We start from the raw sequence: 57,671 nt of genomic DNA, 5'->3' as shown, positions 1-57,671 counted from the left end.
TGCAACCCGCGATCCAGTCCCGGGATCAGATACTTACATGCTTGCTCATCCGCCATCTCTCGCTCCTGCGCTCTGCGCCTGCCCTGCGGGCCGTCAGTTGAATACGAAACCGCCGTTGACCGGCAGCAGTTGGCCGGTGACGAAATCCGCCAGCGACGACAGCAGATAAAGCACCGTCCCATTCACATCGTCCGGGTGCTGCGCCCCGGCCAGCGCGCGCCCCTGCTCGTACAGCTGATGGCGCTCGGCGGGCACATACTCGGTGGCTTCCACCCGCGTCAGGCCCGGCGCGATGGCGTTGACGCAGATGCCCTGCGGGCCCAGCTCGCGCGCCATCGATCGGGTCATCGCGATCAGCGCGCCTTTGCTGGCGACATAGGCCATCAGGCGCGGCGCGCCCCACAGCGCGGTGTCCGACGCCACGTTGACTATCTTGGCGTGCGGGTTGCGCGCCAACAGCGGCACCGCCGCCTGGCTCACCAGCCAGGTACCGCGCACGTTGACCTGCATCACCCGATCCCACAGATCGATATCGTATTCCATCATGGTTTTGCCGCCGACGCCGGTCGCCAGCGCCGCGTTGTTCACCAGCCCGTCGATCCCGCCGCCTGCGGCGATCTTTTCGAACGCCGAGCGGATCGAATCCGGTGATGCCAGATCGATGGTCTGCGTTTCCACCCGAGCACCCTGCTCGCGCAGCGCGGCGCCGCTCGCCACCAGCTCATCCGCCAAAATATCGCACATCACCACCTGCGCGCCGGCGGCGGCGATGGCGGCGGCAAAGCTGTAGCCCAGGCCGCGCGCCGCACCGGTGACCACGATGCGTTTGCCGTTCAACAGGCCGTTCACTGCGCCGCCTCCCGCTCACGCAGCGTCGCCAGCTGTTTCTGCGCTTCTTTCTGCATCAGGCGGCGCAGGCGAGAAAGACCGACGTCGTGCTGGTACAGATATTCGCGGCCGCGGGCGTTAGGTGCCATGTTTTCAAGCACGATGCGATCCTGCTCGAGCACGTCCCAATGCAGCGATTCCAGACGATTGCGGTACATAAAGCGCCACATGTCGCGCTGCCAGTCTTTCACCTTGCGGATACGCCAGAAGAACACCCGGCAGTGATCCTTGTCTTCCGGCACCACCATGCCGACGATCCAGAAGTGACCGCCTGGCCCGAAACGCTTCTTGTATGGGATCGACAGACGCATCCAATACGCGCCGCTGTTGCCGAACTCCACCCAGTCGAAGTTGACGCCGATCTGGCCGTTTTTCTTGAAGATAAACCCGCTGTCGGTCGGCTCCAGCCCCATATCCGCCTTGCGATCCCCTTCCGCCATCGAGTGCGAGGAGGAGTGCAGGTAGGTGCCGTGCATCGGATCCATCACGTTTTCCAATGCGTACTGGTAGTTGCAGTTCCAGCTGGCGGTGCACAGGAAGTTGCTGTACGACGCTTCATCCGCCAGCTCTTGCGGGAAGGTCAGCTCCGCCGGCGCTTCATCCGCCGTCACGCCGAAATAGAGGAACACCGCGCCATAGGCTTCTTTGGCCGGGTAAGAACGCAGGCATTTTTGCCCCACCAGCGGGCAGCGATCCACTGCCGGCACGTCTTTTACCGTACCGTCGCCGCCGACTTCCACCCCGTGATACCAGCAAGCAATGCGATCGCCGAGATTCCACCCCATGGAAAGCCGTGCGCCACGGTGCGGGCAGCGGTCTTCCAGCGCGTGGATCTGGCCTTCACCGTCGCGCCACACCACGATTTGCTGCTCCAGACGGGTGATGCCGACCGGGTTGTTGCCCACTTCCCAGCTGGCCAGCACCGGATACCACATGCCGCGTAGCCCCTGGTCAAGATAGTCCTGCAAGCTCTGTTCGGAGGATGTTGTGTTTGCTGTCATTGTCTTCTCCCGGATGTGGCTCAGAAACCGTTAACGTGAAGGAATTCGCGGAACGTCGCCTCATTCCACGGTTGGCCGCTGCGATCGAACAGACGGCGCTGATTCAAGGCGCTGACGATCTGCTCCAGCTCTTCCGCCCCCTGCTCGAAGATCGTTTCCAGCGCCGCCACCAGCGCGGTTTCGAAACCGTCCGGCACACGGGCGCGGTTTTGCCAGATGACATTGCGGAACTGGCCCGGCTGATGGATTTGACCGTTGCCGCCTTCGCGGGCCGGTGTCACCTGTTGGGTGTCCGGCAGCCAGGGATTGAAATCGGTGATGTGCTGCATGATTACTCCTCCGCGATAAAGGTGATCTGGATTTGGTTGTCGACCACCCGGGTGGGGTAGGTTTGCAGATCGCGGCCGCCCGGCTCGCGCAGGCATTGGCCGGTGCGCACGTCAAACAGCGCTTCATGCAGCGGGCACTCAACCTTGCCGTCATCTACAAACCCCTGGCTGAGCAAGGCATAAGCATGTGGACAGACGTCTTCCAGCGCGTAGTAGCTACCGTCGACCAGATAAACGCCGACCTCTTTTCCTTCCACTTTGGCGGAGAAAGGAAAATCTTCTTTCACCTGAGACACTTCGCACACATTCTTCCAGCTCATTGCTTTTATCCTCTATCTGATTGTTTCATATATGAAACTCAGTTTCTTATTTAATACAGCCACTATAAGTCTGGTGAAACTTTCGTCAAGCGAGCGGAACGGCAAATGTTAATGAAAGGTTGTTTAAAAATGACAAATGTGGAAAGGATCACGAAATAGTGCACCGATATGAAAAACCTATGTCAGTTGTGCGCTCTCCCACTAATTTATGGCAAAAAATGCGTTGATCCCGGCGACGTATTGCGCGTAAAAGTGTTTTCTCACTGTTTTTCACACCCTATTTGATAACAATAAATTTACACAAATCAGCCCCATCACCGCGCTTCAGCCATATGGGATCCGCGGATAAGTTTGCTGCTGCCTGAATTCGTCAACCGCTCGCACTGAGGAACGCACCGTGCAACAACGTCAACGCTGGTTTGGGGTGATCGCCCTGCTGTTTCTGATCGTTATCGCCTATGCAGATCGGGTCAATATCGCCGTGATGTTGGTCAATCCCGAGTTCCTGCAACACTTCCAACTCGGCGGCAACCGTGCTCACCAGGGCACGCTGATGACGGTGTTTTTGCTCGGCTACGGCCTGTCCGCCATGTTGCTGACGCCGTTTCTGGAAACGCTGATGGGTTATCGCCGTGCGCTGACGCTGAGCGTGGTGCTGTGGGCGCTGCTCACCGCCGCCTCGCCGCTGGCGGGATCGCTGATGATGCTGTGCGTGGTGCGCGCACTGCTTGGCGTCAGTGAAGGGCCGCTGTTCTCGCTGAAGACCATGTACATCAGCGATCACTTCGCCGCCGACGAGCGCGGCAAGCCCAACGCGCTGAGCGCGTTGGGCGTTTCATTGGGGCTGGTACTCGGCTTTCCGCTGGTGAGTTTTCTGATGGCGCACTTCGGTTGGGCTATGTCGTTTCACCTGCTGGCGCTGCTCAACCTGCTGCTGGGGCTGGCGCTGGTGCAGCAGTTCGTTCATCCCCTCGCCTTATCTTCATCTTCACGCCCCGCCGATCCGCAACCGGTGCTGAGCCGCGTCTGGCATACCTTTGCGCTGGCCTGGCGCACGCCGATGCTCGGCTGGATCCTGCTGATCGAGATCGCCACGCTCAGCTATCTGTGGGGCTCCAGCGCCTGGTTGCCGGCGTATCTGACCGATGAAAAGGGGTTCTCCATCAAGCAGATGGGCTGGATGGCCGCGCTGCCTTTCATCGTCAGCATCGCCTCCAAATACCTCGGCGGCGTGTTGCTCGATCGTATCCGCCCTTATCAAGCGCCGCTGATCTTCGTCTGCGGCGGCGCAGCGACCGCGCTGTGCATCTATGGCGTGATGAACAGCCATCAGCTTGGCTGGATCGCCTTCTTCCTGCTGGCGGCCAATGCCTGTTGGGGCGCGCAGGGCGCGGCGATCCCTACCCTGCTGCAACATTATGCGCGGCCGGAGGCGGTCGGCAGCGCCTATGGGCTGATCAACGGCATCGGCAATCTGTTCTCGGCATTTGTGCCGATGGCGATGGGCATGGTGATGGCCAGCCAGGGCAAGGTGTCTTCGGGCTTTGCGGTGCTGATCGCCTCACAGCTGCTGACGCTGCTGGCGGGCGGCGCGCTGTTTGGCCGCATGCTGCTGACACGGCAGGTGAAGCAGGCATAAACCCGTTTCCCTGTCCTGTGCGGCGGAAAACCGAAAGCGTTGAGAGGGTGCTCATGGATCTGGACGCCAACAATCAGCAGACGGGGGACATCCCCCGTCGCCGGGTTGCCTTACCGTTCGGATTCGTAAGCCAAAATGGCCGCAACCTCCGTGTTGCCCGATCGGATCCGCAGCTCACACAGCGTGCTGCGAGTTATCCATACCAGTGATATTACCGTGGCACAAATAACCACCAATTTTAACAGGCTCCGTTTGTTCGGCATCATGCCTTCTTCTCCTTGCCTCGCGGCGGGTAAGAGGCTAACTTAACGTTGTCTGGCGTTAGAGTTGGCCTCGGGTTGATGGATATCGACTCGGGGCTTTTCTCTTTGTACCTTTCACGCAGGCTCCAGATACAAAGATCCAGAGCACCCGCACGCAGTATATTCATTCTCCCCGCTATTCCGGTTCCCTTTTCCTGGCTCAATTTCATTTCTGCGCAGGCTTGCGCAAAGGCGTTGCAACCGGCTGAAAAGGGACGGCGAAAGGCGTCAAACAAGCGGCCCGGGGCAAAAAAAAACGGCCCCCAATACGATGGGGGCCGCTCTTTCAGCGATGAGTGACCAAGCGTCAGGCGTGTTTCTTCGCCGCCTGCAGGTATAGCATCTCCAGGCCCAGGGTCGCCGCGGCCAGCGCGGTGATCTCGGACTGGTCATAGGCCGGCGCCACTTCCACCACGTCCATGCCGACGATGTTCAGCGACTGCATGCCGCGCACCAGTTTCAGCGCACGATCGGAAGTCAGGCCGCCGATCACCGGCGTGCCGGTGCCCGGTGCGAACGCCGGATCCAGGCAGTCGATGTCGAAGGTCAGATACACCGGCATATCGCCGACGATGCCTTTGATCTGGGTCAGCAGGTCGTCCACGCTGCGATCGTTCACCTGCGCGGCATCCAGCACGGTGAAGCCGTTGTCATGATCGAACTCGGTGCGAATACCGATCTGCACCGAGTGGTGCGGATCGATCAGGCCTTCGTTCGGGGCATGATAGAACATGGTGCCGTGGTCGAACTTGCTGCCGTTGGCATAGGTATCGGTATGGGCGTCGAAGTGCACCAGCGCCAGCTTGCCGAAATGCTTGGCGTGCGCGCGCAGCAGCGGCAGGGTCACGAAGTGGTCGCCGCCGAACGAGAGCATGCGCTTGCCGGCCTTCAGCAGTTTCTCCGCGTGCGCCTGCAGCTTGTCGCTCATGTCCTGCGCGTCGCCGAAGTTGAACACGATGTCGCCGCAGTCAACCACGTTCAGGCGATCGCGCAGATCGAAGCTCCACGGCCAACGGTTACCTTCCCAGGCCAGGTTGGTAGACACCTGACGGATGGCCGCCGGGCCATGACGGCCGCCGGCACGACCGGAGGTCGCCATGTCAAACGGAATGCCGGTGATGACCCACTCTGCATCGCTGTCGTAAGGCATGAAGTTCAGCGGAAAGCGCAGGAAACCAAAGGCGTTGGACACTAATGAATTATCGGACTGATGGCCTAAGGTGCTCATAGTAAACCCTCGTAGTTCAACAAGTTGCCGAGCGCAAGCGCCGGGCCGTTACAAAAAAAAATCCCTCCCGCGTCGTTAGCCCGACGAGAAAGGGATTGATACCCTAGATAATTGGAGTTGCATCAAGACGGCCAGGGCGGGAATCCCCAGGAGCTTACTCAAGTAAGTGACTGGGGTGAACGCACGCAGCCAACATAGAGGCAACTTCAAGTATGACGGGTAATTCGATGTTTGTTTCGGTGCTACCGATACGGCAGATTATGGCCGTATTTTATTCACGCTTCAAGCGTGCAAATGATCCTGGCCACTCGTCGTACGCAAGTATAGAAGAACGGCGTACCGCTGCGGATCCTCACAATGACTTTACGTTAACCAACACCGGTTGGGCGCGATAGCGAACCGGGAAACTCTGCTCAAGCTGCTTGATCTTCGGCAGATCATTAATCCGAATATAAGGCGAGTCGGGATGATCGGTTAAAAAATTCTGGTGATACGCCTCCGCCGAGTAGAAACGACCGTTGCTTTCGATACGGGTCATCAGCGGCCGTTCAAAACTGTGGCTTGCCTGCAACTGGGCTATATACGCGCTGGCGACCTGCTGCTGGGCGGCGCTCTGTGGGAAGATCGCCGAGCGGTATTGGGTGCCGGTATCTGGCCCCTGCCGATTAAGCTCGGTGGGATCGTGCACAACCGAGAAAAATATCTGCAACAGCGCACCATAGGAGACCTGCGTCGGATCAAAGGTCACCGCCACAGATTCTGCATGGCCGGTAGATCCTGTGCTGACGCTGTCATAGTTCGCCGTTTTCGCTGCACCGCCGGCATAACCTGACACAGCGCTGATCACGCCTTTCACATGCTGGAAAACTCCCTGTACGCCCCAAAAGCAGCCACCGGCGAAAATGGCAGTTTCACTGTGCGAGGCATTTGCAGGCTCATCTATCGTCGGTGCGGGCAGCGTTGCCGCCGTCGCCTCTCCCCCCTGAGACCACACATTCCCCTGCCAGAAAATCATGCCGCTTAAAGCCATCACGCCGGTGACGGCGCAAGCTCGCAGCAGCGGGCCAAACCCGTTTGTGCGTTTCATTCTGCCCCCCTGGATTAGCCGAAGGTGAAAGCATAGGCCGAAACCCCAGCCCGCTCGAATTCGATGCTGAAAGTATGTTCCCCCGCTCCGTCGGTTTGGCGGATCAGTTGGTAAAGCCGTTGATCGGTTATCATACCGCTGCCATCCGGCGCCACATCGACGCCATGCATTTCACCTGGCACCTTGCCATCCAGCGTCACTTTGAACGCTATCGGCTGTCCCGTCGCGTCTGGCCCCAGCACCAAATGCAGATCGCGAGCGTGAAAGCGATAGACGATACGCCCGTTGGGTTCACTCAGCGTGGCGCGTTCAGCCCCGATGGTCCAAGTGCCCGCCAGCGCCCAGTGGTTCAGCGGCAACAGGGATGAGGCGACATAATCAGCGGCGCGATCCTGAACAGCAGGCGCTGAAGCGAAGTTTTCCGCACGTTGATATCCCAGGTAAGTTTCCGGCGAGATATCCGCCTGTCGGCTTGCGGCTTGTTCCACTCCTTGCCCATGCACCTGACTGATATCCATGCTGGTGTCTTTTCTTCCCGCCAGTCTCAGCAGCGCCTGAATGACGTGCTCCGACTGCGCATAATCGCCTTCGCCAAAATGTTGGTAGCGTATGCGCCCGTTAGCGTCGATAAAATAGTGCGCAGGCCAATACTGATTGTTGAAAGCCTGCCAAATACGATAGTTGTTATCGATGGCTATCGGGTAATCGATACCGAGCTTTTTCGCCTCTTTAGCAACGTTACCGACATCTCTTTCAAAGGCGAACTCCGGGGCATGCACACCAATCACCACCAGTCCCTGATCGCGGTATTTTTCTGCCCATGCTTTCACATAAGGCAGAGAACGCAGACAGTTGATGCAGGAATAGGTCCAAAAATCCACCAGAACCACCTTACCGCGCAGCGATTCGGCCGTAAGCGGCGGAGAGTTCAACCACTGTACTGCACCCGACAGCGAAGGCATTTCCCCCAGATCGCTCAGCGCCGGCGCAGCGTCGGCCGCCGTTTGCAGCAGGGCTGCTGTCGGCCGGCTCGCCGGGCTAAACACCTGCACCAGCCGCTGTTCGATGCCGCCGCTAGAAGCGGTGGAAATCCGCGCCAGCACGCCGGTGTCCAGGCCGAATGCAATCGCCACTACGCCAAGCAGCATAGCGCCCCCCAAACCACGACGTATCCATTCGCCGGTGCCCAGCGAACGCTTCATAGCACTAAAGACCTTACCGCCTATCACCAACGCCAGCGCCAGCGACGTGGCGGCGCCTGCGGCATAGGCCAACAGCAGCAACGTCGAACCGACATTCGCTCCCTGCAGTGCTGCACCGGTCAGCACCAGGCCCAGGATCGGCCCGGCGCAGGGCGCCCAAAGCAAGCCTGTAGCTACGCCCAACAACAACGATGAGCCAAGCGAGTTGTGCTTGTCTGTCGCGATCCGATCCGATAACCGATTACCGGCGGAGACCAACGGCCGCATGACGCGATCGGAAAGCGCCGGAAACAGCAGCGTCGCGCCAAACAGCGCCATCAGGATCAGCGCCAGCCAGCGGCCATATTGATTGACGGCGACCACCCAGCCGCCGCCGACGGCGGCCAACGTGGCGAACAAGGCGAAGGTCAGTGCCATACCTACCAGTAGCGGTAAACCGGAACGCAAGAACGGACGGTCAGCTCGAGCAAAAACGAACGGCAGCACCGGCAAAATGCACGGGCTGGCGATAGTCAAAATGCCGCCTAAATAAGCCAGTATCAGGAGCCACATATCGCTCTCTCCGCTAGGCCGACCGCGGCGTGAATTGCAAGGCGACCCCGTTCATGCAGTAACGCAGCCCGGTCGGCGGAGGGCCGTCGTCGAACACGTGTCCCAGATGTCCGCCGCAGCGTTGGCAGTGCACCTCATCCCGTACCATGCCGAACGAAAGATCTCGACGCTGGGCGACGGCATGTTCGAGAGGACGGTAAAAACTCGGCCAACCCGTGTGGCTGTCAAATTTGGTATCCGAGGAAAACAGCGGCAGGCCACATCCTGCGCAAGAGAATATCCCTTTGCGGTGTTCGTCGTTCAATGGGCTGCTATAGGGCGCTTCAGTCCCCCCCTCGCGCAGAATTTGATATTGTGCGCGGGTCAAGCGTTGACGCCACTGTTGGTCGCTGTAGTTCACTGCAAATCGTTCGGGCGCCCCCGTCGCTGACAGGAAAGGCTGCCACCCCAACGCCAGCAGCGCGGATAAACCGCCGCCGGCCACAATCAATCGCCGTCTGTTGATCATCATTACCCTCTCCGCATCCAACAACTGCAAAGCCGATGAAGACAACCTATAAAGAAAGTGTTGACCAAGTCCTCACCGGGAGTTAACAAATTTGTGACAACTGATTAGCGAGGATTAGCGGGGAATAGCCGGCGTGAGGGGAAACTCATTGAAAAACAACGGGCGCTGCATCAGCGCCCGTTTTTTATTACAAAATTACTCGTCTTCCAGATAGGTATAGCCGTACAGGCCGGCTTCAAACTCTTCCAGGAACTGCGCCTGCAGCTCGCCGTCCAGATCGGTTTCTTTCACCTGATCGCGGAATTTGGCCAACAGCGCGCTCGGATCGAGCTGCACGTACTCCAGCATATCCGCCACGGTGTCGCCCTCATCGGACAGCTCGGTCTCGACGCTGCCGTCCGGGAACACGTACACGTCAACCGAGGCGGTATCACCAAACAGGTTGTGCATGTTGCCGAGGATCTCCTGGTACGCGCCGACCATGAAGAAGCCCAGCGCCGGTGGGTTCTCAGGATCGTACGGCGGCATCGGCATGGTGGTCGCCACGCCGTCGCCGTCGACGTAATGATCGATGGTGCCATCGGAGTCGCAGGTAATGTCGAGCAGCACCGCGCGGCCTTCCGGCGGCTTATCCAGCCCTTCCAGCGGCAGCACCGGGAACAGCTGATCGATGCCCCAGGCATCCGGCATCGACTGGAACAGCGAGAAGTTGACGTAGAACTTGTCCGCCATGCGCTCTTGCAGTTCGTCGATGATTGGGCGGTGCGCGCGGTTGCTCGGATCGAGCTGCTGCTGGATCTTGTTGCAGATGTTCAGATACAGCTGCTCGGCCCAGGCGCGCTTGGTCAGATCCAGCATGCCGTGCGCATATTGGGTATGCACGTCGTGCAGATCCATCTGGCTGTCGTGCAGCCATTCGCGCAGCGAGCGGCGGTTCTCCGGCTCGTTCATTTCCAGCCAGGTTTCCCACATGCTTTCCAGCGCACGTGGCGCGTCAGCTTCCGGCGGCTGCGGTTCGCTGAACTCGTTGCGCTCTACGCCGATCACGTTGGACACCAGCACCGTGTGGTGCGCGGTCACAGCGCGGCCGGACTCGGTGATCACCGTCGGGTGTGGCAAGCCGTGTTCGTTACAGGCGTCGCCGATGCCCCAAATCACGTTGTTGGCGTATTCGTTCAGGCCGTAGTTCACCGAGCAGTCGGACTGCGAACGGGTGCCTTCGTAGTCGACGCCCAAGCCGCCGCCCACGTCGAAGCACTGGATGTTGACGCCCAGCTTGTGCAGTTCAACGTAGAAACGCGCCGATTCACGCACGCCGGTGGCGATATCGCGAATGTTGGCCAGCTGCGAACCCAGATGGAAGTGCAGCAGTTGCAAGCTGTCGAGACGGCCCGCTTCGCGCAGGGTCTCCACCAGCTTCAGCACCTGCACCGCCGCCAGACCGAACTTGGATTTTTCGCCGCCGCTCGACTGCCATTTGCCGGAGCCCTGCGAAGCCAGACGCGCACGCACGCCCAGGCGCGGCACCACGTTCAGCCGTTCGGCCTCTTCCAGCACCAGGTTGATCTCGGACATCTTCTCGATCACCAGGTACACCTTGTGCCCCAGTTTTTCACCGATCAGCGCCAGGCGGATGTATTCACGGTCTTTATAACCATTACAGACGATCACCGAGCGGGTCATGCCGGCATGCGCCAGTACCGCCATCAGTTCAGCCTTGGAACCGGCTTCCAGTCCCAGCGGTTCGCCGGAGTTCACCAGCGACTCAATCACGCGGCGATGTTGGTTCACCTTGATCGGGTACACCAGGAAATAACCGCCCTGGTAGCCGAAGGATTCACGCGCGCGCTTGAACGCGGCGTTGATCGAACGCAAACGATGCTGGAGGATCTGCGGGAAGCAGAACAGCGCCGGCAAGCGCTGGCCGTCTTTCTGGCGCGCTTTCACCAATTCTGCCAGATCGACACGCGCCTGCGGGACATCCGGATCCGGGCACACGCTGATATGGCCCAGCTCGTTCACGTCATAGTAATTGTTGCCCCAGTAGGCGACGTTATAAGTACGCAGCATCTTGCTGGCATTACGATCATTCATGGCAACCTCCTGCATGGAGCGCAAAGATAAAGACTCGCCCGCAACCGGCGGACGGTGAATCAACAGATCATCAGACATGGTTCGCCTCACATTCCGTACTGACGAAACCGTCAGCCACTATCGCAGCTACAACCCGCGAGAACAACCCAACAAGCCGTGCCGGTGGCAGCGAAGAGAACTGCCGCTCGCGGTCAGCGATCGGTTTATGCCCAAAAGATTTCATGTTGCGGCTAGGCGGCAAGCGCGTAAATCCCCGGGAGCTCAGTTCAGCTGAGTGACTGGGGTGAGCGCGCGCAGGCAACAACGCTGCAGCGTGAAAGCTGAAGGGGATATCACTCATATAATTGTAAGACACCCTGTTCAAACCTCGTGAATCGGGCCAAGAAACATCCCACAGGAAGGCTGCAGGCTACCCTTGTTCAGTTCTTCAGACGACCGTTAGCCGGCCCGAGAATCCTGAGTAGCGGCCAAGTGTTTATCGCACCTGGAAAGTGACAGAGAGACAAGACGGGAACTAGCAGAAGAATGTGCGCCAGAACGGCACTGCTGTTGAGAACCAACAACCGGTAGACAACGGATCATTAATCCAACCACCTCCACGCGCGCCGTTCGGAGTGAACGACCAAGCCTCTAAAATAGTGTAAGAACGTGACCGTTCGATGAAGCGGCGGCGCTCACGACGAACGCCTGCGACGGATAATAGCGCAACGCCGGCGAATGCAAAGCGGAAGTTGATCGCGCCTTCCCCCACTCTCGCTCGCCGCACTGTGCAGCAAATGAACCGCGCGCGCAGTTTATACCGGTAAGCAGGTGAAAAAGCAAAATGAAAATTCGCCAAAAACTGTTTCAAGCGATGAAAATGGCGCCAATCCGTTTGCGCAAAAGAGCGAAAGCGCAAAAAATTACTGGCAATATGGCTAAACCATGACCTAAAATAGACGTCCAGATGTTAATCCATCTATACTGGTTAACTGATAAACTGCTTAACGGCTTTGCCTGAGGGGCGTTGCAGGATGCATCTTCGGGCCATCAGCGGAGACCCTTCGCTTTGATACCGGATCTCCAGCGCTGTGCAGTAACTTCTAACCCGTCTTATGCAAGGTAAAGAACACAATGGCTAAACACCTATTCACGTCCGAATCCGTCTCCGAAGGACATCCAGATAAAATCGCCGATCAGATCTCCGATGCCGTCCTCGACGCCATCCTGGAACAAGATCCGAAGGCGCGCGTCGCCTGCGAAACCTACGTGAAAACCGGTATGGTGCTGGTCGGCGGTGAAATCACCACCAGCGCCTGGGTCGATATCGAAGAGATCACCCGCAAGACCGTGCGCGAAATCGGCTACGTTCATTCGGACATGGGCTTTGACGCCAACTCCTGCGCAGTATTGAGCGCCATCGGCAAGCAATCCCCGGATATCAATCAGGGCGTTGACCGTACCGATCCTCTCGAGCAGGGCGCCGGCGATCAGGGCTTGATGTTTGGCTACGCCACCAACGAAACCGACGTGCTGATGCCGGCCCCGGTAACCTACGCGCACCGTCTGGTGCAGCGCCAGTCCGAAGTGCGTAAAAACGGCACCCTGCCGTGGCTGCGCCCGGACGCGAAGAGCCAGGTGACCTTCCAGTACGACGACGGCAAAATCGTCGGCATCGACGCGGTGGTACTGTCCACTCAGCATTCCGAAGACATCGCACTGAAAGATCTGCAAGAAGCGGTGATGGAAGAGATCATCAAACCGGTACTGCCGGCGGAATGGCTGACGGCGGGCACCAAATACCACATCAACCCGACCGGCCGTTTCGTTATCGGCGGCCCGATGGGCGACTGCGGCCTGACCGGCCGTAAAATCATCGTCGACACCTACGGCGGCATGGCGCGCCACGGCGGCGGCGCCTTCTCCGGTAAGGATCCGTCCAAGGTTGACCGTTCCGCGGCTTACGCGGCGCGCTACGTGGCGAAAAACATCGTCGCCGCCGGCCTGGCCGATCGCTGCGAGATCCAGGTGTCTTACGCTATCGGCGTAGCGGAACCGACCTCCATCATGGTGGAAACCTTCGGTACCGAGAAAGTGCCAACCGAACAGCTGACGCTGCTGGTGCGCGAATTCTTCGATCTGCGCCCATACGGCCTGATCCAGATGATGGATCTGCTGCAGCCGATCTACCGCGAAACCGCTGCCTACGGCCACTTCGGCCGCGAGCACTTCCCGTGGGAAGCGACCGATAAAGCCGCGCTGCTGCGCGATGCCGCCGGCCTGAAATAAGCCCCGACATCAACATGAACACGGCGAGCTGAGGCTCGCCGTTTTTTTTGAGCGGATGGGTGCTCCCGGATCAACGCATCGACTGCCAGCAGGCGGAGGCCAAGCCCCCGCCGCTGGGTTGCCTTACCGTCCGGATTCGTAAGCCAAAATGGCCGCAACCTCCGTAGTGCCCGATCGGATCCGCAGCTCACACAGCGTGCTGCGAGTTATCCATGCCAATGATATTACCGTGGCACAAATAACCACCAATTTTAACAGGCTCCGTTTGTTCGGCATCATGCCTTCTTCTCCTTGCCTCGCGGCGGGTAAGAGGCTAACTTAACGTTGTCACGCGTTAGAGTAGGCCTCGGGTTGATGGATATCGACTCGGGGCTTTTCTCTTTGTATCTTTCGCTCGGGCTCCAGAGACAAAGATCCAGAGCACCCGCCCGCAGTATATTCATCTCACCACAACGCCTCGTGTTCCTTTTCGCACGCAATATCGTTTTTGCGCAACCGCTCGCAGCATCTTGCAACATCCTGAAAAAAAAAAGCTCAGCGACGCTGAGCCTTTGATACCAGAGAAAGCACGACCGAGACGCCGATTACGACGTCTGCTTACGCAACAAATAAACGAAGTACGGCGCACCGATAAAGGTCGCCAATAACCCGGCGGGGATCTGATACGGGAACAGCAGCATCCGGCCGCACCAGTCGGCAAACACCATCAGCAGGCCGCCCAGCATCGCGGCGATCACCATCTGCGGCAGCGCGCGGCGGAAGCCCAGCATGCGCGCCATATGCGGCGCCATCAGCCCGACAAAGCTCAACGGCCCAACGGTCAGGGTCGCCATGGCGGTCAGCACGGCAGCCAACAAGAGAATGGTCAACCGCGCCGGCGTCAGCGCAATGCCGACCGAACGGGCGGTGGCGCCGCCAAGCGGCAGGATGGTCAACCAACGGCGGCACAGCGGCGCCAATACCATCAGGCCGGCGGCCACCAGCGCGGTGCGCAGTGCCTGCGCCGGCTCCACCGAATAGGTCGAACCGGAGAGCCAGGTCAGCAAGCCCCCCATACGCGGATCGCCGCTGGCCAACAGCAGGAAGATGACGGTGGTAAAGGCGGTGCTGAGCGCGATACCGGCGAGCAGCATGCGTTCGGTCGAGAAACCGCCGCGGCCTGCGGCTATCATGATGATCAGCAGCGTCGCGGCCGCCCCCAGGCTGCCGGCGGGCAGCAGCCAAACGAAGGCGTCGCCCGGCACCATAAACAGCATCATCACGACGCCAAAAGCGGCACCGGAGCTGATGCCCAACACTTCCGGGCTGGCCATCGGGTTGCCGGTCAATTTCTGGATCAGCGTGCCGGCGACCGCCAACATCATGCCCGCCGCCAGCGCCGACAACACCCGCGGCCAACGCCACGGCAGCAGAGCGTCCAGTTCCGCGCCCAGGCTCCAGTGCCAGCCGCCGGCATTTTTGCCCAGCATCAGCGCCAGCGTCAGGCCGATCAGCAGTACGAGGCCGCCCCCCAGGATCCAGGCAGGCAGATTCCCGCGTTCGGCAGGCACCTTGTCACCGAGGTTCATCGGCGGTGGCGTGGCGGCGCTGCGCAAACGCGGCAGCAACCACAGCAGCAGCGGTGCGCCGAACAGCGCGGTGGCCGCGCCGGTCGGGATCTCGCGCCACACCTGCGTTACCCCAAGCATCACCTGATCGGTCAACCACAGCAACAGCGCCCCCAGCAACGGGGCCAGCATCATGCGGTGCGCCAGGCGGCGCGCGCCCAGCATCTTCGCCATCAGCGGTGCAAACAGGCCGATAAAGCCGATAACGCCCACCGCACTCACCAACATGGCACTGAAGATAATGGCCAGCCCCAGGGTACAGAAGCGCGCCATCGATAGCCCCAGCCCCAGGTTGCGCGCTACGCCGTCGTCCAGCCCCAGCAGCGTCAGCGGGCGCAGCAACAGCGCCGCCAGCGCGCCGGCCACCAGCAAACGCGGCAAAATGAACTGCACGGCGCTCCAGTCCTGTTGATTCAACGCACCGGTTCCCCACAGGAACATGCCCTGCAGCTGATCGTAATGAAACAGCGCCAACAGGCTATTGACCGCGCCGCAGTACAGCCCCAGCACCAGCCCGGCCAGAATCAGCGTGACCGGCGACATCCGCTTGCCCCAGGCGACGCCGAACACCAGCCCGCCTACCACGATCGCCCCCACCATAGCGGCCAGCTGGCGGGTGAATTCTCCCCCCGGCAGCACCCACAGCGTGGCGATGGTCAGGCCGAGCTGCGCGCCGGCGGCGACGCCGAGCGTCGACGGTTCCGCCAACGGATTGCGCAACACCTGCTGGAACAGCACGCCGACCAACCCCAGACCGGCGCCGGCCAACAGCGACACCGTCAACCGCGGCAGCAGGCTGTAATGGAACAGCATTTGCCGCACGTCGTCGATGTCCGGCGCGCTGAGCGCCCGCGCCCATTGCGCCGGCGGCAGCTGTTGCGCCAGGTTGTCTATCGTCAGGCCACCTGCCGCTGCCAGCAACAGCAGGATCAGCGTCAACGGTAATCTCCGGATGCCCGAATTCATGCCCCACTCTCCTGGGCCTGCGCCAACAGGCGGCAGAACCGCATCGTCGACAGCGTGGCGCCGTAGAACCACACAGCCGGCACCTGCCGCAGCTGGTTTTGCCGCACGAAGGGTAACGACTGCCACAGCGGCGTCGCGCTGACCTTGTCCATCATCGCCTGATTGCCGTGATCGAGATAGATAACCCGGGCGTTACGCACCGTGGCCAACCGTTCAATGCCCACCACCGCCGTGCCCCAAAAATTGGTTTCTTCCTGCCAGGCATTGCGGATGCCCAGTTGATCCATCGCCTCTTGAAACAGGCTTTGCTGGCCGATGATCAACGCATGGCGCGTGTCGATCAGTGAAAACAGCAGCAGCGGTTGCCGGGTGTAACTTTGCAGGCGCTGACGCGCGTCCTGCATAAAGTTGTCGAACTGCGCCAGGTGGTTTACCGCCCGGCTTTCTATGCCCAACCGCTGCCCCAGCGCCATCAGCGATTGGCGGGCGACGGTCAACGGTTTGCCGCTGCCGTCGTTGAAGCCGAAGCTCATGGTTGGCGCGATGGGTTGGATTTTTCGCGGCGTCGGGCCATAGCCTTGCGACAGCAACACCAGCGAAGGCTGGAGCTGCTGCAGCAGTTCGAGATTAGGTTCGGTGCGCTGCCCGACGTCTACCACCGTCGCCGGCAACGTCGGATCCGCCACCCACAGGTTGTAGTTATGCACATCGGCCACCGCCAACGGCGTCACGCCCAATGCCAGCAGCAGCTCGATCGGCAGCCATTCCAGCGCCGCAACGCGCGCGATATCCGGCGGCGCATCCGCCGCTCTGCCGGGCAAAGATCCCAACAGCGGCGACAGCGCCAACGCCATCAGCAGACGACGGCGCAGCGGATCGTGAGAAGAAGTGAATGCGGAAGACATCAGTAGACAAAACTCACCGGCGCGCCGCCGCTTGGATGCGGCAACGTGCCCATAGGAATACCGTAAATTTGCTCCAGAACCGGCCCCTGCATCAGTTCCAGCGGGCTGCCCTGAGCGATCATTTCACCGCCGCGCAGCGCTACCAAATGGTCGCAATAGCGCGCCGCCATGTTGATGTCGTGCAGCACGGCGATCACCGTAAGATCGCGTTCGCGGCTCAGGCGCTGGATAAGCGCCAGCACCTCAACCTGATGCGCGATGTCCAGCGCCGACGTCGGCTCGTCGAGCAGCAGGCAGCGGCTGTCCTGCGCCACCATCATCGCCAGCCAGGCGCGTTGGCGCTCGCCGCCGGACAGGCTGTCCACCAGACGATGGGCGAACGGCTTCAGCCCCACCAGCGCGATGGCCTCTTCCACCAATTGGCGATCGTTGGCGCCAAAACGCCCCAGCGCGCCATGCCACGGATAGCGGCCGACAGCCACCAGCTCGCGCACCGTCATGCCTTCCGCCGCAGGCAACTGCTGCGGCAGGTAGGCCACCTGGCGGGCGAAGGATTTACTGTCCCACTGGGCCACCGGCTGCCGATTGAGCAATACCTGACCGCCACTGGGGGCGTGGTGCCGCCCGAGCAATTTCAACAGGGTGGATTTACCGGAACCGTTATGGCCGATCAGGCCGCAGACTTTGCCCTGGGGAAAACTGAGCGACAGCGGTTGCAACAGTATTCGGCCGGGGACGGCGAAGCTGGCGTTATCCAGCGCGAAGGTCGCGCCGGGATTAAGAAGTTTGTCCTGCATAGATCCTGCTTTGTCCGGGGCGACGCGGCGCCGCCCCGACTATCCGGTTAGAAACGGAAGGTTGCGGTGGCGACCACCTGGCGTTCTGCACCCCAGTAGCAGCCATAGGTAGCAAAGCAGCTGGAGACATATTCCTTGTCAAACAGGTTGTTCACATTAATGCCAATTGAAGAACCCGGCAAATTGAAACGCGCCAGATCATATTTTATCGCGGCATCAAACACCGTGTAATCCTTCACTTTAAACGTATTGGCTTCATCACCATAGCTGGAGCCAACATAGCGAACGCCAGAACCCAGGGTCAAACCGCTAATCGCAGTTTCATGGAAGGTGTAATCCGCCCACAGAGAAGCCATATGCTTGGGAATCGCAGATGGCGTGTTGCCCTGCAGTGACGTATCTTTGGTGTATTCAGCATCCGTATAAGTATAAGCCCCCAACACATTGAGGTTGGCCGACAGTGCCGCTTTAGCCTCCAACTCAATCCCGCGAGAGCGGACCTCACCGCCCTGGACACTAAAGAATGGGTGCTCAAGATCGGCCACTTTATTGTTGGTTTTAGTCAGCTGGTAGAGCGCTACGCTGGCGGTAATCGGACGATCTTTCGGTGCATATTTAACACCGGCCTCATACTGTTTACCTTTCGATGCTGCAAAGGTATTACCAGAGAAATCAGTACCCGAAGTCGGCTCAAACGATTCGCTGTAGCTGACATAAGGCGCAATGCCGTTTTCAAATACATAGTTCAAACCGGCACGGCCAGTAAACTGGTTGTCCTGCTGCTTGGAAACAGAATTCTGGTTCAGGCGATTGGTACTGTTGGTATCGCTCCAGTCGTAGCGGCCCCCCATCGTCAGCACCCAACGGTTCCATTCAGCCTGGTCTTGCACATAGAGCCCTGTCTGTTCTTGACGATTAACCTGGCTGGCGCCGCCGGTAATGGTATAGCTTCGATTACCGTATTGTGGGGCGATGACATTCAGATCGGATGCGCTGCCATATTGATAAACGACATCATTGCGCATACGCATATAATCAACGCCCATCAACAAGGTGTGGTCAACCAACCCCGTCGCAAATTTAGCCTGCGCCTGCGTGTCTACCGCAAAGCTGGACATATGCTCTTTGGAGTTCATCACGCCACGCTTCAGCACAGCAGAATTATCGGGATCGATGCCAAGGCCATAAATAGAGCGGTAGTCCACATCCATCTTCGAATAACGCAAGTTTTGGCGCACTGTCCAAACCTCATCGAAGGCATGTTCAAAGGCATACCCGACCATCTGCTGCTTACGCGAAATGTTGTTATAACCAGGCTCTCCATCGTTGAAGCTGGTCGGCAGCTTACCGTTGATGCCATTTTGCACCGTCCCCTCTTTCGGCAGCCAGCCATAGAAACCGACGCTAGGATCGTCCTGGAAACTGCTGAGGAAAGTCAGGGAGGTACGATCATCTGGCCGCCAACTGAAGGAAGGGGCAATGGCATAACGTTTGCTCTTCTCACCAACCTGCTGCTGATCTTCATCACGCGCCACACCGGTCAGACGATATGAGTAAACACCCGCATCATCCAAGGCATCACTGAAGTCAAAGCCGGTCTGGAACAGATTATCTGTCCCCATCTTGAACTGCACTTCATGCAACGTCTCTGTCGTCGGTCGTTTACTGACCAGAGCGACAACCCCGCCAGGGTTGCTTTTACCGTACAATACCGAAGACGGCCCGCGCAGCACTTCCGCTCGCTCAAGGAAATAAGGATCGATCTGATAGATCGAATAGTTATCATCCTGCAGTTTCAAGCCATCCAGGTACATATTGGTACCTACCGAGCTGAAACCACGAATGTTTACGGCGTCGTAGGCGGTGGAAGCACCACGATTCCCAATCATCACACCCGGCGTATAAGCCAGCGCGCCCTTCACCGTATCCGGCTGGCGCATGTCCATCTCTTCACGCGTCACCACGGAAACGGACTGCGGGTTCTTCTCGATCGGCGTATCGGTTTTGGTGCCGGTGGCGCTGCGTTTGGCGGCATAGGTGCCGACCGGCCCCCAGGCGCTTTCCTGCTGGGCGGTATTGCTACCGCCCACAACGGTAATCGTGTCTTCCTTGGCGGCGGCGGAAAAAGCCGGCATCGCCAGCGTGCCCAACGCCGCAGCGACGGTGATCGCTAACGCGCTGGCGGAGGGGCGGCCCTGCTTGGCCACAGTAGATGAAAGACGCTTGGTCGGCATAGTTGGTTTCTCTGATGAATTATTAAATAACGAATGTAAACGATAATAATTATTATAAGCGTCGCATTTTATGCAGAAGCCAAATTAAACTGCAAGCCGAATTCATGGGACGAATAGGTTAACAATTAGGCGCTTAGCCTTGCGGTGAGCAGGGAAATAAAATGAGCGGAAAAATAAAAAAGCCCGCAACCAGAGGTTACGGGCTGAATAACAAAGAAAAAATTTTCACCGGGGCCGGGCCCCGGCAGTGCTTACTGGCCGAACATATCCTTGATCCAACCGGCGACACCATCGCCATCTTTTTGCTCACCCGCTGCCGGCTGCTGCTGCTGCTGCACCGCCGCCTGGCTGGCCTGACACAATCCTTGCGGATTGTCGGTCCAGACCGGGATGGTACGCCAGCTGCCGCCACCACAGATGAAATTGCCGGCAGAGTCGATGCTCATCTGGTTAATGCCTTCCGGCGGCTGCAGCATCAGCGGCAGCGGCGTCTGGTTTTCCAGATAACGGCGATACAGGGTCAACGCGCCGTTGGCGCCGGTCAGCTTGGCCGGGCCGTTATTGTCGCGCCCCACCCAAGCAATCGCCACTTCCTTGCCGTCGATGCCGGCAAACCAGCTGTCGCGCAGATCGTTGGTGGTACCGGTTTTCGCCGCCAGGTTGTAGTTCGGGAACTTCACCGACAGCGAGCGGGAAGTCCCGCGCGCCACGCCTTGCTGCATCGCGTACAGCGTCAGGTAAGCGGCCTGCGCCGGCACCATGCGTTCCGCCTGTGGGAAGCTCTGGTACAGCACCGTGCCGTCTTCGGCGATCACCGAACGCACCGCCGACAGCGGCGCACGGTTACCGCCGCTGGCGATAGTCTGGTACTCCTGCGCGACTTCCATCGGCGTCAGGCCGATCGCCCCCAGCAGCATCGAAGGCACCGGGTTGATCTCCGCTTTCGGGATACCCAGGCGTTGCAGCGTAGCGCTGATCTGATCCAGCCCGACCGACAGGCCGAGGTTCACCGTCGGCACGTTCAGCGAGTTGGCTAACGCATCCACCAGCATCACCTGACCACGGAATTTGCGGTCATAGTTGTTCGGCTGCCAAACGGCGCCGTTCGGCTGTTTCAGCGACAGCGGCGCATCCGCCAGCCAGGTGTTGAGACGGTATTTGTCCGGCTCGGACAGCGCGGTCAGGTACGTCGGCGGCTTGGCCAGCGAGCCGACCAGGCGACGCGCCTGCATGGCACGGTTGAAACCGGCAAACTGCGGGTTGGCGCCGCCGACCATGGCGCGCACTTCACCGCTGAAGCGATCGACGATCACCATCGCCGCTTCCAGATCCTGCAAGTGACGCGCGGCACGCAGCGCCGGGATGCCGTCTTCGACCGCTTTTTCCGCCGCGTCTTGCGACACCGGATCCAGCGTGGTGAAGATCTTCACGCCGGACAGATCATTCACCTTATCGCCCAGCTTGGTCTGCAGTTCCTGACGCACCATCTGCATAAACGCCGGCTGCGGCGTAATGACGCCGCCTTTCGGCTGCACGCCCAGCGGACGCGCACTCAGCATGTCATACAGTTCGCCGTCGATCACACCCTGGTTTTGCAGCAGCTTTAGCACCAGGTTGCGGCGCTCCAACGCCAGTTTCGGGTTGCGCCACGGGTTGTACAGTGAAGCGCCCTTAACCATGCCCACCAGCAACGCCTGCTGATCGAGGCTCAGCTCATCCACCGGACGGCCGAAGTAATACAGGCTGGCCAGCGGGAAGCCGCGGATCTGATCGCTGCCGCTCTGGCCGAGGTACACCTCGTTCAGGTACAGCTCCAGAATGCGGTCCTTGCTGTAACGGTAGTCCACCAACAGCGCCATATAGGCTTCGTTGGCCTTGCGCCACAGCGAACGTTCGTTGCTCAAGAACAGGTTCTTCACCAGCTGCTGCGTCAGCGTACTGCCGCCCTGCACCGCACGACCTGCGGTCAGGTTAGCCAGCACCGCGCGGCCGATGGAGTACGGGCTGATGCCGTCGTGCTCATAGAAGTGGCGGTCTTCCGTGGCGATCAGCGTATCCACCAACAGATCCGGGAAGCCGGATCGCGGCACGAACAGGCGCTGTTCGCCGTTCGGCGACTGCAGCATAGTGATCAGGCGCGGATCGAGACGGAAGAAGCCGAAGCTGCGGCCGCTGTCCAGGTTTTCGATCTTCGCCAGACGGTTGTTCTGGAAATCGAGGCGGGCGCGGATCTGCCCTTCTTTGCCATCCGGGAAGTCGAACGGGCGGCGCAGCATCTCGATGCTGTTGGCCTGCACGGTGAACTCACCCGGGCGCGTCATGCGGCTGACCTGGCGATACTGCATGCCTTCCAGCAGATCGACCATTTCCTTTTTGCTGTACGGCATGCCCGGTTCCAGGTTGACCATGCGGCCGTACACCGCCGCCGGCAACTGCCAGACCTTACCGTCGATGCGGCTGCGGATCTGCGAATCCAGATAAACGCCGTAGATCGCCAACAGCACGGCGAGCACCAGGATCAGTTTGATAATCAGGCCGAGCCAGCGGCGTTTTTTACGCGGCGGAGTCGCTTTTACCTTACGCGGCATGCGTTCCTCCTCCTCTTCATACTCATCATCGTCATACTCGTCTTCTTCGTAATCGTCATAATCGTCGTCTCGGCGACGGCGCGGCGGCTTGCGCGACGCGGTGTTTTTTGGTTGTTTCCCTTTGCGCCCGATGGGCTCGCGGTCATCCCCAGCCATGGCTGTTGTTCTCCGAGCTTGCCGACACTGCCGGCCATGATTAGTCGCTTAATCTGTGCCGACGCCGGGGCGCTGACCAGAAGAAACATCTGAATTCCATACTCTAAATGATTGCGGCCTACTGATATTTCTTCGTTCGGCGCGTCGGTGCCGCATTGGCCGGATCGTCCGGCCAAACGTGTTTCGGGTAGCGGCCCTTCATCTCTTTTTGCACCTCGCGGTAGGCGCCTTGCCAGAAGGCCGCCAGATCGCCGGTGATTTGCAACGGCCGGTGCGCCGGTGAGAGTAACTCAAGCACCACCGGGATGCGACCCTCCGCCAACATCGGGCTGCGCTGCTCGCCGAACACCTCCTGCAAACGCACCGCCAGTGCCGGCGGTTTGCCGGCCTCATAACGGATCGGCAGGCGGCTGCCGGTCGGCACAGTGTAATGAGTGGGTAACGCATTATCCAGCCGCTGCTTTTGCTGCCAGTCCAACAGGCGGGACAGCGCCTCGGCGATATTGACCTGCTTCAATCCGCGCAGATCGCGCACGCCGTTCAGCGACGGCAACAGCCATTGCTCCAGCGCCGCCAGCAGCGGTTCTTCGTCCATCGCCGGCCACGCCGCTTCCGGCAGCCAGGTTTGCGCGCACTGCAGACGCACTCGCAATTGCTCGGCGGCGCCCTCCCAATTGAGCACCGCCAGCCCCTGTGCACGCACCCAATCGAGCAGCGCCTGTTGCAGCTCCTCGTCCGCCGGCTTGGCCAACGGCTGAGCGCGCAACGTCAGGCGGCCGATCTGTTGGCGCTTCCAGGCGCGCAGCGTGCCCTTCTCTTCGTCCCATTCCACCGCCGTGCGCTGCGTGACGATCGCCGGCAGCTGTGCCGCCAACGCCTCGATATCCACCGGCAGCGCCAGCAGAATGCGCGTATCCGGGCTGTTGTGGCTCTGCAACAGGCTGGGGACGATCAGCCAAGGCGCACGCGACAGCGCCTCATCCTGGTTCATGGCCGCCCCCATACCGTTGGCCAACAGGTAGCGCCCGTCCTGACCGCGCCGCTGGGCGATGCGGTCAGTAAACGCCAGAGCCAGCAGGTGCGGCGCAAGATCGATGTCGATCTGCCCCGCACGTTGCGGCAGGCGTTTGGTCAATTGCGCGGCGCGCTGCCACCAGTTCGGTTGCGGGCGGCTCAGCCAATAACCGATGTCCATCTGCCCGCTGCGCGGCGGTTCTTCCAGCAATGCCGCCAGCAACGCCGCCGTCGCCAGGCCTTCGGCGCTCAGCGCCACACCGGCGGCCAGCATCGCCGCCAGTCGCGGCTCGCATCCCAGTGCGGCCATTTGGCGGCCCGACGCGGTGAGTTTGTCGCCGTCGTCCGTGGCGCCCAGACGATGCAGCAATGCCCTGGCCGCCGCCCATGCCGCCGCAGGAGGCGCATCAAGCCAGGTCAGCTGCGCCGGGTCATGGCAGCCCCACTGCAGCAGTTCGAGCCAGAAGCCGGCGAGATCGCTCTGCAAAATTTCCGGTTCGGCATGTTCCGCCGCGCGCTCCGCCTGTTCTTTGGCAAACAGATGCCAGCAGATACCCGGCTCCAGACGCCCGGCGCGCCCGGCACGCTGCACCATCGACGCCTGACTGATGCGCTGCGTCGCCAGCCGCGTCAAACCGTTGCGCACGTCGTAGTGCGCCGCGCGCTCCAGGCCGCTGTCCACCACCAGCCGAATGCCCTCGATCGTCAGGCTGGTCTCGGCAATGTTGGTCGCCAGCACCACCTTGCGGCGACCAGGCGCCGCCGGTTGGATCGCCTTCTGCTGTTGCGCCAGAGGCAGGGCGCCATACAGCGGGCAAAGGTCGGTGTCATTCGCCACCTCGCCGGTCAAACGCTCCAGCACTCTGTTGATTTCCGCCACGCCCGGCAGGAACAGCAGCACTGAACCCGGCTGTTCGGCCAGCAGGCGTTTCACCGCCGCCGCGACGCCATCCTCCAGCCGCTGATGGCTGGCCAACGGCTGATACTGCCGTTCAACCGGGAAACTGCGCCCTTCGGACACCACCACTGGCGCTTCCGGCAGCAACTGCGACAGGCGAGCGTTATCCAGCGTGGCCGACATGATCAACAGTTTCAGATCGTCGCGCAGCCCCTGCTGTACATCGAGCAGCAGCGCCAGCGCCAGATCGGCCTGCAGGCTGCGTTCGTGGAACTCATCGAGGATCACCAACGACACGCCCTGCAACTCGGCGTCCTGCTGCAGCATGCGGGTGAGAATGCCTTCCGTCACCACTTCCAGCCGGGTGTGCGGCCCGCTTTTACTTTCGGCGCGCATACGGTAGCCCACGGTCTGGCCGGGCTCCTCCCCCAGTTGCTGCGCCAGGCGATAGGCGACGTTTTTCGCCGCCAGCCGCCGTGGCTCCAGCATGATAATGCGCCCAGGCAGCCCGGCTTTGGCCAAGATCTGCAGCGGCAGCCAGGTGGATTTACCGGCGCCGGTCGGGGCGTGCAACAGCACCTGCGGGGCGGACTGCAACGCAGCCAACAACTCATCAAGCACCGCGCTGACGGGCAATGAAGACACTGAACTCTCCATAGGGGTTAAGGTTAAACGGCGTACATTGTAGCATTAGGTTTATGCCCGCAACCTTTCAAACTGCGGCGCCGTTAGCTATAGTACGAGCCTCATTCATGCGCCCCGCCCCGCGCGGGCCGCTGCAAGCCGCGTGCAAATCTGTTAGAAATCGCATCCGTGTGATTTCTTCTGCGGCATTCAAATCGGTTCCGGACCGGTTTGTCCCGACAGATTTGTCATTATTACTGCCGAGCCCTCATGTCTAATTCGCGCCGCCTGTTTTTCGCCTTGTCCTTGCCTGACACCCTGCAACAGCAGGTTATCCGCTGGCGCGCCGAGGCGTTTACGCCGGAAGCCGGCCGGCCGGTGGCGGCAGCCAATCTGCATTTGACGCTGGCGTTTCTCGGCGAGGTCAGCGCGCAAAAAGAGCAGGCGCTGCGCAAGCTGGCCGATCGCATCGTTCAACCCGGTTTCAGCATGCGGCTCGACGATCTCGGCCATTGGCCGCGCCCCGGTGTGGTCTGGCTCGGCACCCGCCGCGCGCCGCGCGGGCTGTTGCAGCTGGCAGAACTGTTGCGTTCGCAGGCCGCCCGCAGCGGCTGCCATCAAAGCGCGTTGCCATTTCATCCGCACATCACGCTGCTGCGCGCCGCCACCCAGCCGGTGGCGATCCCGCCGGCGACGCCGGGTTGGATCTTCAGCGCCGACGCCTTTTCCTTATATGAGTCGGTGTTCGAAAACGGCCGCACCCGTTATCAACACCTCGCACAGTGGCCGCTGGCCAAGCAGGCATCCGCATGATTTTCTCCCCGCCGCTGCGTTCCGCCACCCTGATCAAGCGTTACAAACGCTTTCTGGCGGACGTGATCACCCCGGAAGGGGAAACCTTTACGCTACACTGCGCCAATACCGGCGCCATGACCGGCTGCGCCACGCCCGGCGACACCGTTTGGTACTCCACCTCGGACAATCCCAAACGCAAATACGCCCACAGCTGGGAGCTGACCCATACCCAGCAAGGGCACTGGATTTGCGTCAATACCCTGCGCGCCAACGCGCTGGTGCGCGAGGCGATAGAACGGAATTTAATCAATGAATTATCCGGTTACAGTAAAATTAGCGCCGAGGTGAAATACGGCGGTGAAAACAGCCGTATCGATTTGTTATTACAGGCAGAAAACCGGGTTAACTGCTATATTGAAGTTAAGTCAGTCACATTACTGCAACAACAACGTGGTTACTTTCCTGATGCGGTAACGCTCAGAGGGCAAAAGCACCTGCGTGAGTTGCTCAGCGTGGTTGAAAGCGGGCAACGGGCGGTGTTGTTCTTTGCCGTGTTACACAGCGGTATTGAGCAGGTCGCACCGGCACATCATATAGATGAGCGCTATGCGGCGCTGTTGGCACAGGTCCGGCAGTTGGGAGTGGAAGTGGTTTGCTACGGGGCAAAATTATCACCTGACGGTATTTATCTCTGCGATAAGCTGCCGTTTTTTATCGATTAGCGCAGTCGGGTCCCTATAAATAAGCAACCGACCAGCACGATCGCCAAATACGCCCTCCTTCACACGATTGTCAAGCGGGCGACAGGAATAATTGCCAACCTACCTTCCTTCTGTTATTTATAGCGGCCTGTTTTTCCCCCGCATTGGGGATTCGATAGTGCGTGTGTATGTAGGAGAAGCAACATGCAAGAAGGGCAAAACCGTAAAACCTCGTCCTTGAGCATTCTCGCCATCGCTGGGGTGGAGCCGTACCAAGAGAAGCCGGGCGAAGAGTACATGAACGACGCCCAGTTGTCGCATTTCAAGCGCATTCTTGAAGCGTGGCGCAACCAGCTCAGGGACGAAGTGGACCGTACTGTATCGCATATGCAAGACGAAGCTGCCAACTTCCCGGACCCGGTTGACCGCGCCGCGCAGGAAGAAGAGTTCAGCCTTGAACTGCGTAACCGTGACCGTGAACGCAAACTGATCAAAAAGATCGAGAAAACGCTGAAGAAAGTAGAAGACGAAGATTTCGGCTACTGCGAATCTTGCGGCGTGGAGATCGGCATTCGTCGCCTCGAAGCGCGTCCGACCGCCGATCTGTGCATCGACTGCAAGACGCTGGCTGAGATCCGCGAAAAGCAGATGGCCGGCTAATACCGCTACTCTAAATGATTGGAGCTGCATCAAGGCGGCTAGAATGCGCATCCCGATGAGCTTACTCCAGTAAGTGATTCGGGTAAGCAAGCGCAGCTAACACAGATGCAGTTTCAAGCATAACGAGTATGTTACCGCTGCGGCGTGCGCACCCGCGTGCGCCGCACAGAGAAAAGGGAACCTCTCCCCTCTGATATGCAAGAAAGTCATTATGTGGGGCGCTTTGCCCCATCGCCTTCCGGAGATCTGCATTTCGGTTCGCTGATTGCCGCTCTGGGAAGCTACCTTCAGGCTCGCGCCCAACGCGGGCAGTGGCTGGTTCGTATCGAAGATATCGACCCGCCGCGCGAAATCCCCGGCGCCGCCGCTCGCATCTTGTCCGCGCTGGAACATTATGGTCTCCACTGGGACGGCCAGGTCATCTATCAATCCCAACGTCACGACGCCTACCGCGCCGCGCTGGATCTGTTGCAGCGCCGGGGGCTCAGCTATTACTGCACCTGCACCCGCAGCCGCATCCAGCAAATCGGCGGATTGTACGATGGCCACTGCCGCGATTTGCAGCTCAGCCCGCAGGGCGCCGCTATCCGTCTGCGCCAGACCGCGCCCGTCTACGGGTTTCACGATCGCCTGCAGGGAGAATTGCACGCCGATCCGGCGCTGGCGGGGGAAGACTTTATCATTCGCCGCCGCGACGGCCTGTTCGCCTACAACCTGGCGGTGGTGATCGACGACCATTTTCAGGGCGTGACCGAGATTGTGCGCGGCGCCGACCTGATCGAACCGACGGTGCGCCAAATCGCCCTCTACCGCCAGCTGCAGGCGCCGGTGCCCGCCTATGTGCATCTGCCGCTGGCGCTGGGCGCCAATGGCATCAAGCTGTCGAAGCAAAACCATGCGCCGGCGCTGCCCGCAGGCGACCCGCGTCCGGTGCTGATCGCCGCGCTGAAATTTCTACGCCAACCGCTGCCGGAAAGCTGGCAAGATCTTGACCTGCCATTATTATTGAGCTGGGCGGTCGAACATTGGCGATTGGAAAACGTGCCGCGCCAGGAGGCAATCCCCCTGGATGAAAACACGCCGGCATTCTCAAAGGAGCCATGGTGAGCTATGATTAGCCGCTATTTTTTGTTAGCTCCATTTTTATCAGTCACTATCGAGGTGTACCATTTTTACCCGAGTAGCCAACTTTTGTCGTAAGGTACTGACCCGCGATGACAAGCTGCCCCGCGACGAAGCGGCGGCCGGCGATAAAAACGTAGTCCGCGAAGAGCGTGCAGCGGCGCCAAGCCGCCCCGCGCCGCAGCCGCGCGCCGCCGATAACGGCAGCAACGCCCCTGCCCGCCGCTCAACGCCGCGCAAGCGTCCGCCCTTTCCCATCGCCGAGAGCAACGACTCGATGACCGTGATCCCGCGCGAACAGCATTCGATCTCACGCAAAGACATCAGCGAAAACGCGCTGAAGGTGCTTTATCGCCTGAATAAGTCCGGCTACGAAGCCTATCTGGTCGGCGGTGGCGTGCGCGATCTGCTGCTCGGCAAAAAACCGAAAGATTTCGACATCACCACCAACGCCACGCCGGAGCAAGTGCGCAAACTGTTCCGCAACTGCCGCCTGGTCGGCCGCCGTTTCCGTCTGGCGCACGTGATGTTCGGGCCGGAAATCATCGAAGTGGCCACTTTCCGCGGCCACCACGAGCAAAGTCAGGAATCCGACAAGAACTCTTCCCAGCAGGCGCAAAACGGCATGCTGCTGCGCGACAACATCTTCGGTTCGATTGAAGAAGACGCCCAGCGCCGCGATTTCACCATCAACAGCCTGTACTACGGCGTGGCCGATTTCACCCTGCGCGATTACGTCGGCGGCCTGAACGACTTGAAACAGGGCGTGATTCGCCTGATCGGCGATCCGGAAACCCGCTACCGCGAAGATCCGGTGCGCATGCTGCGCGCGGTGCGCTTCGCCGCCAAGCTGGATATGCGCATCAGCGACGAGACCGCCGAGCCGATCCCGCGCCTGGCCTCGCTGCTGCATGAGATCCCGCCGGCGCGCCTGTTCGAAGAATCCCTCAAGCTGCTGCAGGCAGGTTACGGTTTCCAGACCTACCTGAAGCTGTGCGAATACCAGCTGTTCCAACCGCTGTTCCCGCTGATCGCCCGTAACTTCACGCCGAACCACGATACGCCGATGGAGCGCATTCTGGTGCAGGTGCTGAAGAACACCGATCACCGTCTGCAAAACGACATGCGCGTCAACCCGGCGTTCCTGTTTGCCGCCATGCTGTGGTACCCGCTGCTGGAGCACGCGCAGAAGCTGGCGCAGGAAAGCGGCCTGGCCTACTACGACGCCTTCGCGCTGGCAATGAACGACGTGCTCGACGAGCAGTGCCGCTCGCTGGCGATCCCGAAACGCATCACCACGCTGGTACGCGATATCTGGCAGCTGCAGCTGCGCCTGTCCCGCCGTCAGGGCAAACGCGCGCACAAACTGATGGAGCATCCGAAATTCCGTGCCGCCTATGATTTGCTGGCGCTGCGTGCGGAAGTGGAAGACAATCAGGAGATGCTGCGTCTGGCCGAATGGTGGGGCGAGTTCCAGGACGCCACGCCGGCGCGGCAGAAAGCCATGCTGAGCACCCTGGGTGACGATCCGGCGCCGCGCCGCGCGCGTCAACGCCGTCCTCGCCGCCGGGCACCGCGTAAAGAAGGGGCATAATGATCCGCGTTTATATCGCGCTGGGTAGCAACCTGGCGCAGCCGCTGCAACAGGTGAAAGCCGCACTGGAGGCGCTGGAGCATCTCCCGCGCACCCGGCTGGTCACTTGCTCTTCGTTTTACCGCACCAAGCCGCTGGGGCCGCAAAACCAGCCGGACTTTCTCAACGCGGTGGTGGCACTGGATACCCTGTTGCCGCCCGAACAGCTGCTCGACCATACCCAGGCGATAGAACGCAATCAGGGGCGCGTGCGCAAGGATGAACGCTGGGGGCCGCGCACGCTCGATCTGGACATCATGCTGTACGGCGACAAGGTGATCCATACCGAGCGCCTGACGGTGCCGCATTACGGCCTGAAAGAGCGCGAATTCATGCTCTACCCGCTGGCGGAAATCGCGCCCGACCTGATTTTCCCCGATGGCGAGCCGCTCGCCAGCTGCCTCAAGCGCGTGCCGGAAAACGGCATGGCGCTGTGGCACCAGTCAAAACCGAAGTCCTGACTCCGCTATAACACCAGCCGCGCAACGAACCCGCCCGCCGGGCGATTGGCGAAGCCGATCTGTAAACCATGCAAGCCGGCGATACGCTGCACGATCGAGAGCCCCAGCCCGCTGCCGGTTTGTTCCTGCCCCGGCGGGCGATAGAAGCGTTCTCCCAGCCGCGCCAGATGTTCCGTGGTGACGCCCGGGCCGTCGTCCTCCACCGTCAGCGAGCGTTCGCTCAGCGTCACGACGACGGCGCCGCCCTGCGGGGTATAGCGCACCGCGTTGTCCAGCAAGTTACGCAACAGCAGCGACAGCAGCAAAGTCTCCCCCTGACGCGGCGGCGGCGTTCCCCGATGTTCATAGCGTAGCGTCACGCCCGCCGCATGGGCCTGCCGATCCTGCTCAGCCAGGGTCATCGTCACCAGATCGTTCCAGTCGATCGGCGCCAGCTCGGCCAGATCCGACAGCGAATCCAGCCGCGACAGCGTCAGCAGCTGATCCACCAGCCGGGTAGCGCGATCGATGCCGACCGTCAGGTTGTCCAACGCGTGCTCACGCATCGGCGCATCGTCCCCCGCCAGCTGCACCACTTCGGTCTGCACCCGCAGTGCCGCCAGCGGACTGCGCAACTCGTGCGCGGCATCGGAGGTGAAACGCCGCTCCCGCACCAGCAAAGCGTTGATGCGGGCGAACAACGCATTGAGCGCATCCACCAGCGGACGTACCTCAGTCGGCACCTGGCGCGCGTCCAGCGGCGTCGCGTCGTCGGGCGCGCGCCGGCGCAAACCGGCCGCCACCACGCGCAGCGGCCGCAGCTCGCGCCCCACCATCAGCGCGATCAGCAGCATCAGCACCGGCAGCGTCGCCAACCAAGGGGCCAGCTGGCCGGTCACCATGCCCAGCGCCATATCGCGCCGGTAATCCCACGCCTGGCCGACCACGATGCGATAACGCCCGTCCGGGCTGGTCAGCCACAGCAGGCGCCAGCTGTCGTCATCGCCTTTGCGTTCGCCATTGGTAAACCCTTCTCGCTCCCCATCAAACAGGAAGTCGGCGCCGTTCTCGCCGTCGTTGAGCAGCATCTTGCCGTCGCGATCGAAGATGGCGAACGCCAGCGCGTCGTCGTCCTGATCGCCGCGTTTGCCGTGATGCACCAGCTTCTTGGTTTTCGGCAGGCTGCGCGCGCTTTCATCGGCCAGCAGATCGCCGAGGTTGGCGGTCGCCAACCGTTTGGCGAACAGCATCTGTTGGGTATCGAACACTTCGTTGATGGTGTTGCGCGACATCACCCAGGCCACCACGCTGGCGGTGCACCAGGTCAGCAACGCCAATAGGCTGAAAATCAGGATCAGGCGCAAACGCAGGCTGAGACGCTTCACGGCGCATCCCCCAACGTGTAGCCCACGCCGTGGATGGTGCGGATGAAACCGTTGCCCAGCTTGCGCCGCAGGTGATGAATATGCACCTCCACCGCGTTGCTGCTCACCTCGTCGTCCCAGTTGTACAACTTCTCCTGAATCAACGGCCGCGCCAACACCCGCCCCTTGTTGTGCAGGAACAGCTCCAGCACTGCCAGTTCGCGCGGCGTCAGCGTTACCGGCTCGCCGTTGCAGCTTACACTGCGGGTGGCGCTGTCGAACACCACGTTACCGTGCGTCAGCTGCGGCATCAGTTGGCCGTGGCGACGGCGGATCAGCGCCTGTAGGCGCGCCGCCACCTCAGCCAGCGCGAACGGTTTGCACAGGTAATCGTCGGCGCCGCTTTGCAGCCCGCTGACCCGCTGCTCCAGCGCGTCGCGGGCGGTGAGGATCAGCACCGGCACGTCCTGCCCGGCCTGGCGCCACTGGCGCAGCAGATCCAAACCGTCGAGGCCCGGCAGGCTGAGATCGAGGATCACCGCGTCGTACGGCGCGCTGTCCAGCGCATGTCTGCCGACGGCGCCATCGGTGAACCAGTCCAGATTGAAGCCGAGTTTGGTCAGCCCGGCCTTGATGCCGTCACCAATTAATTTGTCATCTTCGATCAGCAGAATTCGCATGAGTATCCCTTTTGAGTCATGGCGTCATTGCACCACAAGGTTCTTAAGAACCGCTTAAGCGTGGCGATCCGCGCTACCCACCCCGATCGGGTTACAGTAGAATGACTGCACTTTTTTTGCAGCCTGGGCCTGCGTACGCCGCACGGCCCGTTTCAGGAGACGTTGTGATGAAACCCACCACCGTGACCCATTTACGCCAGTGGAAACAGGAGCAACGCAAGTTTGCTACCCTTACCGCCTACGATGCCAGCTTTGCCAAACTGTTTGAAGAGCAAGGCATCAAAGTCCTGTTGGTGGGCGATTCGCTGGGCATGACGCTGCAGGGCCACAACTCCACGCTGCCGGTCACCGTCGCCGACGTAGCCTATCACACTCGCGCCGTGCGCCGCGGCGCGCCGGCCTGCTTGCTGCTGGCCGATCTGCCGTTCATGAGTTACGCCACGCCGGAACAGACCTTCGCCAACGCCGCCGAACTGATGCGCGCCGGCGCCAACATGGTGAAACTGGAAGGCGGCAGCTGGCTGTGCGACACGGTGAAAATGCTCGCCGAGCGCGCTGTGCCGGTGTGCGGCCACCTGGGCCTGACGCCGCAGTCGGTCAACGTGTTCGGCGGCTATAAGGTACAGGGGCGCGACGAACTGGCCGCCAAACAGCTGCTGCAGGACGCACAGAATCTGGAACTGGCCGGCATTCAGCTGCTGGTGCTGGAGTGCGTGCCGACCGAGCTGGCGCGCCAAATCACCGAAGCGCTGTCCATTCCGGTCATCGGCATCGGCGCCGGCAACGGCACCGACGGCCAGATCCTGGTGATGCACGACGCCTTCGGCATCACCGGCGGCCACACGCCGAAATTCGCCAAGAACTTCCTGGCGCAGAGCGGCGATATCCGCGCGGCGGTGCAGCACTACATTCAGGAAGTGGAGCAAGGCCTCTATCCGGCGGCTGAACACTCTTTTAACTAAGCGATGGTTCCAGGAGTCACCCAATGATTATTATCGAAACCCTGCCGCTGCTGCGTCAGCAGATCCGCCGCTGGCGCCAGGAAGGCAAACGCATCGCGCTGGTGCCGACCATGGGCAACCTGCACGACGGCCATATGACGCTGGTCGATGAGGCTCGCGCCCGTGCCGACGTGGTGGTGGTAAGCATCTTCGTCAACCCGATGCAGTTCGACCGCCCGGACGATCTGGCGCGTTACCCGCGCACGCTGCAGGAAGACAGCGAGAAGCTGACCCGCCGCGGCGTCGATCTGGTGTTCGCGCCAGCGCCGGCCGCGGTCTATCCACAGGGGCTGGAACAGCAGACCTATGTCGACGTGCCGGGCATCTCCACCATCCTGGAAGGCGCAAGCCGGCCGGGCCACTTCCGCGGCGTTTCCACCATTGTCAGCAAGCTGTTCAACCTGGTGCAGCCTGATTTGGCCTGCTTCGGCGAGAAGGACTACCAGCAGCTGGCGCTGATCCGCAAGATGGTGGCGGACATGGGCTACGACATCGATATCGTCGGCGTGCCGACCGTGCGCGCCAAAGACGGCCTGGCCCTCAGCTCACGCAACGGCTACCTGACCGCCGAAGAGCGCAAGATAGCCCCGCAGCTGAGCACCATCATGAATGCGCTGGCGCAACAGTTGGCCAATGGCGAACGCCATGTCGATGAACTGCTGGAACAGACCGCCGAGCAACTGCGCGCCGCCGGCTTTACGCCGGACGAACTGTTTATCCGCGACGCCGACAGCCTGCAGCCGCTGACGGTGGACAGCCAACGGGCGGTGGTGCTGATGGCCGCCTGGCTGGGCAAGGCGCGCCTGATCGACAATCAGCAAGTCGACCTGACGCTGTAAGCCGTTTTTTATACTGCCGTCACCCTGATACCCTGGCCATAGGTAGACAATGGCAGGGTTATCGGTGACGATAGAGAGTGCAGGGATGCAGGAAAGATGTTCAACCCCAGCGCCTGTGAAGGCCGATATTCAGTTAGGTAAAGCTATGATACGTACTATGCTGCAAGGCAAGCTGCATCGCGTCAAAGTCACTCAGGCTGACTTGCACTATGAAGGGTCCTGCGCCATCGACCAGGACTTCCTGGAGGCCGCCGGCATTCTGGAATATGAAGCGATCGATATTTACAACGTGGATAACGGCCAGCGCTTCTCCACTTACGCCATCGCCGCCGAGCGCGGTTCGCGCATCATTTCGGTCAACGGCGCCGCCGCGCGCTGCGCCTGCGTGGGCGACAAACTGATCATCTGCTCCTATGTGCAAATGAGCGACGCCGACGCCCGCCAACACCACCCTAAAGTCGCCTACTTCGAAGGTGACAACAACCTGCAGCGCAAGGCGAAAGCCGTGCCGGTTCAGGTCGCCTGACAGTCAAAACGGGCGCCTGACGCGCCCGTTCTTCCTTACCCTTACTGCACCATCGTGCCCGGTTTATTGGCTATCCGATCCGCCATGGTCTGGATCGAGTCGGTGCGCAGTATATACAGCCGCTTCAGCGTATAGGGGTTATCCCCCGGTTTAACCTTCCCCTGCACCGTGGTCACCGCCATATGGAAGCCGGCATCTTGCGCCGCCTGAATCCCCCGCTGGTTGTAGCCGCCAAACGGGTAGGACAGATACAGCACGTGCGGGTTGAACTGCGACAACGCGCGGCGTGAGCGCTCAAAGTCGAACTCGATGTTGTGCAGCGAGCGGCTCAGCAAAATCGGCTGGCGATTGCCGTCGGTGCGGTGCAGGAAGTGGGTATGCGACTGCACGTCGAACACGTCCTGGATCTGCTTCAGCTCCGAGATGCTCATAAACTGCAGCGAATCCGGATTCCACTTCTGCGGATGGCGCTTGATACGCGAAGAAATGATGAACGCCGTGGCGCGGAAACCGTAATCTTTCAGCACCGGATAAGCGTAGCGATAGACCGATTTCAGCCCGTCGTCGAAGGTCAGCACAATCGCTTTGCCCGGCAGATTGATCTGGTTCTTCAGGTAGGCTTCCAGCTGATACAGCGAAATAGTGTCATAGCCCGCCTGCTTCAGATAGGTCATCTGGTTGCTGAACGCCACGTCTGAGGTGGTGGTCGAGGTGTGGCGGAAGCGCTTGTTCTCTTCGTTTTTCAGCAGATGGTGATAAGTCAGCACCGGTATGCCGGTGTCGATCTCGCAGTCCAGTTCATTGACGTACCCCAGTCGATCGCCGATGTTGACCTCGTACCAGGTATTGTTCAGCCGATCCTTCAGCTTACCGATGATCGGATAGCGCAGGTTACCTTCCAGCGAACCGAAGACCTCGCTGTCCTTGTCCGCAGCAGTGTATACGTTCGTCGCCTTCTGGGTGATCAGATTCTGGTTGGTCAACGGCTTGTTCAGCTCGCCCAGATCGTCTTGCACCTTGCGCGACTTCTTCAGCTCACGCACGTCGCCCTTATCGATAAAGCCGGTGCCGTGCCCGAACTTGAACTCATAGTATTCCGCATCCGCCGGGAACACCTGGATCAGCTGCCCGCGCTTCACTTCTCCTACCGGGATGACATGCTCGCCGATCAGCGCATAGACTTCGCTATCGCGCTGCGCTTCCATGTATTCAGATTTAACCGCGCTGTCTTTCGACAGCAGATTCGCCAGGCTCACAGGGGAAACCACCGACATCAGAATGCCGAGTAACCCAGCCGCTATCTTGTATTGAAGCCGCATGATGTTGTTCTGCTTACGAGTGCGTAATGACAAAAGTGAAGGAAATGTGGAGCGTCAGCATAGCACGATTTGAACAGCGGGGAACTAGCGGTTATTTGAGCGATTCTATTGATTTACGCGCCGCCTGCGCTAAATCAATAAAAGCGCCCCCGCCAGGAAAGCGAGGGCGCAGTACAATCAGCTGCGCAGACCGCGGCCGCGCTCGATAAGGTACCAGGACAGCAGGTAGAACACCGCGATAAACGCCACCAGCACCGCCATGGTGAACGCCAGCGGCACGTCGTTGATGCCGAGGAAACCGTAGCGGAAGCCGCTGATCATATAGACGATCGGGTTCAGCTTGGACACCGCCTGCCAAAACGGCGGCAGCAGCGACAGCGAGTAGAACACCCCGCCCAAGTAAGTCAGCGGCGTCAGCACGAAGGTCGGGATCAGACTAATGTCGTCGAAGGTGGTGGCGAACACCGCATTGATCAGCCCCGCCAGCGAGAACAGGATCGCCGTCAGCAACAGCGTCAGCGCAATCACCCACCAGGCGTGCACCTGCAGCGGCACGAAGAACAGTGAAATCACCGTCACCAGCAGGCCGACGCAAATGCCACGCGCCACGCCGCCACCGACATAGCCGGCGATCACCACGTGGGTCGGCACCGGTGCCACCAGCAGTTCCTCAATATTGCGCTGGAACTTGGCGCTGAAGAACGACGACGCGACGTTGGCGTAAGAGTTGGTGATCACCGCCATCATGATCAAACCGGGCACGATGAACTGCATATAGCTGAAGCCGTGCATATCGCCGATGCGCGAGCCGATCAGGTTGCCGAAGATGATGAAGTACAGCGTCATGGTGATCACCGGCGGCACCAGGGTCTGGATCCAAATGCGCGCGAAGCGGTTCACCTCTTTGGCCCAGATGCTCTGCAAGGCCACCCAATACAAACGCGTCATGCTTTCTCTCCATTACCGTTAACCAGGGTGACAAACAGCTCTTCCAGGCGGTTCGCCTTGTTGCGCATGCTCAGCACCTGAACGCCTTGTGCGCTCAGCTGGGCGAACAGGCCGTTCAGCCCCTGCTCGCGCATCACTTCCACTTCCAGCGTAGAGGTATCCGTCAGGCGGCTGTGGTAGCCCTCCAGCTTCGGCAGCGGGCTCTTCGCCGCCAGATCGAGAATGAAGGTTTCCGACTTCAACTTGGCCAGCAGCCCCTTCATCGAGGTGTTTTCCACCAGCTCCCCGTTCTGGATGATGCCGATATTGCGGCACAGCATCTCCGCCTCTTCCAGATAGTGCGTGGTGAGGATGATGGTGGTGCCCTGTGCATTCAGCTCTTTCAGGAAGCCCCACATCGAACGGCGCAGCTCGATATCCACCCCGGCGGTCGGTTCATCGAGGATCAACAGCTTCGGTTGGTGCATCAACGCGCGGGCGATCATCAAACGGCGCTTCATGCCGCCGGACAGCATACGAGCGCGCTCATTGCGCTTGCCCCACAGATCCAGCTGATTGAGGTATTTTTCCGCACGCGCCATCGCTTCTCGCCGCGTCACGCCGTAGTAACCGGCCTGGTTCACCACGATCTGCAACACGGTCTCAAACGGGTTGAAGTTGAACTCCTGCGGCACCAGGCCGAGCTGGCGTTTGGCGTTGACGATGTCTTTATCGATGTCGTAACCGAACACCCGCACACTGCCGGCAGTTTTATTCACCAGCGAACTGATAATGCCGATGGTGGTGGATTTTCCGGCGCCGTTTGGCCCCAGCAGGGCATAAAAATCCCCCGCCTCGACGTTCAGGTCGATGCCGCGCAACGCCTTGACGCCGCCGGCGTATGTCTTGGTCAACTGCGCTAATTCCAGTGCATAATTCATATGTAAAAGAGTACCTTATGACGATGAGTATGCCGCCGCGCCCCTGTTTGCGAGGCTTGAAACGCTAACGATAATCCTAGCATCGGCGGCGTTTTCACTGAGTCGAATCCGTGCGGAAAATGAGGCTGCACCACTGTTCCGATTTCCAAATTGTGACGCTTGCCCTATATTACTCCAACGCAATCTGTTCGTTACAGGTCAATAACCTCCATGAAAGAAATCGAAAAGCTTATCGCCAACAACCAGGCCTGGTCGGCCAAAATCAGTCAGGAAGACCCGGAATTTTTTGAACGTTTAGCCCAGGCGCAAAAGCCCCGCTTCTTATGGATTGGTTGCTCTGACAGCCGCGTTCCCGCAGAACGCTTGACCGGCCTCGAGCCGGGTGAACTGTTCGTCCACCGCAACGTGGCGAACCTCGTTATCCACACCGATCTTAACTGCCTGTCGGTAGTGCAGTATGCGGTGGATGTGCTGGAAGTCGAACACATCATCATCTGCGGCCACCTGGGCTGCGGCGGCGTACAGGCCGCGGTGGAAAACCCTGAGCTGGGTTTGATCAACAACTGGCTGCTGCACATTCGCGACCTATGGTACAAGCACAGCTCGCTGCTGGGCGAACTGCCGCCTGAACAGCGTTTTGACATGCTGTGCGAGATCAACGTCATTGAGCAGGTGTACAACCTGGGTCACTCCACCATCATGCAGTCCGCCTGGAAGCGCGGCCAGAAGGTGATGATCCACGGTTGGGTGTACGGCATTCAGGACGGCCGCCTGCGTGACATGGAAGTGCTGGCCACCAGCCGCGAGAGCCTGGAAATGGGCTACCGCAAGGCGATAGCCAAACTGAAGCAGGATAAAGGCTTATAATCCCGCCGCGGGCGCGGCTTGCCGCGCCCCAAATCGATTATTCGTCCAGCAGCACCACTTTGCCGACGTACGGCAGGTGGCGGTAGCGCTGAGCGTAGTCGATGCCATACCCCACCACGAATTCATCCGGGATCGAGAAGCCGACATATTCGACCGGCACCTGCACTTCACGGCGCTCAGGTTTGTCCAGCAGGGTGCAAATCGCCAGCGACTTCGGCCCACGCAGCGCCAGGATCTCGCGCACTTTATTCAGCGTGTTGCCGGAATCAATAATGTCTTCCACGATCAGCACGTCTTTGCCGCGGATGTCTTCGTCCAGATCCTTGAGGATCTTCACGTCACGGGTGGTGGACATGCCGCTGCCGTAGCTGGAGGCCGTCATAAAGTCGACTTCGTGCGGCACTTCGATTGCGCGGCACAGATCGGCCATGAACATGAAGGAGCCGCGCAGCAGCCCGACCAGCACCATATCACTGCCGCTATCGCGGTAATGTTCGGTGATCTGGCGGCCAAGTTCGGCGATACGGGTCTTAACTTCCTGCTCGGAAATCATTACGTCTACAGTGTGTTTCATAGTATTCAGGTCAGTTGCCGGAAGAAAGGCGCAGAGTTTAGCATAGGCCGTTACGACTTGCCTCTCTCCCGGACAGGGGAGTTTTTCTTATTGAGGGTATTCCTGACGAGCGTGGAGGACACCCACTATTCCACTATGTGCAGCCAGCACGCGGTAAACCACGATGTAATTAGGATGAACGACCCTTTCACACGTCCCGTTCACCCTGCCTGGCCGGTAACGGCTTCCTTTCCTTGAACCAAGCGGTGGCGACGCGAGCGCGCCGCCACATGAGCGCGGAGCCGCGATCAATCGGCGACGGTGAAGCCCATCATCATGCCGGTATCTTCATGCTCCAGCAGGTGGCAGTGGGCCATGTACGCATGCTCGCTGCTGGCGGGATGGTCGAAGCGCACCAGCACTTCGCTGCGCCAACCTTCGACGCGCACCGTGTCCTTCCAGCCGCTGCGATGCGCCGCCGGTGGCTTGCCGTTTTCCGACAAGATGCGGAACTGGGTGCCATGAATATGGAACGGGTGCAGCATCATGTCGCCCTCACCGGAAATGGTCCACTTTTCATACTGGCCCCGTTTGGCGGCGAACATCGGTTTGGTCATATCGAAGGCCTTGCCGTTGATCATATTAGCGTGGCTGAAGTCGAACGGTTTGGCTTTGCCCTGCGCGCCGCCGTGATCCATACCGGCCATATTGCCATGATCCATGCCCTTCATGTTGCCCATGTTGCCCATGTTGCCCATGTTGCCATGGTCCATGCCCTGCATGCCGCCCTTCTCCATGCCTTTCATGTCTGTGCCGCCCATCGCGCCATGATTCATGCTCATGCCGGCCATCGCCTGGTGGCCATAACGCGCCATCAGCGCCTGCATGCCCAGCATATCCAGCAGCGGATCCATCATCAGTTGCAGCCAACGCTCCTGGATGCCGGTGGTGGCGGGCAACGTCGGCAGTTTCACCAGGCTGTCCGGCATGGTTTTAATGCCCTGGGCCAGCGACGGCTGAATGCGCAACACCGGCAGCGGCTGATCAAACGGCGCCAGCGTCATGCCCATCTGCTTCACCGGCAGCGTCACGATATCGAACGCTTTCCCGTCAGAGGCATCCACCAGCACTTCGAAGCGTTCCCCCATCAGCATCGGCAGCTCTGTCAGTTTCACCGGCTCCGCCAGGAAACCGCCATCGCTGGCGATGACGTACAGCGGACGATTATCACTGGCTGCCAAATTCAGCGAGCGGGCGTTGCAACCATTGAGGAAACGCAGGCGCAGCCAACCGCGCGGCGCCAGGTGTTGCGGATACTGCGCGCCGTTGGTGAACATACGATCGCCAAACCAACCTACCGCCGCGCTCATCACGTCCAGGCGATATTCGATCTGTGCATCTTTGCCCAGCCGCTTATCTTGCAGGATCACCGGAATATCGTCCTGCCCCCAGGTTGTCGGCAGCGGCAGTTTGGCGCTCTCTTCATCTTCCAGCAGCACCAACCCCGCCAACCCCATCATGACCTGGCTGCCGGTTTTACCGTGCGTGTGCGGGTGGAACCAGCAGGTGGCCGCCGGTTGATCGACGGTGAACTTCACCGTGCGCGTGACGCCAGGATTGATCAGCGCCTGCGGGCCGCCATCGACGTCGCCTGGGATCTCCAGGCCGTGCCAGTGCACAGTGCTGGCCTCCGCCAGATTGTTTTTGATATCAACCGTCACCGGCCGACCGCGCTGCAGCTTCACCGCCGGCCCGAGCAGCGCCCCGTTGAATCCCCAGGTTTTGGTGGCGGCGCCGGGCAACCAGCGGGTTTCCCCCGCCTGCAGCGCCAGCGCAATCTTTCCCTGCGCATCCGGCGTCAACAGCGCGGGCACCGGCAAGGCCGGCCGATCGGCCGCCCAGGCTGCACGGCTCCATAACGGCAGTGCGCTCGCCGCGCCCAGCGCGGCGGTCAATTTGATAAAATCACGGCGTAACATCGCTGACTCCCTTTTCTCAGTGACATAACTCAACGTCGTCAGCCTAAACCTTCCCCCTGGCGGAAGGTCAAGCCATTCCTGGCGCTATTTTAAGCTATGTCTCACAATCAAGAGAGCGCCGTCTACGGGCGTTCAACCGGGCGGGAAGCAATAAAATTTGGTGCCGTTACAGGCAAGTGTGGTAACGTCAGTTGACAACAAACAGGCCTATTTCATGATGAAAAAAACAACGTTATCGATGCTGTTGCTGGCGATGCTGGGCTTCTCCAACACCAGTTTGGCGCTGAATGAATCCGAGGCGGAAGATCTGGCCGATCTGACGGCGGTATTTATTTATTTGAAAAATGATTGCGGCTACAACGACTTGCCAAATGCGCAAATCAAGCGCGCCATTGTGTATTTCGCTCAGCAAAACCGCTGGGATTTGAGCAACTACAATAGCTTTAATATGAAAGCGCTGGGCGAAGACAGCTATCGCGATCTCAGCGGCATCGCCATTCCAACGCCTAAAAAGTGCAAATCACTGGCGCGCGACTCGCTGAGCCTGTTGGCCTACGCCAATTAATCCCGCCCTCTTCCCCGTCTTCCGCTCGCTTTCTCTGTCTGAATGTCAACCGTGCATCGCCAGGCAGAGTTAGCTATTATGTTGCGCCGATTTTTCATGGCTGTTATTACGGAGTTTCCCGCACATGACCCAGAAAGAAATTTGGTACGAAACGCTGCATACCGGCCTCGGTCAGCACTTCTCGGTAGAGAAGGTGCTATATCGCGAGAAGACCGACCATCAGGAACTGGTGATCTTTGAAAACTCGGCTTTAGGGCGCGTAATGGCGCTCGACGGCGTGGTGCAAACCACCGAGCGTGACGAGTTCATCTACCACGAAATGTTGACCCACGTGCCGCTGCTGGCGCATGGCCGGGCGAAGAAAGTGCTGATCATCGGCGGCGGCGACGGCGGCATGCTGCGCGAAGTCAGCCGACATTCAGGCGTGGCGCAGATTACCATGGTCGAAATCGACGCCGGGGTAGTGGAATTCTGCCGCCAATATCTGCCCAACCACAACGCCGGCGCCTATGACGATCCGCGCTTCAAGCTGGTGATCGACGACGGCGTCAACTTCGTGAATCAAACCGACGAAAAGTTCGATGTGATCATCTCCGACTGCACCGATCCCATCGGCCCGGGCGAAAGCCTGTTCACCTCGGCATTTTATGAAGGTTGCGCCCGCTGCTTGAACGAAGACGGTATTTTCGTCGCACAGAACGGCGTCTGTTTCCTGCAACAGGACGAGGCGGTCAACAACCACGCCAAACTGAGCCGCTACTTTACCGACGTCAGCTTCTATCAGGCGGCGATCCCAACCTATTACGGCGGCAGCATGATCTTCGCCTGGGCGAGCCAGAACCCGGCGCTGCGTCGGCTCGATCTGCCTACCTTGCAACAGCGCTTTAATCAGGGCGGCTTAACGTGCCGCTATTACAACCCGGCAATTCACATTGGCAGTTTTGCCCTACCACAGTATTTGCTCAATGCCCTGGACGTAACACGTTAAGCGGGAAGAAAGGAGGCGACCCCAATTGCATAAGCTCAAACTACACGGCTTCAACAACCTGACCAAGAGCCTGAGTTTTTGTATTTACGATATTTGTTACGCCAAAACCGCAGACGACCGCGACGGCTATATCGCCTACATTGACGAACAGTATAATGCCAACCGGCTCACCGAGATCCTGAGCGAAACCTGCTCGATCATCGGCGCCAACATTCTGAACATCGCACGTCAGGACTACGAGCCGCAGGGCGCCAGCGTCACCATTCTGGTCAGCGAAGAGCCGATCGATCCGCAAGGCGTCGATACGTCGGCACATCCGGGCCCGCTGCCGGACACGGTCGTCGCGCACCTGGACAAGAGCCATATCTGCGTACACACCTATCCAGAGAGCCATCCGGAAGGCGGGTTGTGTACCTTCCGCGCCGACATCGAAGTCTCGACCTGCGGCGTGATTTCGCCCCTCAAGGCGCTGAACTACTTAATCCACCAGCTGGAATCCGATATTGTCACCATGGACTATCGCGTGCGCGGCTTTACCCGCGACGTGAACGGCGTGAAGCATTACATCGATCATGAGATCAATTCGATCCAGAACTTTATGTCGGAAGACATCAAGTCGCTGTACCACATGATGGACGTGAACGTTTATCAGGAAAACATCTTCCATACCAAGATGTTGTTGAAGGATTTCGATCTGAAGCACTACCTGTTCAACGCAGAAGAAAAAGCGCTGAACGCCGTCGAACGCGAGCAGATCACCGCTCTGCTGTGGAAAGAGATGCAGGAAATCTATTACGGCCGCAACATCCCGCATTTGTGATGGAAAGGGCGCGGCACACCGCGCCCTAATACTTAGTACTTCAGCATGAAAGAACGATAGGCCTTCAACACCAGCAGGAAATCCTCAACGCCGCAGAATGAGAGGCTTTCTTCGTCGTAGTAGTTCATCCCCTCCTCCATCTCATCGCCCTCGAACTCTAACTGATTGGCGCGGATCATCACTTCTTCACCATCCATCAGCAGTGTATATTCATGGCCTTCCAGCTGCCATTGACGTTCGCTGCCTTTCACCTCGGCCGCACCGGCTTCAATACGGTCCAGCAGGTTGAAATCGCCTTTGACTTCTTCGTTGATCCAGTGGCCAATCGCTTCATGCCCCATCGAAAATCTGACGATCACCTGACCGGTTACGTCACGCAGAAATTCGTAATCCATAGCATGCCCTCCTGAGCCCTTTCTCTTAGTGTAAACATAAATTGATTGCTAACTCAGTGAGCGCTCGCAAAGTTGGCAACTCAGCAAAATAAAACGTCGGCGGCGCGCAATATAGCCGCTTGCGGCGGCGATGGGAAGACGCCAGCGGATCGCGCTCAATCAGGGTAGGGATCAGAGAGAATAAAAGCCGCACGGCGCGCACTCACCATGCGAAAAAATCTGCGAACATCAACGGGCAACGCGCTATCCATTTAAATCATGTAAAGACCGTGAAGATGTATTTCATTATCTTTAACTGGATAGATATTTTCATTTTAAATCAAACACATTATTCATTTACTGTCGCTCTTCACCGCATTGACATCCCGCCAATATCTATTAGCTTTTAAATAAAGGAGGTCGAATTGTGTTCGATAACGGCCAGAGGTGTTTTCACCTCCTTCATACCTATCACCACGCTCAGGATGTGTGCCATGAAATACATCACTTCCATTATCGCACTGAGCATCATAATGTTCTCTGCATCGGCGTTCGCCGCCAATCAAATTACCCTAGAAGAATCAGCTAATTACACTAAACTTGGCGATCTCTCCATCCAGCAAACCGGCGTGCCCACCATCGGGCCGGAAGCCTTTGCCGCCGCCATTGATAAAAAATGCAATGAGCTCAGTGGACTGAGTAGTCAAGACTGCTTCTACCGGATCGTCGCCGCCACGGGGAAAGAAAGCGACCACAAAGATATCCATGTGGAAATCTTTAAAAAATAGCGGGCCGGCTTTGTGCGGGATGTTTTCGCCGCAGGAATAAAAACGTTGCGAACTCTGATGACAAAAAAACGGGGCCCTGAAAAGGGCCCCGCTGCATGGAATTGACGCTGAATTAAACCGCGGTCTGGAAGATCACGCCGTCGGCTTTTTCGGTGTACTGCCCCAGCTGGTCAAAGTTCAGGTAGCGGTAGGTATCCGCCGCCGTCTTGTCGACCTGCGCCATATAGGTCTGGTACTCGTCCGGCGCCGGCAGGCGGCCCAGCAGGGACGCTACGGCGGCCAGTTCGGCAGACGCCAGATAGACGTTGGCACCGGTCCCCAGACGGTTCGGGAAGTTACGGGTCGAGGTGGAAACCACCGTCGCACCGTCCGCTACGCGCGCCTGGTTACCCATGCACAGCGAGCAGCCAGGGATTTCGATACGCGCACCGCTCTTGCCGAATACGCTGTAGTAGCCTTCTTCGGTCAGCTGAGCCGCATCCATCTTGGTTGGCGGCGCCACCCACAGACGGGTCGGCAGTTGGCCCTTGTGCTGATCCAGCAGTTTGCCGGCAGCGCGGAAGTGGCCGATGTTGGTCATGCAAGAACCGATGAACACTTCATCGATTTTGCTGTTGGCCACGTCGGACAGCAGGCGTGCATCGTCAGGATCGTTCGGCGCGCACAGGATCGGCTCTTTGATCTCATTCAGATCGATGTCGATCACCGCCGCGTATTCCGCATCCGCGTCGCCTTCCAGCAGCTGCGGATCCGCCAGCCATTTTTCCATGCCCTGAATACGGCGCTCCAGCGTACGACGATCGCCGTAGCCTTCGGAGATCATCCACTTCAGCAGCACGATGTTGGAGTTCAGGTACTCTTCGATCGGCGCCTTGTCCAGCTTGATGGTACAACCGGCGGCGGAACGTTCGGCGGACGCATCGGTCAGCTCAAATGCCTGCTCGACCTTCAGATCCGGCAAGCCTTCGATCTCCAGAATGCGGCCGGAGAAGATGTTTTTCTTGCCCTTTTTCTCTACGGTCAGCAGACCCTGCTGGATTGCGTAGTAAGGGATGGCGTGCACCAGATCGCGCAGGGTGATGCCCGGCTGCATTTTGCCTTTGAAGCGCACCAGCACAGACTCAGGCATATCCAGCGGCATCACGCCGGTTGCCGCGGCAAACGCCACCAGACCGGAACCGGCCGGGAAGGAGATGCCGATCGGGAAGCGGGTGTGGGAATCGCCGCCGGTGCCGACGGTGTCAGGCAGCAGCATGCGGTTCAGCCAGGAGTGGATCACGCCGTCGCCCGGACGCAGCGAGACGCCGCCGCGGTTCATGATGAAGTCGGGCAGCGTGTGGTGCGTGGTCACGTCGACCGGTTTCGGGTATGCGGCGGTGTGGCAGAACGACTGCATCACCAGATCGGCGGAGAAGCCGAGGCAGGCCAGATCTTTCAGCTCGTCGCGAGTCATCGGGCCGGTGGTGTCCTGAGAACCGACGGAGGTCATCTTCGGTTCGCAGTACTCGCCAGGGCGAATGCCGGCGACGCCGCAGGCGCGGCCGACCATTTTCTGCGCCAGCGAGAAGCCTTTGCTGCTGGCGGCAACCGGCTTGGCGATGCGGAACACGTCGCTGTGCGGCAGACCCAGCGCTTCGCGCGCCTTGGTGGTCAGGCCACGGCCGATGATCAGCGGGATACGGCCGCCGGCGCGCACTTCATCCAGCAGCACGTCGGTTTTCAGTTCGAAGTTGGCAATCAGCGCACCGGTTTCGTGGTTGCGCACTTCGCCTTTGTACGGGTAAACGTCGATCACGTCGCCCATGTTCAGCTCGGACACGTCCACTTCGATCGGCAATGCGCCTGCGTCTTCCATGGTGTTGAAGAAGATTGGCGCAATCTTGCCGCCCAGCACCACGCCGCCGCCGCGCTTGTTCGGCACGTGCGGGATGTCGTCACCCATAAACCACAGCACGGAGTTGGTGGCGGATTTACGGGAGGAACCGGTGCCGACCACGTCGCCGACGTAGGCCAGCGGGAAGCCTTTCTTGTTCAGCAATTCGATCTGTTTGATCGGGCCGACGCTGCCCGGCTGATCCGGCACGATGCCTTCACGTTCGTTTTTCAGCATCGCCAGGGCGTGCAGCGGGATGTCCGGGCGCGACCAGGCGTCCGGCGCCGGAGAAAGGTCGTCGGTGTTGGTTTCGCCGGTGACTTTGAACACGGTGACGGTGATCTTTTCCGCCAGCTCAGGGCGCGACAGATACCATTCGGCGTCGGCCCAGGACTGCATGATCTGCTTGGCGTGCGGGTTACCGGCCTTGGCCTTCTCTTCCACGTCGTAGAAGTTGTCGAACATCAACAGCGTATGGGACAACGCTTTCGCGGCGATGGGTGCCAGCTTTTCGCTGTCCAGGGCGTCGATCAGCGGGTGAATGTTATAGCCGCCCTGCATGGTGCCTAACAATTCAATGGCTTTCTCGGGGGTAACCAGGGGGGATGTCGCTTCACCTTTGGCGATGGCCGCCAGGAAACCTGCTTTGACGTAGGCGGCTTCGTCGACGCCCGGTGGAACACGGTTAATCAGCAGGTCTAACAGGAATTCTTCTTCGCCTTTTGGCGGATTCTTCAGTAGTTCGACCAGCGCGGCCATTTGGGTGGCGTCTAGCGGCTTAGGGGCGATGCCCTCAGCAGCACGCTCGGCTACGTGCTTACGGTATTCTTCTAGCACGACGTTCTCCTCGCTCTCATTGTCATTTATTGTGCCTGGCGTATATGCAAACCGGGTTTATACCCTTGGGGTTTCATGCTGTGGCTAGGCGATCGGCCGGTAAAGACCCCGAAAAAGTGATTGGGGCAAACGAGCACGGTCAAACAGCGTTGCAGCATGAAAGACTGATGGGTAGAGCGCACGGCGATATTGATGCCATCTATCCTGACGGGGCACTGCTGTCGATGTCCTGGACTGTAAGGTACAGTGCCCGGTTCCGCTCAGCCAGCATATCAGGATTTGAAACGGTTGTTAATTCGTTCACATAAAAGCAACATTAAATCTTTGCTGAATCGTTGAGCGCAGCGTAATCGGCTGCCGGTCAGGCAAACCGGGGCGGCAAGCCAATGGCGACGAACGACGGCATTCAGCCGGACAAGCGAGTCATTATATCCATACAATAAAAATGGATATAAGCATTGCGTTCGAAATTTGGCGTGGCGGACACAAAAAAACCGCCTTCTGATCCGAGCAAAAAAAAACGGCCCCTTTTCAGGAGCCGCTTGTTAACCGGTCAGGCCAGCAGAATTACTTCTTCTTGGCTTTCGGGTTAGGCAGATCGGTGATGCTGCCTTCGTAGATTTCCGCCGCCAGGCCCACGGATTCGTGCAGGGTCGGGTGAGCGTGGATGGTCAGCGCGATGTCTTCCGCGTCGCAGCCCATCTCGATAGCCAGACCGATTTCACCCAGCAGCTCGCCGCCGTTGGTGCCGACAATCGCACCACCGATGATGCGGTGAGTTTCTTTGTCGAAGATCAGTTTGGTCATGCCGTCTGCACAATCGGAAGCGATCGCACGGCCGGAAGCCGCCCACGGGAAGGTGGAGGTTTCGTAGCTGATGCCTTTCTCTTTCGCTTCTTTCTCGGTCAGACCCACCCATGCCACTTCCGGCTCGGTGTAAGCGATGGATGGGATCACTTTCGGGTCGAAGTAGTGCTTCATGCCGGCGATAACTTCTGCGGCAACGTGGCCTTCGTGCACGCCTTTGTGCGCCAGCATCGGCTGGCCGACGATATCGCCGATAGCGAAGATGTGCGGCACGTTGGTGCGCAGCTGTTTGTCGACGTTGATGAAGCCACGCTCGTCAACTTCAACACCGGCTTTGCCGGCATCCAGCAGTTTGCCGTTCGGCACGCGGCCGATCGCCACCAGCACCGCGTCGTAACGCTGTGGTTCTGCCGGCGCTTTTTTACCTTCCATCGTGACGTAGATGCCGTCTTCTTTGGCTTCTACCGCAGTCACTTTGGTTTCCAGCATCAGGTTGAACTGCTTGCTGATACGTTTGGTGAAGACTTTCACCACGTCTTTATCTGCCGCCGGGATAACCTGATCGAACATTTCAACGACGTCGATCTGTGAACCCAGCGCATGGTATACGGTGCCCATTTCCAGGCCGATGATGCCGCCGCCCATAACCAGCAGACGCTCTGGGACGGTTTTCAGCGCCAGCGCATCGGTAGAATCCCACACGCGTGGATCTTCATGAGGAATGAATGGCAGTTGGATCGGACGAGAACCTGCAGCGATGATGGCGTTGTCGAAGTTGATGGTGGTTGGGCCGTTTTCGCCTTCCACAACCAGGGTGTTAGCGCCGGTGAACTTGCCCAGGCCGTTGACCACTTTCACTTTACGGCCTTTAGCCATGCCAGCCAGACCGCCGGTCAGCTGAGTGATGACTTTTTCTTTCCAGACGCGCACTTTGTCGATGTCGGTTTTCGGCTCACCGAAAACGATGCCGTGTTCGGCCAGCGCTTTGGCTTCTTCGATCACTTTGGCAACGTGCAGCAGTGCTTTGGAAGGGATACATCCCACGTTCAGGCAAACCCCACCCAGAGTGGAATAACGTTCAACCAGAACGGTTTCAAGACCTAAGTCAGCGCAACGAAAGGCTGCAGAGTAACCTGCCGGGCCCGCCCCAAGTACCACGACCTGAGTTTTAATTTCAGTACTCATCATGACCTCTTAATTGATTGTCCGGCGGGTCAGACGTCATTTTATACCCGTCATACTTGAAGCTACATCTGTGTTGGCTGCGTTCGCTCGCCCGAATCACTTACTGGCGTAAGCTCAGCGGGACTCACTCGCTTGCCGCCTTGATGTAACTCCAATTATTTAGGGCATATTATTAATCGATCTCATAACGCCCTTCATCCACCGGGACGCTTACACCGCGAGCAGTTTACAGAATTGTTAATAATCTGCAAAGCGTGTTCGAGTGACCCGTGTCTCAACAATTTTGTCGAGTTATGCAAAATCCGACAAAACTGCTACTGAATCGTCAGGGGCGCAGCATGCTGCGCCCCTTTTGCATTACATCACCAGACGGCGAATGTCGGACAACATGTTGTTGATGATGGTGATGAAGCGTGCACCATCGGCACCGTCGATAACGCGGTGGTCGAAGGACAGCGACATCGGCATCATCAGGCGCGGCATGAACTCTTTACCGTTCCAGACCGGCTCCATGGAAGACTTGGAGACGCCCAGGATAGCCACTTCCGGCGCGTTGACGATCGGCGCGAAGTGAGTCGTCCCGATACCGCCCAGGCTGGAGATGGTGAAGCAGCCGCCCTGCATCTCGCCCGCGGTCAGCTTGCCGTCGCGCGCTTTCTTGGAGATGGCCATCAGTTCGCGAGACAGCTCGGTGATGCTCTTCTTGTTCACGTCCTTGAACACCGGAACCACCAGGCCGTTCGGGGTATCTACCGCCACGCCGATGTTGATGTATTTCTTCAGCGTCAACTTCTGGCCATCTTCGGACAGCGAGCTGTTGAAGCGCGGCATCTGCTCCAGAGCGGCAGCGACGGCTTTCATGATGAACACGACAGGCGTGAACTTCACGTCCAGCTTGCGCTTGGCCGCTTCGTCGTTCTGCTGTTTGCGGAACGCTTCCAGATCGGTGATGTCGGTTTTGTCGAAGTGAGTCACGTGTGGGATCATCACCCAGTTGCGGCTCAGGTTCGCGCCAGAGATCTTCTGGATGCGGCCCATTTCGACTTCTTCGATCTCACCGAACTTGCTGAAGTCCACTTTCGGCCATGGCAGCATGCCTGGCAGACCGCCGCCGGCAGCCGCCGGGGCCGCTTCAGCGCGTTTCACCGCGTCTTTCACGTAAGTCTGAACGTCTTCGCGCAGGATGCGGCCTTTACGACCGGTGCCTTTCACTTTCGCCAGGTTAACGCCGAATTCACGCGCCAGACGACGAATGACCGGGGTCGCGTGCACGTATGCCGCGTTCTCGGCGAACTCGCCTTTGTCGTCGGCTTTCGCAGCCGGTGCGGCGGCTTTAGCAGCGGCCGGAGCCGGCGCAGCTTCCGCTTTAGCGGCTGGAGCAGCGGCAGGCGCAGCGCCTTCCACTTCGAACACCATGATCAGGGAGCCGGTTTTCACTTTGTCGCCGGTCGCGATCTTGATCTCTTTCACGGTACCTGCGAACGGTGCAGGCACTTCCATAGAAGCCTTGTCGCCTTCCACGGTGATCAGAGACTGCTCGGCGGCAACCTTGTCGCCCACCTTAACCATCACTTCGGTCACTTCGACTTCGTCGCCGCCGATATCCGGCACCGCGACGTCTTTCGCCGCAGAGGCCGCAGGTGCTGCAGCAGCGGCAGGGGCTTGCGCCGCAGCCGGGGCCGCAGCGGAAGCGGCGCCGGCCACTTCGAACACCATGATCAGGGAACCGGTTTTCACTTTGTCGCCGGTCGCGATCTTGATCTCTTTCACGGTGCCCGCGAACGGCGCAGGCACTTCCATGGAAGCCTTGTCGCCTTCCACGGTGATCAGGGACTGCTCGGCTTCCACCTTATCGCCCACTTTCACCAGGATCTCGGTCACTTCGACTTCGTCGGCGCCGATGTCCGGCACGGCAACGTCTTTGGCCGCAGCGGCAACCGGGGCAGCAGCAGCGGCCGCCGGTTTTTCTTCCGCTTTCGCCGCCGGAGCTGCGCCCGCCGCTTCGAAGATCATGATCAGTTTGCCGGTTTCGGTTTTATCGCCGACCGCTACTTTGATCTCTTTCACCACGCCCGCCTGCGGGGATGGCACTTCCATGGAAGCCTTGTCGCCTTCCACGGTGATCAGCGATTGTTCCGCTTCAACTTTATCGCCGACCTTCACCAGAATCTCGGTGATTTCGACTTCATCTGCACCGATGTCCGGTACGTTGATTTCGATAGACATTATTCAGTACCTCTTAGGCCAGACGCGGGTTAACTTTTTCTGGGTTGATGTTGAATTTCTTGATTGCATCAGCAACCACAGAAGCTTCGATCTCACCGCGTTTAGCCAGTTCACCCAGAGCAGCAACCACCACGTAGGACGCATCGACTTCGAAGTGGTGACGCAGGTTTTCGCGGCTGTCCGAACGACCGAAGCCGTCGGTGCCCAGTACGCGATAATCGCTGGCCGGCACATAAGTACGAACCTGCTCGGCGAACAGTTTCATGTAGTCGGTAGACGCTACCGCCGGCGCGTCGCTCATCACCTGAGCGATGTAAGGCACGCGTGGCGCTTCGGTTGGGTGCAGCATGTTCCAGCGCTCGCAATCCTGGCCGTCGCGCGCCAGTTCGGTGAACGAGGTCACGCTGTAGGTGTCGGAACCCACGCCGTAGTCCTTCGCCAGGATCTGCGCAGCTTCGCGCACGTGGCGCAGGATCGCACCGGAGCCCAGCAACTGTACCTTGCCTTTGCTGCCTTCCAGCGTTTCCAGCTTGTAGATACCCTTGCGGATACCTTCTTCCGCACCCTGCGGCATCGCAGGCATGTGGTAGTTTTCGTTCAGCGTGGTCAGGTAGTAGTACACGTTCTCTGGGTTCTCGCCATACATGCGCACCAGACCGTCGTGCATGATGACCGCCACTTCGTACGCGTAAGCCGGATCGTAAGAGATGCAGTTAGGGATGGTCAGAGACTGAATGTGGCTGTGGCCATCTTCGTGCTGCAGACCTTCGCCGTTCAGGGTAGTACGGCCCGAAGTCCCGCCGATCAGGAAGCCGCGCGCCTGTTGGTCGCCCGCTGCCCAGCACAGGTCGCCGATACGTTGGAAACCGAACATCGAGTAGTAGATGTAGAACGGAATCATCGGCAGATCGTTGGTGCTGTAGGACGTCGCTGCGGCCAGCCAGGAAGACGCTGCGCCCAGTTCGTTGATGCCTTCCTGCAGGATTTGGCCTTTCTCGTCTTCTTTGTAGTAAGCAACCTGCTCACGGTCCTGCGGGGTGTACTGCTGGCCGTTCGGGCTGTAGATACCGATCTGACGGAACAGACCTTCCATACCAAAGGTACGCGCTTCGTCGGCGATGATTGGCACCAGGCGATCTTTGATCGACTTGTTCTTCAGCATCACGTTCAGGGCACGCACGAAGGCGATAGTGGTGGAGATCTCTTTGTTCTGCTCTTCCAGCAGCGAGCTGAAATCTTCCAGCGCCGGCATTTCCAGCTTCTGGGTGAACTCCGGCAGACGGGTCGGCACGTAGCCTTTCAGCGCCTGGCGACGTTCGTGCAGGTATTTGTACTCTTCGGACTCTTTCTCGAAGGTGATGTACGGCAGTTTTTCGATGTCAGCATCGGCAACCGGCACGTTGAAACGATCGCGGAAGTGGTGAACCCCTTCCATGTTCATTTTCTTCACCTGGTGAGCGATGTTTTTACCTTCCGCGGTTTCACCCATGCCGTAACCTTTGATGGTGTGGGCCAGGATAACGGTCGGTTTGCCTTTGGTGTCCTGCGCTTTTTTCAGTGCAGCGAAGATTTTCTTCGGATCGTGACCACCACGGTTCAGCGCCCAGATTTCGTCGTCGGTCATGTCTTTGACCAGCGCCGCGGTTTCCGGATAACGGCCGAAGAAGTGCTCGCGCACGTAAGCGCCGTCTTTGGATTTGAAGGTCTGGTAGTCGCCGTCCAGGGTCTCGTTCATCAGCTGAACCAGTTTACCGCTGGTGTCTTTACGCAGCAGTTCGTCCCAACGGCCGCCCCAGATCACTTTCAGCACCTGCCAGCCTGCGCCGGAGAAGATGCCTTCCAGTTCGTTGATGATCTTGCCGTTGCCGGTAACCGGGCCGTCCAGACGCTGCAGGTTGCAGTTGATGACGAACACCAGGTTGTCCAGCTTCTCGCGGGTCGCGATGGTGATGGCGCCTTTGGATTCCGGCTCATCCATCTCACCGTCGCCCAGGAAGGCGTAAACGGTTTGCTCAGAGGTGTCTTTCAGGCCGCGGTGTTCCAGATATTTCAGGAACTTCGCCTGGTAGATGGCGCTGATTGGGCCCAGGCCCATGGACACGGTCGGGAACTGCCAGAATTCCGGCATCAGCTTAGGATGCGGGTAAGAGGACAGGCCGTTGCCGTGCACTTCCTGACGGAAGTTGTTCATTTGTTCTTCGGTCAGGCGGCCTTCAAGGAAGGCACGCGCGTAAACGCCCGGAGAGATGTGGCCCTGGAAGTACACCAGGTCGCCGCCGTCTTTCTCGTTGCGTGCGCGGAAGAAGTGGTTAAAGCAGACTTCGTAGAAGGTCGCGGAAGACTGGAAGGAAGCCATGTGGCCGCCCAGCTCCAGGTCTTTTTTGGATGCGCGCAGAACGGTCATGATCGCGTTCCAGCGGATCGCTGAACGGATGCGGCGTTCCAGATCCAGGTTGCCTGGGTAAGCCGGTTCGTCTTCTACCGCGATGGTGTTGACGTAGTTGTGCGCTGCAGCACCGGCCGCAACGTTAACGCCGCCTTTGCGGGCTTCTCCCAATACCTGATCAATCAGAAACTGAGCTCGCTCAACACCCTCTTCACGGATGACCGATTCGATCGCCTGCAGCCAGTCGCGGGTTTCGATCGGATCCACGTCATTGTTTAAACGTTCTGACATGGTGGTATTCCTTATCTGTCTAATGGTTTGTTTGGAGCCTGTCTTCCTGTGCTCTGTGAAAAAACACACGAAGACAGGCCCATCAGTTTAGTTGCCGCTTAAGTACTTAACTAAGTACCTCGAACTTAACCCCCCGCAGGCTGGTGTACCCTGAAGAGGACAGCTCTTAATCCTTGCGTTGCTGGAGACGCCGTAGCGATCTCTCGCGCCGAGTATGCTCCCGGCTGAGATCCAGCAAGATTTCCTCGATAAACGCCAAGTGGCGATGCGAGGCTTCACGGGCCTTTTCCGGCTCGCGTGCCACAATCGCCTCAAAAATTCCGGCGCGGTGGCTGCTCACTTTTGCCAACATCTCACGGCGCGAGTAGAGCAATTCAAAGTTCTGACGCACGTTCTGTTCCAGCATCGGCCCCATGCAGCGTAGCAGGTGAAGTAACACAACGTTGTGGGCGGCTTCGGTCACGGCGATTTGATACTGCATGACCGCATCGGCTTCGGCGTCGAGATCGCCGCTGTCCTGAGCCTGTTGAATCACAATGTGGCAATCGCGGATACGCGCCAGATCTTCATCGGTGCCGCGCAGCGCCGCGTAATAGGCGGCAATGCCTTCCAGCGCGTGACGGGTTTCCAGCAGATCGAACTGTGATTCGGGATGGTCGGCCAGCAGCTCGGCCAGCGGATCGCTGAAGCTCTGCCACAGATTAGTTTGCACGAAGGTGCCGCCGCCCTGACGACGCAGGAGCAGCCCTTTCGCTTCCAGGCGCTGAATGGCCTCTCTCAGAGAAGGACGGGAGACATCAAACTGTTTCGCCAGCTCGCGCTCAGGGGGCAATTTTTCGCCTGGGCGCAGCGTCCCTTCGAGGATCAGGTATTCGAGCTGTTGCTCGATAACATCTGACAACTTGGGTTGGCGGATTTTGCTGTAGGCCATGAGTGAATTCTTCTCTGCGAATGGCGCGGAGTCAATTGGTAATACCAATTTCAAAAACGTGACGGTAAAGTAACAAAGTATTCACCTCCTGTCCATACGGGCCTTGATCGAAATCAGGTTACCCGCACATTTTAACACCCCGCTGAAAACCCCGCTGCAAACCGGTAACGCCGTGATGGTATTACCATTTACGCATCGGGTTGGGGATTTAACTTTTACCAAACCTTACGCAAGGAAGAGTGCAAACTTTTTGCCCGAGTTTTATTGCATGGTTATTACGCTTTGATGAATGGCTATTTGGCGAGCAACCCGGCGCCTTGCCGCTCATTATTTGAGCGCAGCAAAGCGATCGAATCTACGTTATTTTTGCGCATTATGTGATTTGTTGCTTATTTCATGCACTGAATCCCCCCCGCCGTCACACAACCCGCATTTTGTTTCCTAAACTGCTGCAATCTTAATCACTCACACGACAAAGCAGGTGCAAACTGACGCGCATAACATTATTCTCTGCCAAACGGTAGCGGCACCGTGGAATTAATAGCTATAACGCCGTAAATAAAACAAAACACACATCGTAACCACTGCTTTACAGTATGTGGTCGTTCGCAACGACAGAGGGTTAGATTGATGGATGGTCAACAGCATGGTGACCAGCTGAAACGCGGCCTGAAAAACCGCCATATTCAGCTCATCGCCTTAGGTGGCGCAATCGGCACCGGGTTATTTCTCGGTATCGCTCAAACAATAAAAATGGCCGGCCCGTCAGTGCTTCTCGGCTACGCCATCGGCGGCTTCATCGCGTTTCTGATCATGCGCCAGCTGGGGGAAATGGTGGTGGAAGAGCCGGTCGCCGGTTCCTTCAGCCACTTCGCCTACAAATACTGGGGCAACTTCGCCGGCTTCGCCTCCGGCTGGAACTACTGGGTGCTGTATGTCCTGGTGGCGATGGCGGAACTGACCGCGGTCGGCATCTACGTACAGTACTGGTGGCCGGAGATCCCCACCTGGGTTTCCGCCGCGGTGTTCTTCCTGGCGATCAACGCCATTAACCTGGCCAACGTCAAAGTTTACGGTGAGATGGAGTTCTGGTTCGCCATCATCAAAGTGGTGGCGATTATCGGCATGATCGTGTTTGGCGCCTACCTGCTGTTCAGCGGCATAGGCGGCCCCGAAGCCACCATCACCAACCTGTGGGCGCAGGGCGGGTTCTTCCCGAACGGCGTCATGGGCCTGGTGATGGCGATGGCGGTGATCATGTTCTCCTTCGGCGGCCTCGAACTGGTCGGCATCACCGCCGCCGAAGCCGACAACCCGCAAAAGAGCATTCCAAAAGCCACCAATCAGGTGATCTACCGCATCCTGATCTTCTATATCGGTTCGCTGGCCATTCTGTTGTCGCTGTACCCGTGGGGCAAAGTGGTCGAAGGTGGCAGCCCGTTCGTGCTGATCTTCCACGCGCTGAACAGCAACCTAGTGGCGACCGTGCTGAACATCGTGGTGCTCACCGCCGCGCTGTCGGTCTACAACAGCTGCGTCTACTGCAACAGCCGCATGCTGTACGGCCTGGCGCAGCAGGGCAACGGCCCGAAAAGCCTGCTGAAGGTCGACGGCCGCGGCGTGCCGGTGGTGGCCATCGGCATTTCCGCCCTCGCCACCGCGCTGTGCGTGCTGATTAACTACCTGATCCCAGGCCGCGCCTTCGAACTGCTGATGGCCTTGGTGGTCTCGGCGCTGGTGATCAACTGGGCGATGATCAGCCTGGCGCACCTGAAGTTCCGCGCCGCCAAAAACCGTGAAGGCGTGGTGCCGAAGTTCAAAGCGTTCTGGTACCCGTTCAGCAACTACCTGTGCCTGCTGTTCATGGCCGGCATTCTGGTGATCATGTACCTGACGCCGGGCATTCAAATCTCGGTGCTGCTGATCCCGGTTTGGGTGGCGATCCTGGCCGTCGGTTACGCTATCAAACAGCGCAGCCAACGCGTCGACGGCGTCACCAGCCGTTGAATCCCGTGACCGCTCAGTAAATAAAACGGCCCGCAGATG

General features: G+C 59.2%; 48 protein-coding genes (1 of these 48 running past the window's edge). 17 read left to right on the top strand and 31 right to left on the bottom strand.

Annotation, left to right across the window (positions count from 1 at the left end):
• The 5 genes in view from BHU62_RS20925 to BHU62_RS20905 are tightly spaced (at most 37 nt apart) and all read right to left on the bottom strand, a layout consistent with a single transcriptional unit that may run on beyond the window.
• Positions 1–56: the 5' portion of an IclR family transcriptional regulator gene (locus tag BHU62_RS20925; RefSeq protein ID WP_073534201.1), read on the bottom strand. 739 nt of this gene lie to the left of the window's left edge; only the first 56 of its 795 coding nucleotides appear in the window; the start codon lies at positions 54–56; its stop codon lies off the left edge, out of view.
• A 37-nt stretch (positions 57–93) separates the two neighbouring features.
• Positions 94–849: an SDR family oxidoreductase gene (locus BHU62_RS20920; RefSeq protein WP_073534200.1), complete on the bottom strand. Its 756-nt coding sequence runs from the start codon at positions 847–849 to the stop codon at positions 94–96.
• Entirely contained in the window at positions 846–1,889 is a 1,044-nt protein-coding gene (locus tag BHU62_RS20915) for an aromatic ring-hydroxylating oxygenase subunit alpha (protein ID WP_073534199.1), read from the bottom strand. Before BHU62_RS20915 ends, BHU62_RS20920 begins: the two co-directional genes overlap by 4 nt.
• A 20-nt stretch (positions 1,890–1,909) precedes the next feature.
• A complete protein-coding gene (locus BHU62_RS20910; RefSeq protein WP_073534198.1) occupies positions 1,910–2,218 on the bottom strand; it encodes a recombinase-like helix-turn-helix domain-containing protein in 309 nt (102 codons plus the stop codon).
• A 2-nt stretch (positions 2,219–2,220) separates the two neighbouring features.
• On the bottom strand, positions 2,221–2,538 hold the full coding sequence (locus tag BHU62_RS20905) for a non-heme iron oxygenase ferredoxin subunit (RefSeq protein WP_073534197.1): 318 nt from the start codon (positions 2,536–2,538) through the stop codon (positions 2,221–2,223).
• 397 nt (positions 2,539–2,935) lie between these two features.
• Between BHU62_RS20905 and BHU62_RS20900 the strand changes: the two genes are divergently transcribed.
• Positions 2,936–4,177, top strand: coding sequence for an MFS transporter (locus tag BHU62_RS20900; RefSeq protein WP_073534196.1), 1,242 nt, complete (start codon positions 2,936–2,938; stop codon positions 4,175–4,177).
• Between the two features lie 110 nt (positions 4,178–4,287).
• Here BHU62_RS20900 and BHU62_RS20895 read toward each other — a convergent pair whose 3' ends face one another.
• The 6 genes from BHU62_RS20895 to speA form a co-directional block, all read right to left on the bottom strand.
• Positions 4,288–4,440, bottom strand: a complete 153-nt coding sequence (locus BHU62_RS20895) for a Hok/Gef family protein (protein WP_049203456.1) — start codon at positions 4,438–4,440, stop codon at positions 4,288–4,290.
• 346 nt (positions 4,441–4,786) lie between these two features.
• Positions 4,787–5,707, bottom strand: a complete 921-nt coding sequence (speB, locus tag BHU62_RS20890) for an agmatinase (protein ID WP_004937606.1) — start codon at positions 5,705–5,707, stop codon at positions 4,787–4,789.
• Positions 5,708–6,059: 352 nt separating this feature from the next.
• A complete protein-coding gene (msrA, locus tag BHU62_RS20885; RefSeq protein WP_073534193.1) occupies positions 6,060–6,794 on the bottom strand; it encodes a peptide-methionine (S)-S-oxide reductase MsrA in 735 nt (244 codons plus the stop codon).
• Positions 6,795–6,808: 14 nt separating this feature from the next.
• Positions 6,809–8,548 (bottom strand): cytochrome c biogenesis protein DipZ, encoded by a 1,740-nt coding sequence (locus BHU62_RS20880; protein WP_073534191.1) that lies wholly within the window; start codon positions 8,546–8,548, stop codon positions 6,809–6,811.
• A 13-nt stretch (positions 8,549–8,561) separates the two neighbouring features.
• Positions 8,562–9,059 carry a peptide-methionine (R)-S-oxide reductase MsrB gene (gene msrB / locus BHU62_RS20875; protein ID WP_201788375.1) on the bottom strand — a complete coding sequence of 166 codons (498 nt, stop codon included), beginning with the start codon at positions 9,057–9,059 and terminating at the stop codon, positions 8,562–8,564.
• Between the two features lie 192 nt (positions 9,060–9,251).
• On the bottom strand, positions 9,252–11,228 hold the full coding sequence (gene speA, locus BHU62_RS20870; protein ID WP_073534189.1) for a biosynthetic arginine decarboxylase: 1,977 nt from the start codon (positions 11,226–11,228) through the stop codon (positions 9,252–9,254).
• A 1,035-nt stretch (positions 11,229–12,263) separates the two neighbouring features.
• Here speA and metK point away from each other — a divergent pair.
• On the top strand, positions 12,264–13,418 hold the full coding sequence (gene metK / locus BHU62_RS20860; protein WP_033654692.1) for a methionine adenosyltransferase: 1,155 nt from the start codon (positions 12,264–12,266) through the stop codon (positions 13,416–13,418).
• Positions 13,419–13,541: 123 nt separating this feature from the next.
• On the opposite strand, the gene BHU62_RS20855 is transcribed toward metK, so the two are convergent.
• The 7 genes from BHU62_RS20855 to hrpB all read right to left on the bottom strand — a co-directional run bounded on the left by BHU62_RS20855 (position 13,542) and on the right by hrpB (position 25,240).
• Positions 13,542–13,694: a Hok/Gef family protein gene (locus BHU62_RS20855; RefSeq protein WP_171971339.1), complete on the bottom strand. Its 153-nt coding sequence runs from the start codon at positions 13,692–13,694 to the stop codon at positions 13,542–13,544.
• Between the two features lie 308 nt (positions 13,695–14,002).
• On the bottom strand, positions 14,003–15,991 hold the full coding sequence (gene fhuB / locus BHU62_RS20850) for a Fe(3+)-hydroxamate ABC transporter permease FhuB (RefSeq protein WP_073534183.1): 1,989 nt from the start codon (positions 15,989–15,991) through the stop codon (positions 14,003–14,005).
• A complete protein-coding gene (gene fhuD / locus BHU62_RS20845) occupies positions 15,988–16,896 on the bottom strand; it encodes a Fe(3+)-hydroxamate ABC transporter substrate-binding protein FhuD (protein WP_073534180.1) in 909 nt (302 codons plus the stop codon). The genes fhuB and fhuD overlap by 4 nt, the downstream gene beginning before the upstream one ends.
• Complete coding sequence (gene fhuC, locus BHU62_RS20840) at positions 16,896–17,693, bottom strand: Fe3+-hydroxamate ABC transporter ATP-binding protein FhuC (protein WP_073534178.1); 798 nt, start codon at positions 17,691–17,693, stop codon at positions 16,896–16,898. The genes fhuD and fhuC overlap by 1 nt, the downstream gene beginning before the upstream one ends.
• Positions 17,694–17,740: 47 nt before the next feature.
• Positions 17,741–19,927, bottom strand: a complete 2,187-nt coding sequence (fhuA, locus tag BHU62_RS20835; RefSeq protein ID WP_073534175.1) for a ferrichrome porin FhuA — start codon at positions 19,925–19,927, stop codon at positions 17,741–17,743.
• A 251-nt stretch (positions 19,928–20,178) separates the two neighbouring features.
• Positions 20,179–22,671, bottom strand: a complete 2,493-nt coding sequence (gene mrcB, locus BHU62_RS20830; protein WP_073534173.1) for a bifunctional glycosyl transferase/transpeptidase — start codon at positions 22,669–22,671, stop codon at positions 20,179–20,181.
• Positions 22,672–22,789: 118 nt separating this feature from the next.
• On the bottom strand, positions 22,790–25,240 hold the full coding sequence (gene hrpB / locus BHU62_RS20825; RefSeq protein WP_236720695.1) for an ATP-dependent helicase HrpB: 2,451 nt from the start codon (positions 25,238–25,240) through the stop codon (positions 22,790–22,792).
• A 237-nt stretch (positions 25,241–25,477) separates the two neighbouring features.
• On the opposite strand from hrpB, the gene thpR reads away from it, so the two are divergent.
• The 6 genes from thpR to folK all read left to right on the top strand — a co-directional run bounded on the left by thpR (position 25,478) and on the right by folK (position 30,579).
• Positions 25,478–26,020: an RNA 2',3'-cyclic phosphodiesterase gene (thpR, locus tag BHU62_RS20820; RefSeq protein ID WP_073534170.1), complete on the top strand. Its 543-nt coding sequence runs from the start codon at positions 25,478–25,480 to the stop codon at positions 26,018–26,020.
• On the top strand, positions 26,017–26,724 hold the full coding sequence (sfsA, locus tag BHU62_RS20815; RefSeq protein WP_073534168.1) for a DNA/RNA nuclease SfsA: 708 nt from the start codon (positions 26,017–26,019) through the stop codon (positions 26,722–26,724). Before thpR ends, sfsA begins: the two co-directional genes overlap by 4 nt.
• A 183-nt stretch (positions 26,725–26,907) precedes the next feature.
• Complete coding sequence (gene dksA / locus BHU62_RS20805) at positions 26,908–27,363, top strand: RNA polymerase-binding protein DksA (protein ID WP_061798640.1); 456 nt, start codon at positions 26,908–26,910, stop codon at positions 27,361–27,363.
• 195 nt (positions 27,364–27,558) lie between these two features.
• The gene (gene gluQRS, locus BHU62_RS20800; RefSeq protein WP_073534166.1) at positions 27,559–28,470 is read left to right on the top strand and encodes a tRNA glutamyl-Q(34) synthetase GluQRS; all 912 of its coding nucleotides are present in this window, start codon (positions 27,559–27,561) and stop codon (positions 28,468–28,470) included.
• A gap of 61 nt (positions 28,471–28,531) precedes the next feature.
• The gene (gene pcnB, locus BHU62_RS20795; RefSeq protein ID WP_073534165.1) at positions 28,532–30,079 is read left to right on the top strand and encodes a polynucleotide adenylyltransferase PcnB; all 1,548 of its coding nucleotides are present in this window, start codon (positions 28,532–28,534) and stop codon (positions 30,077–30,079) included.
• A complete protein-coding gene (gene folK / locus BHU62_RS20790) occupies positions 30,079–30,579 on the top strand; it encodes a 2-amino-4-hydroxy-6-hydroxymethyldihydropteridine diphosphokinase (protein ID WP_073534164.1) in 501 nt (166 codons plus the stop codon). The genes pcnB and folK overlap by 1 nt, the downstream gene beginning before the upstream one ends.
• A gap of 5 nt (positions 30,580–30,584) precedes the next feature.
• On the opposite strand, the gene qseC is transcribed toward folK, so the two are convergent.
• Complete coding sequence (qseC, locus tag BHU62_RS20785) at positions 30,585–31,943, bottom strand: quorum sensing histidine kinase QseC (protein WP_073534163.1); 1,359 nt, start codon at positions 31,941–31,943, stop codon at positions 30,585–30,587.
• Positions 31,940–32,602 (bottom strand): quorum sensing response regulator transcription factor QseB, encoded by a 663-nt coding sequence (gene qseB / locus BHU62_RS20780; protein ID WP_073534162.1) that lies wholly within the window; start codon positions 32,600–32,602, stop codon positions 31,940–31,942. Before qseB ends, qseC begins: the two co-directional genes overlap by 4 nt.
• 167 nt (positions 32,603–32,769) lie before the next feature.
• On the opposite strand from qseB, the gene panB reads away from it, so the two are divergent.
• The 3 genes from panB (at position 32,770) to panD (ending at position 34,968) form a co-directional block, all read left to right on the top strand.
• Positions 32,770–33,564, top strand: a complete 795-nt coding sequence (gene panB, locus BHU62_RS20775; protein ID WP_073534161.1) for a 3-methyl-2-oxobutanoate hydroxymethyltransferase — start codon at positions 32,770–32,772, stop codon at positions 33,562–33,564.
• Between the two features lie 23 nt (positions 33,565–33,587).
• Positions 33,588–34,442 carry a pantoate--beta-alanine ligase gene (gene panC / locus BHU62_RS20770; protein WP_073534160.1) on the top strand — a complete coding sequence of 285 codons (855 nt, stop codon included), beginning with the start codon at positions 33,588–33,590 and terminating at the stop codon, positions 34,440–34,442.
• Between the two features lie 145 nt (positions 34,443–34,587).
• On the top strand, positions 34,588–34,968 hold the full coding sequence (gene panD / locus BHU62_RS20765; protein WP_037416822.1) for an aspartate 1-decarboxylase: 381 nt from the start codon (positions 34,588–34,590) through the stop codon (positions 34,966–34,968).
• 41 nt (positions 34,969–35,009) lie between these two features.
• Here the strand turns inward: panD and BHU62_RS20760 are convergent, their stop codons facing one another.
• The 3 genes from BHU62_RS20760 to BHU62_RS20750 all read right to left on the bottom strand — a co-directional run bounded on the left by BHU62_RS20760 (position 35,010) and on the right by BHU62_RS20750 (position 38,155).
• A complete protein-coding gene (locus tag BHU62_RS20760; RefSeq protein WP_073534159.1) occupies positions 35,010–36,287 on the bottom strand; it encodes a polysaccharide deacetylase family protein in 1,278 nt (425 codons plus the stop codon).
• A 177-nt stretch (positions 36,288–36,464) separates the two neighbouring features.
• Entirely contained in the window at positions 36,465–37,235 is a 771-nt protein-coding gene (locus BHU62_RS20755; protein ID WP_073534158.1) for an ABC transporter permease, read from the bottom strand.
• Positions 37,232–38,155, bottom strand: coding sequence for an ABC transporter ATP-binding protein (locus tag BHU62_RS20750; RefSeq protein ID WP_073534157.1), 924 nt, complete (start codon positions 38,153–38,155; stop codon positions 37,232–37,234). The genes BHU62_RS20755 and BHU62_RS20750 overlap by 4 nt, the downstream gene beginning before the upstream one ends.
• A gap of 210 nt (positions 38,156–38,365) precedes the next feature.
• Here BHU62_RS20750 and can point away from each other — a divergent pair, with 210 nt between their 5' ends.
• Positions 38,366–39,022 carry a carbonate dehydratase gene (gene can, locus BHU62_RS20745; protein ID WP_073534155.1) on the top strand — a complete coding sequence of 219 codons (657 nt, stop codon included), beginning with the start codon at positions 38,366–38,368 and terminating at the stop codon, positions 39,020–39,022.
• A 37-nt stretch (positions 39,023–39,059) separates the two neighbouring features.
• On the opposite strand, the gene hpt is transcribed toward can, so the two are convergent.
• Both hpt and cueO read right to left on the bottom strand, forming a co-directional pair.
• Positions 39,060–39,596 carry a hypoxanthine phosphoribosyltransferase gene (hpt, locus tag BHU62_RS20740; protein WP_004937527.1) on the bottom strand — a complete coding sequence of 179 codons (537 nt, stop codon included), beginning with the start codon at positions 39,594–39,596 and terminating at the stop codon, positions 39,060–39,062.
• A gap of 287 nt (positions 39,597–39,883) precedes the next feature.
• Positions 39,884–41,554: a multicopper oxidase CueO gene (gene cueO, locus BHU62_RS20730; protein ID WP_073534151.1), complete on the bottom strand. Its 1,671-nt coding sequence runs from the start codon at positions 41,552–41,554 to the stop codon at positions 39,884–39,886.
• 217 nt (positions 41,555–41,771) lie between these two features.
• Between cueO and BHU62_RS20725 the strand changes: the two genes are divergently transcribed.
• The 3 genes from BHU62_RS20725 (at position 41,772) to speD (ending at position 43,927) form a co-directional block, all read left to right on the top strand.
• Positions 41,772–42,119, top strand: a complete 348-nt coding sequence (locus tag BHU62_RS20725) for a YacC family pilotin-like protein (RefSeq protein WP_073534223.1) — start codon at positions 41,772–41,774, stop codon at positions 42,117–42,119.
• A gap of 124 nt (positions 42,120–42,243) precedes the next feature.
• Positions 42,244–43,107, top strand: coding sequence for a polyamine aminopropyltransferase (speE, locus tag BHU62_RS20720; protein WP_073534148.1), 864 nt, complete (start codon positions 42,244–42,246; stop codon positions 43,105–43,107).
• 25 nt (positions 43,108–43,132) lie between these two features.
• Positions 43,133–43,927 (top strand): adenosylmethionine decarboxylase, encoded by a 795-nt coding sequence (speD, locus tag BHU62_RS20715; protein WP_073534147.1) that lies wholly within the window; start codon positions 43,133–43,135, stop codon positions 43,925–43,927.
• 32 nt (positions 43,928–43,959) lie between these two features.
• Here the strand turns inward: speD and yacL are convergent, their stop codons facing one another.
• Positions 43,960–44,322 carry a protein YacL gene (gene yacL / locus BHU62_RS20710; RefSeq protein WP_004937507.1) on the bottom strand — a complete coding sequence of 121 codons (363 nt, stop codon included), beginning with the start codon at positions 44,320–44,322 and terminating at the stop codon, positions 43,960–43,962.
• A gap of 473 nt (positions 44,323–44,795) precedes the next feature.
• Between yacL and BHU62_RS20705 the strand changes: the two genes are divergently transcribed.
• Complete coding sequence (locus BHU62_RS20705; protein ID WP_073534220.1) at positions 44,796–45,089, top strand: hypothetical protein; 294 nt, start codon at positions 44,796–44,798, stop codon at positions 45,087–45,089.
• Between the two features lie 112 nt (positions 45,090–45,201).
• Here BHU62_RS20705 and acnB read toward each other — a convergent pair whose 3' ends face one another.
• The 5 genes from acnB to pdhR form a co-directional block, all read right to left on the bottom strand.
• Entirely contained in the window at positions 45,202–47,799 is a 2,598-nt protein-coding gene (acnB, locus tag BHU62_RS20700) for a bifunctional aconitate hydratase 2/2-methylisocitrate dehydratase (protein ID WP_073534146.1), read from the bottom strand.
• Between the two features lie 567 nt (positions 47,800–48,366).
• On the bottom strand, positions 48,367–49,791 hold the full coding sequence (gene lpdA, locus BHU62_RS20695) for a dihydrolipoyl dehydrogenase (RefSeq protein ID WP_033644926.1): 1,425 nt from the start codon (positions 49,789–49,791) through the stop codon (positions 48,367–48,369).
• Positions 49,792–50,148: 357 nt separating this feature from the next.
• The gene (aceF, locus tag BHU62_RS20690) at positions 50,149–52,017 is read right to left on the bottom strand and encodes a pyruvate dehydrogenase complex dihydrolipoyllysine-residue acetyltransferase (RefSeq protein ID WP_073534145.1); all 1,869 of its coding nucleotides are present in this window, start codon (positions 52,015–52,017) and stop codon (positions 50,149–50,151) included.
• A gap of 13 nt (positions 52,018–52,030) precedes the next feature.
• Positions 52,031–54,694, bottom strand: coding sequence for a pyruvate dehydrogenase (acetyl-transferring), homodimeric type (aceE, locus tag BHU62_RS20685; protein ID WP_073534144.1), 2,664 nt, complete (start codon positions 54,692–54,694; stop codon positions 52,031–52,033).
• 166 nt (positions 54,695–54,860) lie between these two features.
• Positions 54,861–55,625, bottom strand: coding sequence for a pyruvate dehydrogenase complex transcriptional repressor PdhR (gene pdhR, locus BHU62_RS20680; RefSeq protein ID WP_004937490.1), 765 nt, complete (start codon positions 55,623–55,625; stop codon positions 54,861–54,863).
• Positions 55,626–56,255: 630 nt separating this feature from the next.
• Between pdhR and BHU62_RS20675 the strand changes: the two genes are divergently transcribed.
• Entirely contained in the window at positions 56,256–57,632 is a 1,377-nt protein-coding gene (locus BHU62_RS20675; RefSeq protein ID WP_073534143.1) for an amino acid permease, read from the top strand.
• The last annotated feature ends 39 nt before the right edge of the window (positions 57,633–57,671 follow it).

The organism is Serratia marcescens (genome assembly GCF_001902635.1).
Taxonomy (GTDB): domain Bacteria; phylum Pseudomonadota; class Gammaproteobacteria; order Enterobacterales; family Enterobacteriaceae; genus Serratia; species Serratia marcescens_F.
Note: the sequence above shows the minus strand (reverse complement) of the source record. Positions and strands in the feature narration are given on the sequence as shown.

Coding starts and splice junctions, on each gene's coding strand:
- BHU62_RS20915 (WP_073534199.1), bottom strand. CDS start 1,889: ATGACAGCAAACACAACATCCTCCGAACAGAGCTTGCAGGACTATCTT.
- BHU62_RS20910 (WP_073534198.1), bottom strand. CDS start 2,218: ATGCAGCACATCACCGATTTCAATCCCTGGCTGCCGGACACCCAACAG.
- BHU62_RS20905 (WP_073534197.1), bottom strand. CDS start 2,538: ATGAGCTGGAAGAATGTGTGCGAAGTGTCTCAGGTGAAAGAAGATTTT.
- BHU62_RS20895 (WP_049203456.1), bottom strand. CDS start 4,440: ATGCCGAACAAACGGAGCCTGTTAAAATTGGTGGTTATTTGTGCCACG.
- speB (WP_004937606.1), bottom strand. CDS start 5,707: ATGAGCACCTTAGGCCATCAGTCCGATAATTCATTAGTGTCCAACGCC.
- msrA (WP_073534193.1), bottom strand. CDS start 6,794: ATGAAACGCACAAACGGGTTTGGCCCGCTGCTGCGAGCTTGCGCCGTC.
- BHU62_RS20880 (WP_073534191.1), bottom strand. CDS start 8,548: ATGTGGCTCCTGATACTGGCTTATTTAGGCGGCATTTTGACTATCGCC.
- msrB (WP_201788375.1), bottom strand. CDS start 9,059: ATGATGATCAACAGACGGCGATTGATTGTGGCCGGCGGCGGTTTATCC.
- speA (WP_073534189.1), bottom strand. CDS start 11,228: ATGTCTGATGATCTGTTGATTCACCGTCCGCCGGTTGCGGGCGAGTCT.
- metK (WP_033654692.1), top strand. CDS start 12,264: ATGGCTAAACACCTATTCACGTCCGAATCCGTCTCCGAAGGACATCCA.
- BHU62_RS20855 (WP_171971339.1), bottom strand. CDS start 13,694: ATGCCGAACAAACGGAGCCTGTTAAAATTGGTGGTTATTTGTGCCACG.
- fhuB (WP_073534183.1), bottom strand. CDS start 15,991: ATGAATTCGGGCATCCGGAGATTACCGTTGACGCTGATCCTGCTGTTG.
- fhuD (WP_073534180.1), bottom strand. CDS start 16,896: ATGTCTTCCGCATTCACTTCTTCTCACGATCCGCTGCGCCGTCGTCTG.
- fhuC (WP_073534178.1), bottom strand. CDS start 17,693: ATGCAGGACAAACTTCTTAATCCCGGCGCGACCTTCGCGCTGGATAAC.
- fhuA (WP_073534175.1), bottom strand. CDS start 19,927: ATGCCGACCAAGCGTCTTTCATCTACTGTGGCCAAGCAGGGCCGCCCC.
- mrcB (WP_073534173.1), bottom strand. CDS start 22,671: ATGGCTGGGGATGACCGCGAGCCCATCGGGCGCAAAGGGAAACAACCA.
- hrpB (WP_236720695.1), bottom strand. CDS start 25,240: ATGGAGAGTTCAGTGTCTTCATTGCCCGTCAGCGCGGTGCTTGATGAG.
- thpR (WP_073534170.1), top strand. CDS start 25,478: ATGTCTAATTCGCGCCGCCTGTTTTTCGCCTTGTCCTTGCCTGACACC.
- sfsA (WP_073534168.1), top strand. CDS start 26,017: ATGATTTTCTCCCCGCCGCTGCGTTCCGCCACCCTGATCAAGCGTTAC.
- dksA (WP_061798640.1), top strand. CDS start 26,908: ATGCAAGAAGGGCAAAACCGTAAAACCTCGTCCTTGAGCATTCTCGCC.
- gluQRS (WP_073534166.1), top strand. CDS start 27,559: ATGCAAGAAAGTCATTATGTGGGGCGCTTTGCCCCATCGCCTTCCGGA.
- folK (WP_073534164.1), top strand. CDS start 30,079: ATGATCCGCGTTTATATCGCGCTGGGTAGCAACCTGGCGCAGCCGCTG.
- qseB (WP_073534162.1), bottom strand. CDS start 32,602: ATGCGAATTCTGCTGATCGAAGATGACAAATTAATTGGTGACGGCATC.
- panB (WP_073534161.1), top strand. CDS start 32,770: ATGAAACCCACCACCGTGACCCATTTACGCCAGTGGAAACAGGAGCAA.
- panC (WP_073534160.1), top strand. CDS start 33,588: ATGATTATTATCGAAACCCTGCCGCTGCTGCGTCAGCAGATCCGCCGC.
- panD (WP_037416822.1), top strand. CDS start 34,588: ATGATACGTACTATGCTGCAAGGCAAGCTGCATCGCGTCAAAGTCACT.
- BHU62_RS20760 (WP_073534159.1), bottom strand. CDS start 36,287: ATGCGGCTTCAATACAAGATAGCGGCTGGGTTACTCGGCATTCTGATG.
- BHU62_RS20755 (WP_073534158.1), bottom strand. CDS start 37,235: ATGACGCGTTTGTATTGGGTGGCCTTGCAGAGCATCTGGGCCAAAGAG.
- BHU62_RS20750 (WP_073534157.1), bottom strand. CDS start 38,155: ATGAATTATGCACTGGAATTAGCGCAGTTGACCAAGACATACGCCGGC.
- can (WP_073534155.1), top strand. CDS start 38,366: ATGAAAGAAATCGAAAAGCTTATCGCCAACAACCAGGCCTGGTCGGCC.
- hpt (WP_004937527.1), bottom strand. CDS start 39,596: ATGAAACACACTGTAGACGTAATGATTTCCGAGCAGGAAGTTAAGACC.
- cueO (WP_073534151.1), bottom strand. CDS start 41,554: ATGTTACGCCGTGATTTTATCAAATTGACCGCCGCGCTGGGCGCGGCG.
- BHU62_RS20725 (WP_073534223.1), top strand. CDS start 41,772: ATGAAAAAAACAACGTTATCGATGCTGTTGCTGGCGATGCTGGGCTTC.
- speE (WP_073534148.1), top strand. CDS start 42,244: ATGACCCAGAAAGAAATTTGGTACGAAACGCTGCATACCGGCCTCGGT.
- yacL (WP_004937507.1), bottom strand. CDS start 44,322: ATGGATTACGAATTTCTGCGTGACGTAACCGGTCAGGTGATCGTCAGA.
- BHU62_RS20705 (WP_073534220.1), top strand. CDS start 44,796: ATGAAATACATCACTTCCATTATCGCACTGAGCATCATAATGTTCTCT.
- lpdA (WP_033644926.1), bottom strand. CDS start 49,791: ATGAGTACTGAAATTAAAACTCAGGTCGTGGTACTTGGGGCGGGCCCG.
- aceF (WP_073534145.1), bottom strand. CDS start 52,017: ATGTCTATCGAAATCAACGTACCGGACATCGGTGCAGATGAAGTCGAA.
- aceE (WP_073534144.1), bottom strand. CDS start 54,694: ATGTCAGAACGTTTAAACAATGACGTGGATCCGATCGAAACCCGCGAC.
- pdhR (WP_004937490.1), bottom strand. CDS start 55,625: ATGGCCTACAGCAAAATCCGCCAACCCAAGTTGTCAGATGTTATCGAG.
- BHU62_RS20675 (WP_073534143.1), top strand. CDS start 56,256: ATGGATGGTCAACAGCATGGTGACCAGCTGAAACGCGGCCTGAAAAAC.